Raw genomic sequence first — 40,474 nt, forward strand, 5'->3', positions numbered from 1 at the left:
GAGTGCATGCAATGCTTGGAGCCGGACGTATTGTTGGAGCCGCTTTGGCGTTGAGTGCTTTTGCTTCGGCGGCTGTGGCTCAGGATGGTGATTATGAAACGCGGCTGGGCGAAGAAGGTTTCAAATCTCCGCCTGCCACGCTTGACCAGATGGATTGGCTGGTGGGCCAATGGACCGGGACAGGCATTCAAGGCGCCCCGGCGATGGAAAGCTGGCTCCCTGAAAGCGGCGGAACGATGGTCGGAACCTTTGTGCAAGAAAAGCCGGACGGTGCGATCATGTTCACCGAGCATATGTATCTGATGGAGGAGGGCGGCACTCTCGCTCTCAAGTTGAAGCACTTCAACGCCGATCTGACAGGCTGGGAGGAGAAGGATGGCATGCTCACCTTCCGCCTCGTCGCGATTGAGCCGTGCGCAGCCTATTTCAATGCGCTAACATTGCGCTGCGCCGATCCGGACAACCCCGGCAGCGGCATTGTCGCGGCGGTGCGGATGAAGTCGGACAAGCCAGTGCCGCAGGAGCTTATTTTCCGCTTTGACCAGATGTCAGCCCAGCCAGCCGGTCGGCAACCCGGCACCTGCGATGATGCCTACACGACCTTCGCCATGAATGGGTGTTATGCCGACCTGTTGAGGCAAGCGGATGCTCTGCGAAGCAAATATCTGGCAGCAGCATTAGAGCATCATTCTGATCGGGCCGAACTGGCGGCGAAAATCACCGCTGCCGATCTTGCCTTTACATCTTACCGAGATGCCGAGTGCGGCGCCGTTTACGAGGATTGGAAGGACGGCACCATTCGCGGGCTTATGTCGCTTACATGCCGGATCGGTATGACCGACAAACGCACCCGCACAATCTGGCAAAACTGGCTGACCTATGCGGATAGCACTCCGCCAGTATTACCGGAGCCAGCGCCAACGCGTTAAAATCAAAAAGGCCGCGCCGGATTTCACCAGCGCGGCCTTCTTGTAATTGTAAAAGCGAAGCGATTTACGCCGCTTGCTTGACCTCTGCGACGATTTTCTTCGCTGCGTCGCCCAGATCGTCGGCTGCAACGATAGGAAGGCCGGAATTGGCGAGGATGTCTTTACCAGCCTGCACGTTGGTCCCTTCGAGACGGACGACGAGCGGAACCGACAGGTTCACTTCCTTCGCCGCCTGAACGATACCATCGGCGATGATGTCGCATTTCATGATGCCGCCAAAGATGTTGACGAGGATACCTTCGACCGCAGGGTCTTTCAGGATGATCTTGAAGGCCGCTGTCACCTTCTCTGTGGTTGCGCCGCCGCCTACATCGAGGAAGTTGGCCGGGAAGGCACCGTTTAGCTTGATGATGTCCATCGTTGCCATGGCGAGGCCTGCACCATTGACCATGCAGCCGATATTGCCGTCGAGCTTGATGTAAGCGAGGTCATATTCGGATGCTTCGACTTCGGCCGGATCTTCCTCGGTCTCGTCACGCATCTCTTCGATTGCCTTGTGGCGATAGAGCGCGTTGCCATCGAAGCTCATCTTGGTGTCGAGCACGAGCAGCGAAGCGTTGCCGCCCGCATCGGGCTTGGTTTCGACCAGCGGGTTGATTTCGAGCATTTCGCAATCGCTCGACATGAACGCGTTGTAGAGCTGCTTGGCGAGCTTCTGGCACTGCTTGTTGAGATCGCCCGAAAGATTCAAAGCGAATGCAACCGCGCGGCCATGATGCGGCATAAAGCCCTGTGCCGGATCGATTGTGATCGTGGTGATTTTCTCAGGCGTCTCGTGCGCGACGTCTTCGATATCCATGCCGCCTTCGGTTGATGCGACCATCGCAACCCGGCCCGTGGCACGGTCCACTAGCATGGCGAGGTAATATTCGCTTTCGATATCGACACCGTCGGTAACGTAGAGGCGGTTGACCTGCTTGCCTTCTGCACCGGTCTGGATCGTTACCAGCGTGTTGCCGAGCATTTCCTTGGCGTGGCTTTCGACTTCATCCAGAGAGAATGCCAGACGCACGCCGCCTTTCGCATCTTCTGGCAGCTCTTTAAACTTGCCTTTACCGCGGCCACCAGCGTGAATTTGTGCTTTGACGACATAAAGCGGTCCGGGCAGTTTCTTCGCGCCTTCGACGGCCTCTTCGACAGTCAAAGCAGCGTGGCCCGCCGGAATTGCGATCCCGTATTCTTTCAGCAGTTCCTTGGCCTGATATTCATGGACGTTCATGTCGTCGTGATCCCTTGTGTGTATTCGCGTAGAATCTGCGCATGGGCAGAGAGAAGTGTTGATGCATGCCCTAGGCAGGTTCGCGCGACTTGAAAAGTGGGGAGAGCACCTGCAACACAAACTCTATCAGGATAGACAGGGCCGATGATAGATAAAGACCGCCTTTTGGGGATTGTACGCGAAGCCGGGCGGATTGCGCATGCGCGTTGGCCGGGCGATGGCCACGCCTTGGAAAGCTGGGACAAGACGCCTGGCAATCCGGTGAGCGAATCGGATTTGGAAGTGGATCGGTTCCTCCGCCGCGAACTTGCTGCGCTGCTTCCTTCGGCTGGTTGGCTGTCCGAAGAGACTATTGACGATAAGGCGCGGACTGACAGCGATCTGTTGTGGCTGGTCGATCCGATTGATGGAACGCGCGACTTTGTTCGGGGAAGACCCGGTTGGTCGGTTTCGGTCGCGCTTGTGAGTTCTGGCAAGCCGTTGATCGGAATACTCATTGCCCCCGCGAGAGGCGAGGAATGGTGCGCCGTTGCAGGGCAGGGCGCGACTTTGAACGATAGACCCCTCATCGCCAGTGCGCGGCAGGAGTTTTCCGGTGCAAGAGTACCAATAGATCAATTGCCGAGCGCCGATTCGGATCTCGTTATGGTCGAAAAACCCAATTCGATTGCGCTGCGTATCGCGATGGTGGCCGATGACCGGGCTGATTTGGTCGCGACTTTGCGTTGGGGTTTTGAATGGGATGTTGCAGCCGCCGCTCTCATTGCGCGTGAGGCCGGGGCGGAGGTTTCCGATGCGTTCGGCAATCCGCTTGCCTACAACAAGCATGACCCGCGGGATTTTGGCGTATTGGTCTGCTCGCCGGGCATCCATGCTGCGGCTGTCGAGCGGCTGGCAGACCGGGCCAGTCAGCTCAAATAAAAAGGGCCAGTCCCTCCGGACCGGCCCTTCCAATTTGGTGTCAGCGATGATTACTGCGAACGCGCAGCTTCAACATCTTCCTGACTGATCGGGATAATCTTGATCTCGACGCGGCGGTTAAGCGGCTCGTCGACACCGTCTCCGGTTTTTACGCGCAGTTGATCATAGTCTTCGCCGAAACCGCGCGTGGCCATCCGGCTGCGCGCTACGCCGCGCGCAGCGATATAATCCGCGACCGCTTGTGCACGTTGCTCAGACAGGCGCTGGTTCAGCGCGTTCGATCCGGTCGTGTCGGTAAAGCCATATACGTCGATCAGGCTGTTTGGATATTTGATCAGACTTTCTGCAACGGAATCCAGCGTCTGGTAGAAGCCGGGATTGATGTCGGCAGAGCCGCGCGCAAAGGTCACACCATCGGGAAGGCGCACGAGGATGGCGTCGCCATCGCCGACTTCTTCAACGTCCACGCCGCTGCCTTCGGTCTGCTCGTCCAGTTCTTTGATCTGATCGTCAAATTGCTTGCCGACAACCGCGCCTGCGCTGCCGCCAATGCCGGCACCGATGATACGGGCTGCATCGCCGCCGATTGCGCCGCCAAGCAGATAACCAAGCGTTCCGCCCAGCGCGCCGCCGATTGCCGTACGCGAGATTTTCTGTTCGCCCGTATTGGGATCCGTCACACAAGCGCTGGTGCCGAGCAGCGCAAGCGCCGCTGTGCCCGAAAGCAGGATACGTGTTGTTTTCATTGTTCTTCTCCTCCTGAGAAATGCTCAAAGCGTTACACCCTAACAAGCGATAGGGCGCGCTCTTGTTCCGCTTGGTCTGCGACTTGCCTTTGCTGCAAGCTGAACCGCAAGTAAGGTCTTGTAAAGCACGATTGGAATGTAACCGCTTAAGCGAAGGATTGGCTGGCAAGCGCCGCCAATTGTGCTAGCGCTTTTGGCGTGACACCTTTTCCGTGGCCAGAATTGCTAATCATTGCCGGGCTGATCGTGCTCAACGGCGTCTTTGCGATGTCCGAACTCGCGATCGTGTCTGCCAAGACCGCTACTCTAAAGACCAAGCGTGACGAGGGCTCTTCGGGCGCCCGCATTGCCCTTTCACTGGCAGCTGATCCGGGCAAATTCCTCTCGACCGTGCAGATAGGGATCACCCTGATAGCAATTATCACGGGCGCATATTCCGGTGCCAGCCTGGAAGGGCCGGTTGGAGAACGCCTTGCATTGTTGGGCGTGCCTGAGGACATGGCGGACCAGACCGCGTTCGTCACCGTCATCGCGCTCACCACCTATTTCAGCGTTGTCGTGGGTGAGTTGGTTCCGAAGCAGGTCGCTTTGCGCTCTGCAGTTCCAATCTCGCTGATTATGGCGCGGCCAATGGCCATACTTGCGACGATTGCGGCGCCGCTTGTCTGGTTGTTGGACACCAGCTCTGCGGGAATAATCCGTCTGTTCGGGATACGCAGCGGCAAGCAGAATTCGGTCACAGCCGAAGAGCTTCAGATGATTTTTGCTGACGCGACGCGCTCAGGGGTGATCGAGGCCGAACAGCATCAGATTTTAACCGGTGTGGTGCGCCTTGCGGAACGTCCGGTGCGCGAGATGATGACCCCCCGGACAGAGATCGACTGGATCGAAGCGGATGCTGACGCAGCGCAGATTCGGGCAACCATTGAAGAAAGCCCGCATTCTCTTCTGCCTGTGGCGGAAGGTTCTCCTGACGCCATTCTCGGCATCGTCAAAGTTCGCGAAGTGCTGGCCGGATTGGTTGAAGGCAAACCTGTTTCGATCCGCGATATGATGCGCAAGGGCGAAGTGGTGCCCGATCAGTTGGATGCGATGGACGCGCTACGCGTGCTGCAATCCTCAGACATAGCGATGGCTGTGGTGCATGACGAATACGGGCATTTTGAAGGGATCGTGACACCGGTCGATTTGCTGACTGCAATCGCTGGCAATTTCGCGAGCGATTCCGATCAGGGCGAGGCGCCCGAAATTGTCGAGCGCAAGGACGGATCGCTGCTCGTCTCGGGCTCGCTGTCCGCAGATGCCCTGTCTGATCGGCTGGGCCTATCCTATCCGGAAAACCGTGAATTCGGCACGGCGGCGGGTTACGCTCTGTCCGTCCTGAAACGTCTGCCCAATGTCGGTGAGACGTTCACCGATCAAGGGTGGGACTTCGAAGTCGTCGATATGGACAATCGCCGGATCGGCCAGCTTAAAGTGACGCGGCAAAGCGCAGCGGAAAGCTGAGTTCGCGCCGATTCTCAATGCAATTTGAAGTCCGGAATTAGCCCGGGATTACGGTCTGTGCGGCCTGTCCGTCACCTTCCGGTGCGGCGATAATGTCGCGGGTCACGCTGCCTTTGGCGACGGTGTTAGTACCCGGATCGCCAACCTGGCTGCGGATACCCGGAGCCGCCGCGCCAGCACGGTCCAGCGCGCTTTTCTCAATTTCGCTGCGTGCTGCAGGGCCGCCGAACAGCGCGTCGAGAGCTTGTTCTTGCGCGGTGCCTTCTGTTGGACGCGGCGCGCCGGGAGCAGGTGGCTGCAGGCTGAAATCAGGTGGAACCACGAGCGGAGCCTGACGCTGAACGGCGAATTCATCGGGGCGATCACGGTTGAAAATGCCGCTGCCGCCGCATGCGGCCAACATGGCGCTGCCGGTGGTGAGCAGGATGACGGTTTTCAGCTTACGCATATTCAATTCTCCGATGGGACACCTGATGCGTCCGTTTCGTTGTCGTCCTTTTCGCGCAGGAACAGGCTGCGCGCAAGGATGATCACAACGCCGATGGTGATAGCTGCATCGGCGACGTTGAAAATAAGGAAGGGACGAAAGTCCCCGATGTGGAAGTCGGCGAAGTCGATGACATAGCCAAAGTGGTAGCGATCATAGATGTTGCCGATGGCACCGCCCAGAATCATGGCGAGGCCGAGGATGTCGCCCATCAGCTTTTCTCGCAGCATCCAGACAAACACGACCAGCGCGATCACGGCGGTCATCAAAACGAGGAGCCAGCGCATCTCCATATTGGTCGCCTGCAACATGCCGAGCGAAATGCCGCGATTCTCGGTATAGGTCAGGTCAAAGAATGGCAGCAGGTCCATCTTGTCGCCGATCTGATTGATGCCGAGAGTGACCGTGACATAGGCTTTGATCGCCTGATCCACGATCGCAATGAACGCTGCGAAGGCTAGGCCGATCACGCGGTTGCGAGTGAAAATACCGCTCATTCCGCCGCATCCATCGCGGACACCACGCTATCGCACCGACCACACAGCGCGCCGTCTTCGGGCACGTCGGGCAGCAGGCGCCAGCAGCGGCCGCATTTGCTGTCGGTTGATTTGGTTACGATCACATCGTCCCCTTGGCCGCGCGTGACTGCACCCGTGATGAACAATTCGGCGAGCTGTTTGTCGCTGACGCCATCGGGCACCGCATTGGCGGGCACGGTAACGACCGCTTCATTGCTGGATCGGATCGTCTTTTCGCGGCGCAATGGCTCGATCGCCTCGGTCACACGTTCACGCAGGGCGCGCAATTTGGACCATTTCTCGCGGTCGGCGGGCACCGCCGGCACGCTCGGCCATTCGAGCAGGTGGACGCTGCCTGCCTGTTCGCCGTCTTCGGGATAGCGGGTTTGCCACACTTCCTCTGCGGTGAAGACCAGCACTGGCGCGGCATAGCGGACGAGCGCGTGGAACAGCAGGTCGAGCACGGTGCGGTATGCGTTGCGCGTGGTGCTGTCCGGCCCATCGCAATACAGCGTGTCTTTGCGGATATCGAAGAAGAACGCGCTAAGGTCTTCATTGCAGAAATCGACCAGCAGGCGGGTGTAGGTGTTGAAATCGTACTCATCCGCAGCCTTACGCAGCTTGCCATCAAGCTCGCTCAGCAGCGAGAGGACATAGAGCTCCAGCTCGGGGATTTCGCCCGCGTCCGACATATCGCCGATAAAGCCGTCGAGCGCGCCGAGCAGGTAGCGGAACGTGTTGCGCAGGCGGCGATATTGGTCGCCCACGCCTTTCAGGATTTCATCGCCGATCCGGTGATCTTCTGTGAAATCAACGCTCAGCGCCCATAGCCGGACGATATCCGCGCCATATTGCTCCATAACCTTGAGCGGACTGACCGTGTTGCCGAGCGATTTCGACATTTTCTTACCAGCTTTGTCCATGGTGAAGCCATGGGTGAGCACTTGGTCATAAGGCGCACGGCCACGTGTCGCGCAGCTTTGCAGCAGCGAGGACTGGAACCAGCCGCGATGCTGGTCGCTGCCTTCGAGATAGAGGTTTGCGGGCCATTGCAGATCGGGCCAGCGACCGCTTTCCAGCACGAATGCGTGGGTGCAGCCGCTGTCAAACCAGACATCGAGGATGTCGGTGACCATCTCGTAATCTTGCGCGTTGTGCGCATCGCCCAGAAATTCGGCCTTGCGCGCTTCGTCCCATGCATCGACGCCTTCTTCGGTGACTGCAGCGACTACGCGCGCGTTGACTTCGGGGTCTTGCAGGTAGGTGCCGTCAGGTTTGACGAACAAAGTGATCGGCACACCCCAAGCGCGCTGACGCGAAAGCACCCAGTCAGGGCGCCCTTCGACCATGGAGCCAATGCGGTTCTGGCCCTTTTCAGGGATAAACTCGACCCGCTCGATCTCGGACATGGCGCGGCTGCGCAGAGTGCCGCCGTCAGCCAAATCCTTGTCCATCGGCACAAACCATTGCGGCGTGCAGCGATAGATCACCTTGGCTTTTGAGCGCCATGAATGCGGGTAGGAATGCGCGTAATCGGCGGAGGCCGAAAGCAGCGCACCCGCTTCGCGCAGGTCTGAGCAGATCGGCCCGTCCGGCGCGTTGAACGGTTTGTTGATGACAGCCCTGCGGCGTTCTTTGCCGTCGGCGTCCTTGTCATCCGCGCCGAGCCATTCCCAATCATCACGGTAACGGCCATCGTCCATAACCGCGAAGACGGGATTGATGCCGTTGGCTTTGCAAAGCTCGAAATCATCCTCGCCATGATCGGGCGACATATGGACAAGGCCGGTGCCGCTCTCAGTTGTGACAAAATCGCCTTCGAGGAAGGGGCGGGGCTTATTGTAGAATTCGCTATCCGGGAAGCGGTCTGCCATCGGGTGCTTGGCGATGGTTCCGGCTAAGTCAGAGCCTTTGCCCTTCCAGACGATTTTTGCTTCGCTTGTGCCCTGAAGCTCACTAGGCATCCGCCCAAAGAATGTGCCGTTTAACTCTTTGGCGACGAGGTAGTGTCCGTGAACTGACCAGTTGGCGGAGTCGTATTCATCTGGTTGGATGAACCTGTCGGCTACATCAACACGGATAAGGTGATACTCAACATCCGCCCCATAGGCCAAAGCCTGGTTCACTGGGATCGTCCAAGGCGTCGTCGTCCAGATCACCGCATGCGCGCCGACCAGTTCTGGGACGGCGCTCTCGACGATCTCAAAGGCCACATCGATCTGCGGGCTATCGGTCAGGTCCTCATATTCAACCTCGGCCTCGGCCAGCGCGGTCTTTTCAACCGGTGACCACATGATCGGCTTTGATCCGCGATAAAGGTTGCCCGCCTCGGCAAACTTCATCAGCTCGGCAACAATTGTCGCCTCGGCCTGAAAATCCATGGTGAGATAGGGATTGTCCCAATCGCCCATGATGCCCAGCCGTTTCAGCTGCTCGCGCTGCGTATCGACCCATTGCTGCGCATAGGCGCGGCATTCGGCGCGGAATTCCTTTGCAGGAACCTCGTCCTTGTTGAGCTTTTTCTTGCGGTATTTCTCCTCGACCTTCCATTCAATCGGAAGGCCGTGGCAATCCCAGCCCGGCACATAGGGCGCGTCTTTGCCCATCAGGTTCTGCGTGCGGCAGACCGTGTCTTTCAGGATGTGATTGAGCGCGTGGCCGATATGCATATCGCCATTCGCATAGGGAGGGCCATCGTGCAGGATGAACTTCTCGCGTCCGCTGCGCGCCTCACGCAATTTCGCGTAGAGATCAATTTCGCGCCAGCGCGCCTCAATGCCCGGTTCCTTTTGCGGAAGGCCGGCTTTCATCGGGAACGCAGTCTTCGGCAGGAAGACCGTATCTTTAAGGTCGCGTGATTGATCAGACATAGCGGATGGCCGTTAGGGCATCTGGCGCGCTCGCGAAACCCTTATTGCATTGCTTACTTTCGGTTGCGCCTGCGCTCCAATGCTGACTGTGCTGCGTCGATTTCTTCCTGAGTTCGATCATCGAAGCTCGGGAACAGCGCCGGCATCGCGGTAAAGCCATCTTCGACCCAGACATATCCGTTGAAACTGGCAGGGATTTCGGTGAGCTGTTCGGGCAGGGTCAGGCCACGCGGAAGGTTCTCTTCGACCGGGCCGATGACGATCACTTTGCCACCATATTCTTCCATCCGCGCAATCAATCGGTTTGGCCAACCCCAGAAGGCCCATTGGTAGTTGAGCGGAACAAGCATGGTCTTGCCTCGGCAACTATCCGGCAAGATTCCAGACCAGCCGAATTTCACATAATCTTCCGAACAGGCGCGCGCCTCTTGCTGGTTCCATGCCCATGCATCGGGGAAGAGTTCGCGGATGCGATTTATCGGGCCGGTATGGCCGTAAAAAGCATCGCCACTTTTTACGGGATCGCGGCCCAATTCTTTGAATTTACCCGCCAGAAGGTCAGCTTCTGATGGGTCTTTCGATTTGAAATTGATCATCAGTCGATCATTGATCCGCTGCGCCTTCACCACCTCTTCGAATGTCGGCATGGCGCCGACAAATTTTCCGCGAAACGGATATGTCCCACCGCGATCGGCGGTGTAGCCATAGCCGATGTCGAGCGCTTTCAATTCTTCCAGCGTCGCATCGCGCACATTGCCGGTTCCATCGGTGCGGCAATCCAGTGTCCAATCATGCCAGACAACGAGTTCATCATCCTTAGTCGGAGCGATATCCACCTCGACCAGCCACGCGCCAAGCTTCTGCGCCCGTTTGATGCTGGGAACGGTGTTTTCAAGGTAGCCATGATAGGGCGCGTAGATCCGGTCCGCGGTACAGGTATCGCGCCCGACGCCAGTCTTGTCATAGATTTGATACAGACCGCGATGCGCGATCAGCTTCGGCGCGCCTTTGGGGTCTGGGGCAAGCCAGCTGGCATTGGTGACGGACAGGATCAGGACGGCGAGCGCAAACGCCATACCGCCCCACAAAGCATATTTTTTCATGAAAGCAGCCGTTTAGCCTCTAAGCAATCGCGCTCCATCTGCTCCATCAGGGCATCAAGGCTGTCGAATTTTGCCTCGCCGCGCAGGAAGTGGTGGAACGCGACTTCGATTTCCTGACCATACAAATCGCCGGAGAAATCGAAGAAATAGGGTTCGAGCAGTTCTTTGGGCGGTTCGAATTGCGGGCGGATGCCGATATTGGCCGCGCCTTTCAATTCCTCACCCGTGCTCAGGATTTTGCCGGTGACCGCATAGACCCCGTATTTGGGCCGCAGATAGGTGTCGATCGCGATATTGGCTGTCGGATAGCCGAGCTTGCGGCCATTCTTGTCGCCATGCTCAACAATGCCGCGGATTGCGAAGGGGCGGGTGAGCAGTTCAGTGGCAAGCTGCGGGTCGCCTTCACGCAAAGCCTCGCGCACGCGGCTGGAAGAGACGATGTCGCCTTGACCCTCAACCGCCTCCACAACGCGGCTGTCGAGGCCCAGCTCTCCACCAAAGGTGCGGAGCAGATCAACATTGCCTTTCGCGCCTTGGCCAAAGGTGAAATCGCCGCCTGTAACGACGCCGAACGCGCCAAAGCGTTTGATCAGGATTTCTGTAATGAAATCCTCTGCGCTGGTGGTTGCGAGTTCTTTGTCGAAATGGAACACCAGCATCGCGGTTGCGCCTGCGGCGAGATACAGTTCCTGACGTTGTTCCAATGTAGTCAGACGGAAAGGCGGCACGTCGGGCTTGAAATGGCGCACAGGATGCGGATCGAATGTGGCGATAATCGACGGGCGACCTTCGTCTTGCGCCCATTTGATCGCTTCGCCCGCCACCGCTTGATGGCCGCTGTGAAATCCATCAAAATTGCCAAGTGCAATCACCGCGCCGCGCAGCGCCTGGGTGATGTCGTCGCGGTGATCCAGCCAGCGCATCAGGCGGCTTCCTGTTCTGGCTGAGCCGGAGGCGGCAGATCTGCAAATGGCTTCAACCCTTCGCCAATCACTCGGATCGCATTGCCGCCCACAACCGCGCGAATTTCCTCTTCGCTGAAACCGGCATCGATCAGGGCTTGCGTGACATGGATCAGCCCGCTTGTGTCGAAGCGCACCAGTACGGTGCCGTCAAAGTCGCTGCCCAAGGCGACATGCTCAATCCCGACCAGATCGCGCACATGCTTCATCGCTTTCGCAATGGCGGCTGGCGAGGTGTCGCACACCGCGCCCTCCCAATATCCGATGCCGATAATACCGCCAGTTTCGGCGACGCCGCGAATGTGATCGTCGCTGAGATTGCGGTTCACATCGCAGGTTGCCTGCACGCCGCCATGGCTGGAGACGACAGGTCGCCGCGCCATGGTCAGAATGTCTGTGACGCACGCGTTGCTGCAATGGGCGATGTCGACGATCATGCCCATATCTTCCATCCGGCGGACGGCCTCGCGGCCCATATCGGTAAGGCCGCCTTTGTCCTCGCCATGCATCGATCCGGCGAGCTTGTTGTCGAAGAAATGCGTAAGGCCAGCCATACGCAGCCCTGCGTTGTAAAGGACGTCGAGATTGTCCAAGTCGCCTTCGAGATTGTGGAGCCCTTCGGCGCTGAACAACGCGCCGACTGTTTCCTCTTGAAGCGAGCGAGCCAGCATCAACTGCCCTACATCATCGGCCGTGCGGATCGCTTTTAAGCTCTCTCGTGACCCTGCCACCGCCTCGTCCAGTTTTTGCGCATGATAAAGCGAGCGTTCCAGCAAAGACGTCCATGTGCGCGGAGGTTGCAACTGGCCGAACACCAGCATCGTGATATTGTCGCCATCGGCGCTGTTATTGTCGTAATTCTGGTTCTTCGGGGTTTTGGTGACGCTGGAGAACACTTGCAGCGCAACATTGCCGTCTTGCAGGCGCGGCAGGTCCATATGCCCGTAATCGTGCCGGTCCAGCATATCGCGCTTCCACAGCAGCGTATCGGAATGCAGGTCGACGATTGTTAGAGTGCTGTGCAGTGCGAGCGCGGCATCGCTGACCGGAGGCAATTCCTTGCCATCCACCCGGTTCATATCGCGGTCGACAATGCCGGGCACAAAGATGAAGAATCCGGCTGCCGCCAAGACCAAGAGAAGCCCGAAACCGATCAATATCTTACGCATCACAGATCGTCCCCGCTGCGGCGATAGGTGACGAAGGAATAGGCCGGTCGGTCGCCCTCGGCGGCATGATCCTCGCGCGCTGCCACTTCCCATTCCGCACCAAGCGGCTTCATAAAGGTGTCGCCTTTGAAATCGGCGTGAATTTCGGTGACTTCGATGCGGTGGGCGAGCGGGCGAAACACATCATAGATCGCCGCTCCGCCGACGACGGCAATTTCGCCTGTGTCATTGCCTTGGCTCGCCAAAGCCAACGCGTCTGCGGCCGATCCGACCACTTCCGCGCCTTCGCTGTCCCAGCGTTCTTTGTGGGTCAGCACGATATGGCGGCGACCGGGCAGAAGACCGGGCAAACTCTCGAATGTCTTGCGGCCCATCACCATCGGTTTGCGCATGGTAAGCGCCTTGAACCGCTTTAAGTCAGCGGGAAGGTGCCACGGCAGACTGCCTTCATAGCCAATCGCGCCATTGGCGGCGCGCGCATAGATCAAGACGATTTCAGGTTCTGACATCAGGCTCAGGGCGCTTCGTGGCTTACCCGCGTTACATGGCCCATCTTGCGCCCGTCGCGCGCCTCGCGTTTGCCATAGAGATGCAAATGCGGCTCGCCCTCTTCGGTCAGCATTTGATGCGCGGTGAGAGCATCTTCGCCGACGATATTGCGCATATCGACGCTCGCAAAGCGGGTCGCTGTGCCGCCCAATGGCAGGTCAGCAATGGCACGGATATGGTTTTCGAACTGGCTCGTCGCGGAGGCCTCAATAGTCCAATGCCCCGAGTTATGAACGCGCGGGGCCATTTCGTTGAAGATTGGGCCAGACTTGGTCGCGAAAAATTCGAGGGTCAGCACCCCGACATAGCGCAATGCCTCAGCGGTTTTGGCAGCGATGGCCCGCGCTTCTTCGACTTGCGCTTCGACAAGCTCGCCCGCTGGCAGAACGGAATGCACCAACATGCCGCCCTCGTGCGTGTTGGCCGAACTGTCCCAGAACCGAACCTCTCCATCGCGCGAACGCACGAGGATCACCGAAAATTCGGTCTCGAAATTGACCATGCCTTCGTAAATACAAGTGCGGCCCGGGAAGCGCACGCCTTCCGCCTCATGCGCGGACATGATCCGCCACTGGCCTTTGCCGTCATAGCCATCGCGTGCAGTTTTGAGGATGCCGGGCGACCCGACGCGGTCAATAGCGCGCGCCAAATCGTCATCGCTGTCGACCCGGGCATAAGGCGCGCATTTCGCGCCGAGCAGTTCGACGAATTGCTTTTCGTTAAGCCGGTCTTGGGCGATGCCAAGGGCCTTTGGATGCGGCGCGAGCAGGTTTTCCGGGATTGCTTCGACCGCGGACAGCGGAACGTTTTCGAACTCCCACGTCACCACATCGCATCGTGAAGCAAACGCCGCCAGGGCCTCTTTTTCGCCCCAGCCATTCTCGAAAAAGTCATCGCAGGCAGACGCTGCGACATTATCGCCCGCTGGCGCATAGCCGATCACGCGGTAGCCAAGCTGGATCGCGGCCATCGCCATCATCCGGCCCAGTTGGCCGCCGCCAAGAATGCCGATGGTCGAACCGGGAGGGAGGGGTGCCGTGCCCATCAGTCGACGGGCGTTTCTGCGACGTCGGCACTGCGCGCGGCACGCCAATCTTGAAGCCGCTGCGAAAGATCATCATCGGATAGTGCGAGGATCGCAGCGGCCATTAGGCCCGCGTTCTTCGCGCCCGCTTCGCCAATCGCCAAGGTGCCGACCGGAATGCCGCCGGGCATTTGCGCAATCGACAACAGACTGTCCCATCCAGAAAGCGCCTTGGACTGAACGGGTACACCCAAAACGGGCAAGTGCGTCATCGCGGCGATCATACCGGGAAGGTGGGCGGCGCCTCCTGCGCCAGCAATGATCACATCGAACCCTTCGCCTTCCGCGCCTTTGGCAAAAGCACTCATCCGGTCGGGTGTGCGGTGGGCCGAAACGATGCGCGCCTCATGCTCGACTTCAAGCTCGCTCAAAACCTCGCAGGCGAGCTTCATGGTTGGCCAGTCGGACTGGCTGCCCATCACGATTGCGACTTTTGCGCCCCCATCTTTTGGCATCCGCCCCGTGTCCCTCAGCTGTCTTTCAGATAGTACCGTTCGCCCGGCACCATATTGTCATCGAAATCATAAATGATCGGCTGTCCGGTCGGGATTTCCAAACCGGTAATGTCGTCGTCGGAAATGCCTGACAGGTGTTTCACTAGTGCTCGCAGCGAATTGCCATGTGCTGAAATGATGACTGTTTCGCCGCTGGCCAGCACTGGCAAGATGTCGCTTTCCCAATAGGGCAGGACGCGCTCGATCGTGAGTTTGAGGCTTTCGGTGTAAGGCACATCGATGCCCTCATATCGCGGATCAGCGCCGGGATCATATTCGCTGCCCGGCTCCATCGGCGGCGGCGGTGTGTCAAAACTGCGGCGCCAGATGTGCACTTGCTCATCGCCGTGCTTGTCGCGCGTTTCCTGTTTGTTGAGACCGGTAAGCCCGCCATAGTGCCGCTCGTTCAGGCGCCAATCCTTCGTAACCGGAAGCCACAGCCGCCCCGCTTCGCCGAGCGCCAGATTGAGCGTTTTGATCGCGCGGGTTTGGAGTGAGGTGAAGCAAGTCGTCGGCAAGACGCCTTTGTCTTTCATCAAAGCGCCTGCGGCTTTGGCCTCTTCGATACCCTTCTCTGTCAGGTCGACATCCCACCAGCCGGTGAATCGGTTTTCAAGGTTCCACAGGCTCTGACCGTGGCGAACAAGAATAAGCTTAGGCATTTTTTCTCCGGTCGAGCGGGCGGTTGCGCCCGTTGCAAATCACAAAGAGGCACTAGCCCCCGGCTTCGTCCTTGGAAACCCTGTTATCGTCCGATTCGCTCTGGATTGCGCGCCCTTGCGCCTTTCGCCGCCGCAGGTTTTCGCGCAGTTTCGCCGCCAAGCGCTCCTCGCGCGACAGATTCTTGCTTGTCTCTTCATTCATGCGCAACCCATTGCCGTTAAGTGCGCGATGGTTCAAGGATGGCTTGACAAGACGCGCTGCCCCAACGATAGGCGCGCGTCTCGAAAGAGGGCCGCGGTAGCTCAGTGGTAGAGCGCGTCATTGGTAATGACGAGGCCGAGAGTTCAATTCTCTCTCGTGGCACCATTTCTTTTTATTTTGGTTTCCGTATCCCAGCCGGGATGCGATGTCCGCCCCCGGTGGTTCTGGGCGTTATAAAGATTGCCCATCATCGAGCACAAAATCGGCCCCGGTTACAAATTCTGCTGCGTCGGAGCATAGGAAAAGCAGGGGGCCGTCCAGTCCTTCCTGGCCCATCAACCGGCGCTTTGGGAAACGATTGATCTGTTTCTGGCCATGTTCGGTATCAAACCATTCATCGTTTATGGCCGTGCGGATGTAGCCGGGCGAGATAGTGTTCACGCAGATCCCAGCGCGCGCCCATTCTTTGGCCATACTGCGCGCAGCTTGCACTACGCCCGCTTTGCTGGCGGAATAGGCGACAAGGCCCGGTGAGGGCTCGAACGCTGTAATCGAAGCGATCATCACAATCCGGCCATTGGGCACGCCAGCGGCGATCATCCGTTTCGCGCCTTCGCGGGCGGTGAGGATCGCGCCCTTTAGATTGATCGAAAGCGTCCGTTCGATTTCTTCTTCGCTGGTTTCGGTTGCCATACCTGCTCCGTCTATTCCGGCATTGGCGACCACGGTGTTGATCGTTCCGAAGCCGTCCTCAGCGGCGTCGAAACCCGCTATGATGTCGGCTTCGCGACCGACGTCCATCTCTACTGCACAGGCCTGCGCCCCAATCTCGTCTGCCAAAGCTGTGAGCCGGTCTTTGCGCCGTGCGCCAAGCGCAACATTCGCCCCGTTTGCTGCCAAAATGCGCCCAAATCGTGAGCCAAGGCCCGAAGACGCGCCGGTGATGAGCGCATTGCGCCCGCTAAGATCAACTGAAAGTGTCATGGATCGCTTCCTAAAGACACAGCACGCTTCGCGTCGATAGCTTTCGCACTTCACGCGGCTCATCCAAATGCGCTAGGCCAGCGGCAATCTTGGCTAGAAATGTAAGGGCCCTCATGCATTTTCAACTGACTGACGAGCAGCGCGATCTGCAGGAAACCGCTCGCAAATTTGCCCGCGCGGAATTGCCGGATCTCGCCCGAGATATGGAAGACAAGGACTATCCCGTCCCGCATGATATGCTGCGCACTTATGGCGAGATGGGTTTTCTCGGCGTCAATTTACCCGAGCAATATGGTGGGTTGGGACTGGGTCATATCGAGGCGCTGTTGGTGCTTGAAGAATTCGCGCAGATATCCAACGCTGTCGCTTTTCCGGTGTTCGAAGCGCTGACCGGCCCGGTGCGGACCATTGAGCGGTTTGGCTCTGATGAAATGAAGGCAAAGATCCTTCCCGAAGTCATCAAAGGTGAGAAAATCGTCGCTGTGTCGATGTCCGAGCCGGATGCAGGCACCGCTTTGACCGACCTCAAGACCAAAGCAGTCGCTGATGGCAACGGCTATGTCGTGAATGGCTACAAACGCTGGACCAGCGGCGGCGGGCATTCGGATTATTACGTCACCTATTGCCGGTTCAATGATGACGAAGGCGCGAAGGGCATCGGCGCGATCCTTCTCGAAAAAGATATGGAAGGCATGGAGTTCGGCAAGCGTGAGGAGCTGATGGGCTTTCGCGGAATACCGACTGCCGACTATGCCATCGACAATGTGAAAGTGCCCGGCGAAAACGTCATCATCGGCGCTGGCGGATTTGGCAAATTGATGAGCGCGTTCGGGCTGGAGCGCTGCGGCAACGCGACGCAAAGCTTGGCCGTGGCTGCGGCGGCTCTGGAGCAGGCGCTAGCATACACCCAGGAGCGCGAAGCGTTCGGCAAGCCGATAGTCGATTTTCAGGCGGTGCAGTTAAAGCTCGCCGAAATGGCAATGAAGGTGGAGGCGGCGCGCCTGCTCATCCACCGCGCGGCAGTCAACGCGTCCAGTAACGAAGATGCTCTGCCAAGCGTCTACGAAAGCTCGGTCGCCAAATGCTATGCGAATGAAATTGTACGCGAAGTCACCGCGCTCGGGATGCAGGTGATGGGCGGTTACGGCTACCACAAAGACTATGGCATGGAGCAGCGCCTGCGCGATGCCTATGCGTGGGGCATCGCGGGCGGAGCCATTGATGTGCAAAAGACGAATATCGCCGCGGCGATGATCGGGCGGCGGTTTAATCAGCGCAAATAGAGCGCTTTGCGCTTGCGCAGGCTCGCTGTGTTGCTCATGTAAGGCGGTATGGAAGAGACCGCATCTGAACCAACCACGCCTATCATAGCCAAGAAATTGGCTGATGAAGCAGAGCTCACGCAGCTCCACCCGAACTACAAAACCGCACTGCGTGTCACGGCGACGCTCACATCAATCCCGTTTGTAATCGGCGCGCTGGTGCTTGAAGGGGCGCTGCAGGGGGAATCGCCGCTGCCTTTTGGTGTCATCATCGGCGTTGTCGTCTTCCTTGCATTGATCTTCATCATCCGCTTGCCATCGCGCCGCTATGCCGCGCGTGGGTATCAGATCAGCGCCGACCGGCTGCGCGTGGTGCGCGGCATATTGTGGCGTTCCGACACGGTTGTCCCATTCGGCAGGGTCCAGCATATCGATGTGGACCAAGGGCCGCTCGACCGGTTTTTCGATATTGCCACTTTGACGTTGCACACCGCAGGCAATCACAACGCATCGGTTCATTTGCCCGGCCTCGGCCATGAGCTGGCGACCGAGATGCGTGAGGAAATCCGCGCGCATATCAAACAGGAAAGCATGTGACCGAGCCGTCGCCTACACAAAGCGCCGGCCAACGAACCGCGCCATTGAGTGTTCTGGTCGGCGCGCTGGCTGGCATCAGGAACGCGATCTTTCCAGCGGTGGCCGCGACATTCGGCACCGGTATGAGCGGCTGGGGCCTGTATATCGGCTTTGGTATCGGATTGCTGATCGTCCTTATTGGCGCGATTGCCAGCTACGTAAGCTGGAGACGCCTGACCTACACAATCGGCGCATCGGATATCCGGGTGGAAAGCGGTGTGTTGAGCCGCGCGGCGCGCTCCGTTCCTTATGAGCGAATCCAGGATGTCAGCCTTGAGCAGAAATTGCTCCCGCGTCTTCTGGGCTTGGTCGCGGTGAAGTTTGAAACCGGCGCAGGCGGCGGTGAGGATTTAAGCCTCACCTATCTCACCGAAGAGGCTGGCGAAGAGATGCGTCAGCTTGTGCGGGAACGCCGCGATTCTGCTGATGAAACCGCGATGGCTGAAAATACGGGCGACGCAACCGAGCGCGAACCGGAACCTGAAGACGAAGCCATATTCGCGATGGGTCCGGGCCGTTTGTTCAAATTCGGCCTGTTCGAGTTTTCGCTCGCAGTTTTCGCTGTGCTTGCTGGCTTGGCGCAATATGCGGACGGATTTATCGAGATTGGCGATGCCATCGATATGGCTGGTGGGTGGTTTAGCGACCGCGGCGAAGAAGTCGCTGCACTCAGCATGAGCGTGCAAGTGTTCAGCGCACTCGCAGGATTATTTGCTGTCTTCATCGTCGGCTCTGCGACCGGAATGATCCGCGTTTTCACCCGCGAATGGGGGTTCCTGCTTGAGCGCACGGCGCGCGGATTTCGGCGGCGGCGCGGGTTGTTTACGAAAACCGATGTGGTGATGCCCATTCACCGCGTTCAGGCGCTTACCATCGGCACTCGTATGATCCGGTATAGGTTCGGCTGGCATAATTTGAAATTTGTCAGCCTTGCGCAGGATGCTGGTTCCTCCAATCACGTTGTCGCGCCGTTTGCGCGTATGGACGAGATTGCGACGGTGGTCGCAACCGCTGGTTTCCACCTTCCTGATGAAGCCGCCGATTGGCACCGCGCGAGTGAAGCGTATCGCACGGACAGCATGATCATCGATTCGCTGTTCTTTGTGCTCGCCGCAATCGTTGCAGGCACTGTGCTCGCGATCGTTAATCCCGACTGGTTCACATTGGTCGTCGCGATATTGCTCACTCTCGCCGCGATCTCGGCGGGCGCGGCGCTGTATTCGTGGCAATTCAAGCGGCACACTCTCGACGCAACGCAGATCATGGCCCGCGATGGCATTCTATCCCCCAGCAGCAAGATCGCGACCCGAACCAAGCTGCATTCGGTAGAAGTCGCTCAAGGGCCGATTGCAAGGCGCCGCGGCTATGCGACGCTGCATTTCGGGCTTGCTGGCGGAGAGTTTTCGATTCCCGGCATCCCCGTTGAGCGCGCCCGCAAAGTGCGCAGCGAAGTGCTGGAAACGATAGTCGCTACCGACTTTTCAGAACTCGAAAGCGCTTAAGCTCTGAGGTCTGCCCAGTCAGGGTTCTTGTCGAATTTTCTGGCGACATACGAGCATTGCGGGACGATCTTGAACCCGTGCTCGCGCGCATCCGCGATAAGCCGTTTGACCAGCTGCGCTGCTATCCCGCGCCCGCCGATTTCCGGCGGCACGATGGTGTGGGTCGCAACGCGGACGCCTTCTCCTGCTGGTTCCCAATCGAGGTGGCCAGTGTGTTCTTCCCCGGCGATTTCGGCGACATACCGCCCTCCATGGCCGCGTGCGTGGTGGGTGATGGTGGTTTCGTCTGATGCGCTCATTGTGTCAGCTCCTGCTTGCCAGATTATTATGGACCATTAGAGGCGTTGGGTCATGACAAAGTTCCTCTCCGACAATGCAGCCCCTGTCCATCCGAAGGTGTGGGAGGCGATGCGCGTGGCCGATGAAGCCGACAATCCGTATGACGGCGATGCGCATTCGGCGCAGCTGGACGAACGGTTTACCGATCTATTCGGACGCGAATGCGCTGGGCTTTGGGTCGCCACCGGAACAGCGGCGAATTGTCTTGCTCTCGGAACTATGGTGCACCCGCATGGCGCAGTGGTGTGTCACGAAGAGGCTCATATTGAAGTGGATGAAGGCGGCGCGCCGGGCTTTTACCTTCACGGTGCAAAGCTGATGCTGGCGGGCGGTGAAGGCGCTAAGGTGACGCCGGAGGGCATTGCCGCTCTGATCGATCCGATCCGTGATGATGTGCATCAGGTGCAGCCGCATGCCATCGCGATCACGCAGGCCAGCGAATATGGCCGGACATACGCGCCTAAGGAAATTGCCGCGCTTTCAGCTTTCGCCAAGAAGCGGGGACTGGGCCTTCATATGGACGGTGCGCGCTTTGCCAATTCGGCAGCGTTCTTGGGCGGGTCAGCAGCCAATGCTGCGGGCAATGTCGACAGCCTCGCATTCGGCTTTATCAAGAATGGCGGAATGAGCGCGGAGGCGGTTGTGCTGTTCGACCCCGAGCAAGCCGCGCAGGTCAAATACCGCCGCAAGCGGGCGGGTCATTTGCAATGCAAAGGTCGTTATCTCGCCGCTCAAATTCTCGCGATGCTCCATGGTGATCTGTGGCTCGAAAATGCGCGCCATGCCAATGCAGCGGCGCAGGATATTGCGAGCGGTTGCACAGAGCGTTTGATGCACGCGGTCGAGGCGAACGAGCTGTTTGTGCGGCTCTCGCCCGAAGAGCGCGAGGCGCTGCGCAGCCAAGGTTTCGAATTCTACGATTGGGGCGACGATGCCGCTCGTTTTGTAACGGCCTGGAACACCCGCGCCGAGGATGCGAGCGCGCTGGGCAAGGCAATCGCCAGCCTGTGAGCATTGCCCAAACGCCCATGCTGAGCTGGCGGGTTATCCTGCCATTTATCCTCACCGGTTCGATCTGGGGATCGACGTGGTTTGTCATCACCGGGCAGATCGACGGAGTGCCCGCAGCGTGGTCGGTATTTTACCGCTTCGCGCTGGCGACCCCTGCGCTATTTCTGGTCGCGTTCCTGATGAAACGTCGACTGATCCTGACGCGGCCCGAACACAAGCTCGCCGCGCTGGTGGGCATATTCCAGTTCAGCGGTAACTTCCTCTTTGTCTATCATGCAGAGCTGTATGTGACGTCGGGCATTGTGGCGATGATGTTTGGCTTGCTGATGGTGCCCAACGCGCTGTTCGGGCGGGTGTTTCTGGGCGAGAAAGTCCAAAGCGGTTTTATGATCGGCAGCGCTGTGGCGATCGTCGGTGTGCTTCTGCTGCTCGTGCATGAATGGCGCGCCAATCCGAATGCGGGTGTTGTCGGCGGCAACGTTGCGCTGGGCATCGGGCTAGCGTTTCTGGGCATTCTCGCGGCGTCGCTTGCCAATGTGATCCAGGCCAATCCCACTGGACGCGCTGTGCCGATGGTTAGCCTGCTTGCTTGGGCGATGCTTTACGGCACGGTCTTCGATCTAGGGTTTGCATTCCTGACGGCTGGCCCGCCGCCCGTTCCGACAAGCGGCACCTATTGGGCGGGCATCGTCTATCTCGCGCTGATCGGTTCAGTGGTGACATTCCCGCTGCATTACAATCTGGTGCGCGAGATCGGCGCGGGACGCACGGCCTATAATTCGATCCTGACAATCTCTGTCGCCATGGCGATTTCGACCCTGTTCGAAGACTACCGCTGGACCGCGCTGACTATCGGCGGAATGGTGCTGGCGGTGATCGGAATGGTTGTCGCTTTAAGAGCCAAGCAGCGCCGCTAGCCCCTCAACATAGGTCGGATACTTCGGCTCCCAGCCGAGAACACGTTTTGCCTTGCCATTGGCGACGCGGCGGTTCTCTGAATAGAATCCGAGCGCCATTTTGGACAGATTGGCTTCCTCCAATGTTTGCAATGGCGGCGGCTCCAACCCCAATAACTGGCAAGCATGCTCCGTCACCGCGTTTCCGCTGGCTGGGAGGTCGTCGCCCAGATTGTATGCCCCTGCAGGCGCATCGCCGGTAAGCGCCGCGACCACGCCGCTTGCAATGTCATTAACATGCACGCGGCTGAAAACCTGACCCGGCATATCGATCCGCCGCGCTTTGCTGTCTTGCACGCGATCCAGCGCGCTGCGGCCCGGACCGTAAATGCCCGGCAGGCGAAACACTCGCGCTCCCAATTCCACCCAAAGAGCATCCGCATCTGACCGCGCACTGCGCCGGCCCGTTCCTGTAGGGGACGTTTCGTCGACCCAGGCGCCTTTCTGGTCCCCGTAGACCCCCGTTGAGGAGAGGTAGCCATACCACGCCTCTCCGAAGTCCCGCCCATAAGTATCGAGCACCGGATCAAGGCCGCTTTTGCGATCAGGCGGGACGGAGGAAAGAACGTGGGTGGCTTTACCCAAGGCGGTCTTCACCGCCGCAGCGTCAGCAAAATCGACATCGCCGTCGCTGCCGGTTGCGCTGACATCCCAGCCGCGTTTTCGCATTGCTGCTGCGATCCGCTTTGCGGTGTAGCCAAGGCCGAAAATCAACAAATGTGCCATGTAGCGAACCATGCTGCTGGACTGGCGCGCAAATCAACCTAAATCATCACGCCATGGACATCGCAACGACACCGACAAACCCCGAAGGCAACCCTGAACTGGCGGATGCCGCCCCTTCGCCGGCAGAGCCGCCGGTAATCCTCCGCAAGGATTACACGCCGTTTCCATGGCGGGTGCCGCAGACAAAGTTGGCCTTCGGCCTCGGCGTTGAGACGACAAAGGTGGTGGCTACGCTAAACGTCGAACGCAATCCCGATGCCGAGGCGACGCAGGAACTCCGCCTCAACGGTGACAGTCTGAAAGCGGATGCGGTTTTGATCGATGGCGAACCTGCTGCTGATTGGACCATGGACGGCCCCGACCTGGTCGTCACGCTTCCGGGCAAAAGCCACGAAGTCACTATCGAGACCACTATCGATCCAAGCGCGAACACGACCCTGATGGGTCTCTATGCTTCAAATGGAATGCTCTGCACCCAGTGTGAGGCCGAGGGTTTCCGCCGGATCACGTTCTTCCCTGATCGCCCTGATGTCCTGTCGACCTACACGGTGCGAATGGAAGGGCCGAAAGATCAGTTCCCGATCCTGCTGTGCAACGGCAACAACACGGCCTCTGGTGATGGTGAGAACGGAACGCATTGGGCCGAATGGCATGACCCATGGCCAAAGCCTTCCTATCTTTTCGCGCTGGTCGCGGGCGATCTAGTGGCGAATTCGGGCACATTCACGACGATGAATGGCCGAGTGGTCGAATTGAATGTCTGGGTCCGCGCAGAAGACTTGCCGCGCACCGATCACGCGGTTGAGTCGCTCAAGAAATCAATGAAGTGGGACGAAGAGACATTCGGGCGCGAATACGATCTTGACCTCTACAACATCGTTGCCGTCAGCGATTTCAATATGGGCGCTATGGAGAATAAGGGTCTGAATGTCTTCAACACGAAGTACGTTCTGGCTGACACCGACACCGCGACCGATGCGGATTTCGACGCGGTCGAAGGTGTGATTGCGCATGAGTATTTCCACAATTGGTCGGGCAACCGGATCACCTGCCGTGACTGGTTCCAGCTGAGCCTGAAAGAAGGCTTCACCGTTCTGCGCGATCAGCTGTTCAGTCAGGATATGCAGGGCGAGGCTGTGAAGCGGATCGAGGATGTGCGCATCCTGCGAGCGGCGCAATTCCCCGAAGATGCGGGGCCGCTGGCGCACCCAATCCGGCCCGATAGCTACCGCGAGATCAGCAACTTTTACACCGCGACAGTCTATAACAAGGGCGCCGAAGTTATCCGCATGATGCGCACCATGGCGGGCGAGGAAAAGTTCCGCGCTGGCACCGATCTCTATTTCGACCGGCACGATGGCGAAGCCGCGACGTGCGAAGACTTCATCACCGCTATCGAAGACGGTGCGGGGCTTGAGCTTGCGCAATTCCGCCGCTGGTATCGTCAGGCGGGCACGCCGCGTGTCGAGGTCAGTCAGGAACTGGCCGGTGACGGTCTGGCGGTGACACTCAAACAGACAGTGCCGCCCACGCCGGGGCAGGATGTGAAAGGCGCGATGCCCATTCCGCTGCGCGTCGCGGTCCATTGCCGTGAGACAGGCGCGATTGGCGCGGAGCAGCTCATAGTGCTCACAGGTGATGAAGAGAGGTTCACTCTTCCTCTCTCCGGCCCTGTGCCGGTGCTGTCGATCAATCGCGGCTTTACCGCGCCAGTTGTGATCGAGCGCGATCTGGAGCGCGATGATCTTGTCTTCCTCGCGGCATCCGATGATGATCCTTTCGCGCGCTATGAAGCGATGCAGGAACTCGTTGTGAAACATCTGGTTGCGGCTGCCAGCGGTGATTTGGATGAAGCAGGCCGCGCGGCTGGGAAAACCGCAATCGGCGATGCGATGCGCGCGATTGTGACGGATGGCGATCTGGACGACAGCATGCGCGGCGAGCTGATGACGCTGCCAAGCGAGACCTATCTGTTCGAGGCAATGGCAACCGGCAATCGCAAGGCCGATCCCGGCGCAATCCACAATGAGCGCGAGCAGTTGAAGGCGGCGATTGGTTTCACGCTTAAGCGCGAGCTTGAAAGCCTTTATGCCCGCGTTGTCGATGTTTCCTTTGACGATCCCGCCGGACGCGGTGCGCGCAAAGTGAAGTCGATCATCGCCGGTATCTTCGCTGCCAGCGATCCTGAACGGGCTGCGATTATGGCCGCACGCCAGTTTGACGAGGCGGACAATATGACCGACCGCCAAGGCGCGCTGATGGTGCTGTGCGGCCTTGAAACGCCAGCCCGCGCAGAGCGGCTTGCCGCGTTCTACGATCGCTATCAATCGAATGCGCTGGTGGTCGACAAATGGTTCACGCTTCAGGCGCTATCGCTGCATGGTGATGTGCAAGAGCATGTGAAGGCGTTGGCCGAGCATCCTGATTTCACCATGAGCAACCCGAACCGTGTTCGCTCGCTCTACATGGCCTTTGCGGGCAATCCGCAGGGTTTCCATGCTGTCGATGGCTCGGGCTATAAACTGATCGCCGACGTGATCCTCGCGCTTGATCCAATCAATCCGCAAACGGCGGCGCGATTTGTCCCGGCGCTTGGCCGTTGGAGGCGGATCGAATCGGTTCGCGCCGGCCTGATGAAAGCGGAACTAGAACGGATCAGCCGGGCCGAAGGGCTATCGCGCGATACGTTCGAGCAAGTCACACGATCTCTCGAAGGCTAAGGCGGTTCATGGCGGCTGATCCGGCACCGTTCGACATTACCACGGCGGCCGCGCTTGATCGCGTGCCGCACGGTTTTTTCGGCAGCAGCGGCGGCGCACATCAATTCGGTTATGGCGGTGACGGTGAGGCCGAGCATATCCGCAAGACCCGCGCGATGGCTGCCAATGCCATTGTTACTGACGGACATGTCGTAACCCCGCATCAGGTCCACTCGCCAGATGTAGTTACTGTCACAGAGGCATGGGAAGACTCGGTCGCCGGCCGCCCCGTCGCAGACGCTTTGGTCACCGCTCAGCGTGGCATCGTGCTTGGTATAGTGACCGCGGATTGTGCCCCTGTCCTTTTTGCAGACGCACAAGCGGGGATCGTTGGTGCGGCTCATGCCGGATGGCGCGGCGCACATGGCGGCGTTATCGAAAACACCGTCGCAGCGATGGAGGCACTTGGCGCAAACCGGGCCAACATCGCCTGCGCAATCGGTCCTACGATTGCGCAGGCGAGTTATGAGGTGGACGAGGCGTTCCTCGCGCACTTTACCGATGGCGACGCGGTGCATTTCACGCCTGCTCCGGAAAGGGAGGGGAAACCAAGATGGCAATTTGATTTACCATCCTACTGCATCGCCCGTTTGACGGCATCGGGTGTCGGAATCGTGGAGAACATTGCCCGCGATACCTACGGCGAATCTGCGCGTTACTACTCTTATCGCCGCGCAACGCAGCGCAATGAGGCCAATTATGGGCGGCAAATCAGTATGATCTCGGTCGGTTGATCCGTTGCAGGAACGCTACGGCACTCGGTTCTTGCACCAAAGTGAACAATCAGTGCTCAAAACACGGTTGGATTTCGCCGCGTTTCTGTCTATTGGCGCGGCGAGCCGGAACGTATAAGCGACCAAAGGTCTTCGGTTTTTAACTTTCAGGGGATGTCGTATGCGACGCATTCTCCGATTGGATAAACAGTTTAACTTCAATCCCGCGTTGGCGAAGCGTCAATCGTGGGCACACTAGCAAGGTAAGGCAAGATGGCTGAAACAAGCGGAGCCGGAACTGTAGAAAGCACTGCTGACGCAGGCGAAGAAGGCGTACGTCGCCGCGATTGGATCCATATCGCGGCGCTGGGTACTGCCGGAGTTGGCGGAGCATCGGTGATCTTTCCGCTGGTTAGCCAGATGGCTCCTACGGCTGACGTTTTGGCTGCAAGCACGACCGAAGTTGATGTTTCTCAAGTTCAGGTCGGCCAGTCGATCAAATCGGTTTTCCGCGATCAGCCGCTCTTCATCAAGCGTTTGACGCCTGAAGAAATTGCAGCGGCCAATGAAGTTGATGCAGGATCACTGCGTGACCCGGAGACTCTTGCCGATCGTACGCAAGAAGGCCACGAAGACATTCTGGTCACGATGGGCGTTTGCACCCACCTCGGCTGCGTGCCTCTAGGCGCTGCCGAGGGCGAGAACAAAGGCGAATTTGGCGGCTATTATTGCCCGTGTCATGGTTCGCACTACGATACCGCCGGCCGCATTCGCAAAGGCCCTGCGCCAACCAACCTTACCGTTCCTGATTACGCATTCAACGGCGATGTCATCCGCGTCGGCTGATGTTGCGCAGTTGATACGAACACACTGATTTCACGCTGAGAACCGAGAGACCATTATGAGTTTTGCCTGGGCCAAGCAGTACGAACCGAAAAGCGACTTCACCAAGTGGATTGACGAGAAGCTGCCTTTGCCGCGCCTCGTCTACAACGCAATTGGTGCGGGCTATCCGGTTCCGCGCAACCTCAACTATATGTGGAATTTCGGCGTGCTCGCCGGTTTCTGCCTTGTGCTGCAAATCGTCACCGGCGTCATACTGGCGATGCACTATGCTTCGAACACCGAAGTTGCCTTCGGTCAGGTTGAGCACATCATGCGCAACGTAAACTGGGGCTGGATGATGCGGTATGCGCACGCCAACGGCGCCAGCTTCTTCTTCATCGTGATCTATCTGCACATCTTCCGTGGCCTGTATTATTCGTCGTACAAGGCACCGCGCGAAATGATCTGGCTGCTCGGTGTGGTCATCTTCCTGCTTATGATGGCGACCGCCTTTATGGGGTACGTCCTGCCATGGGGTCAGATGAGCTTCTGGGGCGCGAAAGTGATCACCGGCCTGTTCGGCGCGATCCCGTTCATTGGTGAGCCGCTGCAGGTTTGGCTCGTCGGTGGCTATGCCCCGAACGATTCAACCCTGAACCGCTTCTTCTCGCTGCACTTCCTGCTGCCATTTGTGATTGCTGGTGTGGTTATCCTCCACATCTGGGCGCTGCACATTCCGGGTTCGTCGAACCCGACTGGCGTCGAAGTGAAGAAGGAAAGCGACACTGTTCCGTTCCACCCGTATTACACGGCGAAAGACGGCTTTGGCCTTGGCGTGTTCCTGATCGCGTTCACCTTTATGGTGTTCTTCCTGCCGAACTTCTTGGGCCACCCGGACAACTACATCGAAGCCAACCCGCTTTCGACACCGGCGCACATCGTTCCGGAATGGTACTTCCTGCCGTTCTACGCGATCTTGCGTGCCTTCACAGGCGATTTGACAATCCCGTTCACGGGCATCGTATTGGTGCAGGCCAAGCTGCTTGGTGTGATTGCAATGTTCGGTTCGATCCTGGTCTGGTTCTTCCTGCCATGGCTCGATAAGAGCCCAGTGCGTTCGGGCCACTACCGCCCGATGTTCAAGAAGTTCTTCTGGTTTGGCCTGATCCCGACAATGATCGTCCTTACGATCTGCGGCGGTGCACCGGCTGAAGAGCCATATGTTCTGCTGAGCCAGATCTTTACGGCGTACTATTTCATGCATTTCCTGGTGATCTTGCCGATCATCAGTCAGATCGAAGTGCCCAAGCCATTGCCGTTTTCGATTACCGAAGCGGTCCTTGGTTCGGATGAAGAACCCGCCGCGCAGCCCGCGTAAACACACGGTCACGCCCATTTTACTGACCCGATAACGAGAAAGAGTTAGGTCATGACAATCCGTCTAGCAGGCATTCTGGCAGGTATCGGCATCACCGCCGTGCTGGTCTTCTGGTCGCTGGTTCCCGGCGTAGTCAATCTGGTTTCCGGCCCTCCAGCCGAAAAGTCAGCGTATTACGTATTCAAGGAAAAACCGGTCGCGCCTGAAGGCGGTTTCTCTTTCGCAGGCCCGGTTGGCAAATGGGACTACGCTCAGCTGCAGCGTGGCTATTCCATCTACAAGCAGGTCTGTTCAGCGTGCCACGGGCTGAAATATGTCGCTTTCCGCAACCTTGAGGAACTCGGCTATAGCGAAGAGCAAGTTCGCGCAGAGGCGGCGACCTGGCCCGTTCCGGGCATCGATCCTAACACTGGCGAAGCAGTCCTTCGTCCCGGCTTGCCGACAGATTACTTCCCGAACCCGTATCCGAACAACGTTGCCGCAGCGGCTGCAAACAACAATGCGATCCCGCCTGATCTTACGTTGATGACGAAAGCGCGCAAAGACGGTTCGAACTATGTGTATTCGCTGCTGAACGGCTATGTTGAGCCCGATCCCGAAAAGCTCGCGGCGGCTGAAGCGAACGGCTTTGAAACGCCAGAGGGTCTGTATTTCAACCCATGGTTTGAAAACGTAAACTTGGCGATGGCACCGCAGCTTGTCGAAGGCGCGATTACTTATGATGACGGAACCGAAGCAACCGTGCCTCAGATGTCAGCCGACATCGCGGCGTTCCTGACTTGGACGGCTGAACCGACCTTGATCAAGCGGAAGCAGACCGGTTGGGCAGTCATCCTGTTCCTGCTGTTTGCCACCAGCCTTGCTTACATGTCGTACAAACAGGTTTGGGCTGGCCAGAAGCCAAAGAAAAAGTAAGCACTCTATCTGAGTGATGCATCCAAACGCCTCGGTGTTCCTCGTGGATACCGGGGCGTTTTGCTTTGTTCACGCGCGCCTTTGAAGGGAATTCCAAATGACTGCCGAGCCGCTTTCGCCTGATGAACTGAAAGCGCTGGTGCGTACGGTGCCTGATTTTCCCGAACCCGGTATTCAATTCCGCGATATCACCACTTTGATTGGCCATCCCAAGGGTATGGCCTCAAGCGTCCGCCACCTTGCCGCTTTTGCAAGAGCATGTGGAGCCCAGAAAATCGCGGGTATGGAAGCGCGTGGTTTTATCTTCGGCGCCGCTGTGGCGGTCCAGCTGGGCGTAGGGTTTATTCCTGTCCGCAAGCCCGGCAAACTCCCGATCAAGACTATCGGCATTGACTACGCGCTTGAATACGGGACCGACCGGCTAGAGGTTGATCCCGGCGCGATCGGCGACGGCGAAAGAATCGTCATTGTTGACGATCTCATTGCAACAGGCGGTACCGCTCTCGCCACAGCACAATTGCTGCGCGATGCAGGCGCTGTTGTTGACGATGCTCTCTTTGTGATCGACTTGCCGGATCTCGGCGGAGCGTCGAAACTTCGCGAGGCAGGCGTTGGAGTTCAAGCACTTATGGAATTTGAGGGCGACTAGTGCTGTAAAGTCTGTAAATACGTTGCAGTGCCAGTAGCGCACGACGTCTGGATCTGTTGCAAGAGCGCGGGGAAGCTGAAGAAAGCATGGAATCGCAAGCGCTTGTTATTGCCACTATTGGTGTTCTCGGTGTCGGGGCGCAATGGATTGCCTGGCGCACAGGCTGGCCAGCGATTGTGCTGATGCTTGCCGCAGGTTTCCTTGCGGGGCCTGTCGCTGGTGAGCTCGGATTTCGGCTTTTGGATCCAGAGGCGGCGTTTGGCGATTTGCTTGACCCGGCGATCGGTATTGGCGTCGCGCTTATCCTGTTCGAAGGCGGTTTGAGCCTTGATCTGAGAGAATTGCGCCATTCGGGCAGCGCTGTGTGGAGGTTGGCGACCATTGGCGTCGTTGTCGGATGGGCGCTCGGCGCGCTCGCTGCCAGCCAAATTGCGGGGCTTGCATGGCCGGTGGCCGTGCTGTTCGGAGGAATCCTGATCGTCACCGGTCCCACGGTCGTGATCCCGTTACTACGACAGGCCAAAGTGCAGGCACGCCCCAATTCGATCCTGAAATGGGAAGGGATCGTAAACGATCCAACCGGCGCCCTGTGTGCCGTCATCGCCTATGAATATTTCCGCCGTGTCGCTGAAAGCCCCAATGCTTCATTGGCTGAGGTGGTCCCGCCATTGATCATCGCCGCAATTCTGGCAGGGTTGATTGGCTATGCCGCCGCGCGCTTTATCGCATACGCTTTTCCGCGCGGAGCAATCCCGGAATATCTAAAGGTCCCCGTTCTCTTCATCACCGTGATTTTCGTGTTTGTTCTTACCAACAAGATCGAACACGAAGCCGGCCTTGTCGCAGTGACAGTGATGGGCATCACGCTCGCAAACACCGGCTTTTCCAGCATCAGATCAATCCATCCGTTCAAGGAAAACGTCGCCGTTCTGCTCGTTTCGGGCATCTTCATTTTGCTATCGGCGAGTTTGAGCTGGAGTGACTTGGTTTATCTCGATCCGACAACCGAAGTCGGTTTGCGGTTCGTGTTGTTCCTGCTGGCACTGCTGTTCTTGGTCCGACCGCTAACAGTCTTGATCAGTCTGCTCGGTTCGGATGTCCCGTGGAACGAGCGGCTGTTTGTTGCCTGGATCGCTCCCCGAGGCATCGTTCTTGTCGCTATTTCGGGCCTCTTCGCGCTTCGCCTCGCTGATTTGGGGTATAGCGATGGGCAGGTGCTTACCGCCCTAAGCTTTGCGGTTGTGGTGACGACGGTCATTGCTCACGGCTTCAGCATCAATTTGGTCGCCAAATGGCTTAAGGTAAAAGGCACTTCGCGACCGGGGCTGCTCATTGTCGGTTCGACCCCTTGGACAATCGCTTTGGCCAAAGAAATGCAGGCGTTGAAGACACCGGTGATGGTGGTTGATTCCAGTTGGCAACGCCTAGGCGCTGCGCGGCGCGAAGGTCTCCCATTTTATCACGGCGAGATCCTGAATGAGGCGACCGAGCACAACCTCGACCTTGCACCGTTCCAGGTGCTCGTCGCGGCCACCGATAACGAGGCGTATAATGCGCTTGTATGCAATGAATTTGCCCACGAAATTGGCCGCGACAGCGTCTACCAGCTTGGCGAAAGCGGTGACGAGGACGACAAACACGCATTGCCCGAAAGCATTCGCGGAAGAGCGCTGTTCGAAAGCGGGTTCGGCGTCACCGATGTGAGCGAGCGCCAGCAAGAAGGCTGGGTGTTCCGCAAAACCAAACTGTCTGATGAGTTTGATTTTGAAAAAGCGCAGGAAACAATGCCTGACAGTGCAAATGTCCTTTTGTTGGTGCGGAGCGGCGGCAATTTGCGCTTTTTCACGCATGCCGCTCGGCCAGAACCGCGCGCAGGCGACACCGTAATCTCGTTCACACCGGCGCAGCAGATGACGCCCGAGGAACAAGTGGCCAAACGCGCGGCGAAAGAGGCCGGCAAGACCAAGAATGAACCGACACAAGCAAAGCCGCAGGCAACATGATCACTTCAAACGAGATACTGATGAGAATCACCGCACCAATTCTTGCCTTGGGTTTGTTCGCCGCGCTTGGTGCTTGCAGCAATCAGACAAATGATGCTCCGGCCGATGGCGATCCCGCCGCGAGTGAGGCCACACCCAGCGTAGATGCGCCAGTCTCGATTCTGCGCCCTGATGTTGAACAGCCGGAATTGCCAGCGGAGTTGTTGGAGCCTCTCAACGTGACAATCGGATTTCCATCTGGCGGGGATGAGATTGACATAGCGGCCAGCGCTGCTCTTGAGGAGGTACTTGCCTCTGAACAGGTGGCAGATGGTGGGTTGATAACCTTACGTGCCCATAGCGACGCCGCCGGTAGCGATGCCGTGAACCTGCGCGCTTCCCAGCTTCGCGGTGACGCTGTCAGGGATTGGCTGATAGAAAAAGGCGTCGCCGAAGACCGCGTTAAAGTGATTGCTTTCGGCGAACAAAATCCGACTGAACCCAATGCTAAGCCAGATGGTTCTGCCAATGACGCAGGACGTGCGGCAAATCGGCGTGTTGAGGTGGAAGTGTCAGTGATTGAACCTGACGGAGCAGAAGCTCAGGCGAGCTCCCAACCTGCCACAATCGACTAGCTATCCATAGATCTGACGAGGCCGAGTATCTGGTCCGCATATTCGGGGCGGCAGATTAGGAGGTCAGGTAGAAAAGGATCGGCCCTGTTGTAGCGAATGGGCGAACCATCGATCCGTGAACAATGCAGCCCATGGGCAGCGGCAACCGCGACGGGCGCGCAGCTGTCCCACTCATACTGCCCGCCCGAATGCAGATACACTTCCGCTTCACCGCGCACGACAGCCATCGCTTTTGCGCCCGCACTGCCCATGCCGACCAGCTCGCCGCCCATCGCCTCGGCAACGGCAACGGCTTCTTTTGCAGGGCGTGTGCGGCTGACTAGAAAACGAGGCGCGTGGGCCGGTTCTGGCAGCGTGCCCAACCGATCTGTGCGGACAACAGTTCCGCCATCGAGGTCGGGCAAAGCCACCGCGCCAATTTTTGCCACACCGCCGACTGATAGGCCAACATGCACAGCCCAATCGCTGCGCTGTTCGCCGTATTCGCGGGTCCCGTCGACAGGATCAACAATCCAGACCCGCTCCTGAGCAAGGCGGTCAGAATTGTCCTTTTCTTCTTCGGACAGCAAACCGTCTTCGGGCCGCTGCGCGCGCAGAGCGTTGCAAAGGAATTCATTGGCTGTTGCATCACCAGCTTTGCCCAGCGCCTTGCCTTCGAACATCCTGCTTTCGCGGACTTCGATCAGAATGCGGCCTGCCACCTCGGCAAGGTGGGCGGCCAGTTCGGCGTCGGTCATAGTCGCGGCACTCATTTCAACGGAAGGATTTGCGAGATGATGTATTCCGCCGCCTCAACGGGAGTCATGTCCACTGTATTGACGGTGATTTCGGCGTTCTCCGGCGCTTCATACGGGCTGTCGATGCCCGTGAAGTTCTTTAGTTCACCGCTTCGGGCTTTCTTGTAAAGACCCTTCACATCGCGCTGCTCTGCAACCTCAAGAGGAGTGTCTACAAACACTTCGATGAACTCGCTTTCCGATAACATTTCGCGAACCATCTGACGTTCAGCGCGGAACGGCGAGATGAATGCGGTGAGGACGATCAATCCGGCATCGGTCATCAATCTGGCGACCTCACCAATGCGGCGAATGTTCTCGATCCGGTCAGTTTCGGTAAAGCCCAGATCCTTGTTCAGCCCATGGCGGACGTTGTCGCCGTCCAGCAAGAACGTATGGCGGTTCATCAGAGCGAGCTGCTTTTCCACTTCATTGGCAATCGTCGACTTGCCCGAACCGGAAAGACCAGTGAACCACAGCACGCGCGGCTTCTGGTTCTTCATAGCAGCGTGATCATCGCGCGTGATCGTCGTCGGCTGCCAATGGACATTCTGCGCGCGGCGCAAGCTGAATTCTATCATCCCGGCCGCGACGGTGGCGTTGGTGAACTTGTCAATCAGGATGAAGCCACCCAACTCACGCGACTTGGCATAAGGTTCGAATGTGATCGGCCGGTCGGTCGCAAACTCTGCCACTCCAATGGCGTTCGGCCCCAGCGTCTTTGCCGCCAAATGTTCGAGGCTGTTCACGTCGATTTCGTATTTCGGCGACTGAACAGTTGCGGTGACCATTTGACTGCCGATTTTCAGCCAATACCCGCGACCCGGTTTCATCGCAGTCTCGTCCATCCACACGATTGTCGAGCAGAATTGATCTGAGGCTTCGGGTGGATCGCCCGCTGCAGCTATCACGTCACCGCGGCTGCAATCGACTTCGTCTTCGAGCGTGAGCGTGACAGATTGGCCCGCTACTGCTTCGTCCAGATCCCCATCGAATGTCGTGATGGTTTTGATTGTGCTCGTCTTGCCTGCAGGCACAATCCGGACAGGATCGCCTGTTTTGACGGTGCCACTGGCGATTAGTCCCGCAAATCCGCGGAAATCGAGGTTCGGACGGTTCACCCATTGCACCGGCATGCGGAATGGTCGTTCCTGAGCGGCTGCGCTGGCCAGATCGACATTTTCAAGATGATCAATCAGAGCCGGACCGGAATACCACGGCGTATTATCAGAAGGCGCAGCAGTGATATTGTCGCCCTTAAAGCCAGAAATCGGGATTGCAGTGAAATCCTCAATGCCGACTTCTTTGGCAAACGCTGCATAGTCATCGACGATCGCATCAAAGGTGGCCTGATCGTAATCGACGAGATCCATCTTGTTTACGGCCAAAACCACATGTTTGATGCCAAGCAAGTGCACGAGATAGCTATGGCGCCGCGTTTGAACGAGCACGCCTTTGCGCGCATCGACGAGGATTACAGCGAGATCAGCGGTTGACGCGCCGGTGACCATGTTGCGAGTGTATTGTTCGTGTCCCGGCGTGTCTGCGACGATAAATTTGCGCTTTTCGGTTGTGAAAAACCGATAGGCGACGTCGATCGTGATGCCTTGTTCGCGTTCAGCGGCGAGGCCATCCACGAGCAGCGCAAAGTCAATCTCTTCGCCCTGTGTCCCGACCTTCTTGCTGTCGCTTTCCAGTGCGGCCAATTGATCTTCGAAGATCATCTTGGAATCGTAAAGCAATCGTCCGATCAGCGTCGATTTGCCATCATCCACGCTGCCGCAGGTGATGAAGCGCAGCAGGCTCTTATGCTGGTGCTGGTCAAGATAGGCGTCGATGTCCTCGGCAATGAGGCTGTCGACTTGGAAGCTGGAGTCTTGAGCGGTCATCAGAAGTACCCCTCCTGCTTTTTGTCTTCCATTGAGGCGGACTGACCTTTGTCGATCGCGCGTCCCTGACGCTCTGACCCGGTGGCGAGCAGCATTTCCTGAATGATCAGGTTCATATCGGTCGCCTCGCTTTCCGTCGCCCCGGTCAACGGGTAGCAACCAAGCGTGCGGAACCGAACGGAGCGCTCCACCGGCTCCTCGCCGTTTTCGAACCGGAAGCGATCATCATCAACCACCAGGAGCAATCCATCTCGCGTCACCGTTGGGCGTTTTTGCGACAGATACAGCGGCACGATGTCGATTTTTTCCAGTGCAATATACTGCCAGATGTCGAGCTCGGTCCAATTCGAGATCGGGAAAACCCGAATGCTCTCATCTTTGCTTTTCTTTGCGTTGTAGAGATTCCACAACTCGGGGCGTTGATTTTTGGGGTCCCAACGGTGTGATGCGGTTCGGAAGGAGAACACTCGCTCTTTGGCGCGCGCTTTCTCCTCATCACGGCGTCCGCCACCAAATGCCGCGTCGAAACCGTTTTCTGTCAAAGCGCGTTTCAGTGGATCGGTGAGTTGTGCCTGAGAATACAGCGCACTGCCGGTGTCGAACGGATTGATCCCTTGCTCCTCGGCGTCTTCATTCTGAGCAACGATCAGCTCAAGGCCGTATTCCTTCACCGTCTTGTCGCGGTGCTCCAAAAGCGCCTGAAAATCCCATCCGGATGCCACATGGAGCATCGGGAAGGGAGGAGGTGACGGATAGAATGCTTTGCGCGCAAGGTGCAGCATCACTGACGAGTCCTTGCCCACCGAATACAGCATGACTGGGTTTTCGGCTTCGGCGACGACTTCGCGGAAGATATGGATGCTTTCGGCTTCTAGCCGTTCAAGATGGGTGAGGTTTCGCATGAAATGTCAGCTAGAGCCTATGCGTTGTTCAGCAAACCAAGAAAAGTTTGGGGACCGCCAAGCTCTGGAGCGGGTAAGGGGAATCGAACCCCTCTAGCCAGCTTGGAAGGCTGGAGCATTACCACTATGCTATACCCGCATCTGAGGCCTGCGCCTTTGCCATCATAGGCAGCGCTGCGTCAATGCGAATTATCCAACAGCCATATTGTCAATCAACCGAGTTTTCCCGATCCGCGCCGCCACCAGTATTCGCGCCGGTCGACCTTCGAGCGTCTCGAGTGGCTTTAATGTCTGAGAATCTACGACTTCAATGTAGTCGACTTCGAACCCTGAAAGCTGCAAGTCATCAGCGATTACGGACTTCGCAAGCCATATCTCTTGTTCGCCCTCTCCAATTAGTTTTGCCGCACGCGCAAGAGTTGAAGGCAGAATCGCGGCTGCCTCTCGGTCGGCTCGCGAGAGATACCGGTTCCGGCTCGACATCGCGAGGCCATCGGCTTCGCGCACCGTCGGCACACCAATGATCGAATGCGCCTGTGGCCACGACAAATCCAGATCGCGCGCCATCGCACGAATAACCGCCAATTGCTGAAAATCCTTTTCACCAAAGAACGCCATATCCGGCCGCACTTGATTGAAGAGTTTGCACACAACGGTTGCAACGCCATCAAAATGCCCCGGCCGCGAAGCCCCGCAGAAGCCCTCGCTGACACCTCGAACAGAGACATTGGTGACGAAATTCTCTGGACCGTCTGGGTACATTTCTTCGGGTGTCGGCGCCCAAAGCAGCGCGCACCCGGCGCTTTCGAGCATTTCGGCATCCGCATCGAGCTGGCGCGGATAGGCGTCGAGATCTTCATTCGGCCCGAATTGTGTCGGGTTTACGAAGATCGAGGCGACAACATGGTCGCAAGCGTCGCGGGCGCGCCTGACTAGGGTTAAGTGCCCATCGTGCAGAGCTCCCATGGTCGGCACAAGCGCGATTGTCTCACCGCTTTCTCGTAATTTTGCGACTTTTTTTCTCAACACATCGAGCGTGGTTGCTGTTTGCACCAGTTTGGCTCCCCAGATAACGTTTGGCTTGACATAGACGCTCGCCGCCTGTCCTCACAAGCGCAGCTGCACAGCATCGCTCAAGGTACTTGGATACAATCACCAGAATGGCTCAAACCGCCCACCGTATTGTCTTCGCCAATGAAAAGGGCGGAACCGGCAAATCGACCACGGCGGTCCATGTCGCGGTCGCTCTGTCCTATCTAGGTGCGCGGGTGACGGCTCTTGACCTTGATCCGCGCCAGCGCACCACGCATCGCTATATGGAAAACCGTGTTTCTACGATGGAGAAGCGCGGGATCGACCTGCCAACGCCGCAATGCGAGGTGTTTCGCGGGCGTAGCGAACAGTCGCTTCTGCTCGCGATTGACCGGCTTGAGAAAGACTGTGATTTTCTGATCATCGACAATCCAGGCCGCGATGACCCACTAGCACGGACGGCTGCCGAAAACGCCGATACGCTGGTAACCCCAATGAACGACAGCTTTGTCGATTTCGATCTTATCGGTCAGGTCGATGCGGAAACCTTCAAGGTCAAGAAATTGTCGTTCTTCGCCGAGCTGATTTGGGAAGCGCGGCTCAAGCGCAGCCGGGCAACAGTGCAAGGGCAGCGCCCTGAGATGGATTGGGTCGTCGTCCGCAACCGGACCGGCCATGTCGAGGCACGCAATATGGCCCGGATCGAGCAGGCGCTGACAGAAATGTCCAAGCGAGTTGGCTTTCGGGTGACGCACGGCCTTTCGGAGCGTGTGATTTACCGTGAGCTGTTCCCGTCCGGTCTGACGCTGCTGGACAAGGGCCATCTGGGTGAGCTCGGCACCAGTCATCTGATCGCGCGTCAGGAATTGCGTGCCTTGCTTAAAGCGCTGCATTTGCCTGAAATTCCTCGCCGTGAGCCCGGTTTGGCGTTAGGATAACATCATGCTTCGCATCGCAATCATACTTGCTATAATCTGCATTCTTTTCCGGTGGGCATTTGGCAAATGGCCGTGGCAAGGCCTTGGCGGCAAATCGACCCGCAGTCAGGCGATCTTTCGTGCCCGCAAATTGTTGGGCGTGGAACAAGGGGCCAGCCGGCAGCAGATTCTGGCCGCGCATAAGCGGCTGATCTCTATGGTTCATCCGGATAAGGGCGGCAGCAATGCCGCCGTTCACGAAGCGAATGATGCGCGCGATCTCTTGCTCGATGAACTGCCCGATCGCGGCGCAGATATTGGCAATGACGGTCCATCGCAGGATTGACACATTTGCCGTGCAATGGCGCCCAATAACGATGATGAAAATCACAGGAATACCTACTCAATGACCCATACATTCGATTCCACCGTCCTGCGCGAATATGACATTCGCGGGATCATCGGCGAGACGCTTGGCCCTGATGATGCGCGCGCGATCGGGCGCAGTTTCGGAACATTGCTTACGCGGGCCGGCGGCAAGACAGTGGCTGTCGGATATGATGGCCGCGTCAGCTCACCGATGCTCGAACATGCTTTGATTGAGGGGCTTACCGCGAGCGGCTGCGATGTGGTCCGGATCGGTCTGAGCGCGACCCCGATGCTGTATTACGCCGAGGCTTCAAGCGAAGAGGTGGATGGCGGCATTCAGATAACTGGCAGCCACAATCCCCCCAATTACAACGGCTTCAAAATGGTATTTCAGGGGCGTCCTTTTTTCGGCGCCGATATCCAGAAGCTCGGGGAAATCGCAGCAGCGGGAGACTGGGCTGACGGTGCCGGTGAGGTCAGCACGCGCGACATCATGGGCGAGTATGTCGAGCGCATGCTCGAAGGCCTCTCCGGGATCGACAACAGCGCTCTTAGCGGTCTCAAAGTCGGCTGGGACGCTGGCAACGGTTCTGCCGGCCCCGCTCTCGAAGCGCTCGCTGCCAAGCTCCCCGGGGAGCACCACCTGCTGTTTACCGACGTTGACGGGCATTTTCCAAACCACCATCCTGATCCGACTGTGGAGGCCAATCTGGCCGATCTGCGCGCTCTGGTCGCGGAGAAGAACCTCGATTTCGGAGTGGCTTTTGACGGTGATGGCGACCGGATCGGTGCGATTGACGGCACTGGCCGTGTGATCTGGGGTGATCAATTGCTGATGATCTATGCCGAGGATGTGCTCTCTTCAGAAGGCGGAAAGCATCAGGGCGCCACGATTATCGCGGATGTGAAGGCCAGCCGCGCGCTGTTCGATTCCGTTGCGCAGAACGGCGGCAAGCCACTTATGTGGAAGACGGGCCACTCGCTAATTAAGTCCAAAATGAAGGAAACAGGTTCGCCGCTCGCCGGTGAGATGAGCGGCCACGTGTTCTTTGCCGACACCTATTACGGGTTTGACGACGCACTTTACGCAGGCGTCCGCCTGCTCGCGGCGTCGGCGCGGCTTGGCAAATCGGTGACCGAGCTGCGTTCGGCGATGCCGGATATGCTCAACACACCGGAAATGCGGTTTCAGGTGGATGAGGTTCGTAAGTTCCCCGCAATTGCGGAAATCAGCGAGCGTCTCACCACCAGTCCCGGCCCCGAAGTGGAAGAGGTCAATGCGACCGACGGTGTTCGCGTGAATACCAAGGACGGCTGGTGGCTCCTGCGTGCTTCCAACACGCAAGACGTGCTGGTCGCCCGCGCGGAAAGCGACACGGAAGAGGGGCTCACGCGTCTGCTGGCCCAGATTGACGAGCAGCTAGAATTGTCTGGTCTTGAGCGCGGGGAGAGCGTTGGTCATTAACTCCACATCCGGGCGCGGAAATGGCGATTGGCCGTGGTCCGCGCTTGGAATACTTCAGACCAGCGATAAGGACGCAATCCACGCGGCCTATGCGGCCAAGCGTGCCGAACTCGATGCGCAGGCGATGCGCATCTCTGCCTTTGCCGAACTGACCGAGGCGCGCGAGAAGGCGCTCTTTCTTGCGTCGGAGATACTGCGTGAGGAAGCGCGCGGAGCCCCGGAAAAGTCCGACGATGCGGTTGACGTGGCAGCGTCAGGACAAGCACCCCTCGCCGAACCCGAACCCGAACCCGAACCCGAACCCGAACCCGAACCCGAACCCGAACCCGAACCCGAACCCGAACCCGAACCCGAACCCGAACCCGAACCCG

At 58.1% G+C, this 40,474-nt stretch carries 40 protein-coding genes and 2 tRNA genes (1 of these 42 cut by a window edge); 21 read left to right on the forward strand and 21 right to left on the reverse strand.

Features of this window, described 5'->3' with window-relative positions; genetic code table 11:
* Positions 1 to 929, forward strand: partial view of a DUF6265 family protein gene (locus MWU39_RS14295; RefSeq protein ID WP_247161004.1) — the 3' portion only. Its footprint begins 4 nt before the window's first position; 929 of the gene's 933 nt are visible here — the last part of the coding sequence; its start codon lies off the left edge, out of view; the stop codon is at positions 927 to 929.
* A gap of 64 nt (positions 930 to 993) precedes the next feature.
* On the opposite strand, the gene sucC is transcribed toward MWU39_RS14295, so the two are convergent.
* Positions 994 to 2,208 carry an ADP-forming succinate--CoA ligase subunit beta gene (gene sucC / locus MWU39_RS14300; protein ID WP_247161006.1) on the reverse strand — a complete coding sequence of 405 codons (1,215 nt, stop codon included), beginning with the start codon at positions 2,206 to 2,208 and terminating at the stop codon, positions 994 to 996.
* Positions 2,209 to 2,352: 144 nt separating this feature from the next.
* On the opposite strand from sucC, the gene MWU39_RS14305 reads away from it, so the two are divergent.
* Positions 2,353 to 3,129, forward strand: a complete 777-nt coding sequence (locus tag MWU39_RS14305; protein WP_247161008.1) for a 3'(2'),5'-bisphosphate nucleotidase CysQ — start codon at positions 2,353 to 2,355, stop codon at positions 3,127 to 3,129.
* Positions 3,130 to 3,179: 50 nt separating this feature from the next.
* Here the strand turns inward: MWU39_RS14305 and MWU39_RS14310 are convergent, their stop codons facing one another.
* Positions 3,180 to 3,875, reverse strand: a complete 696-nt coding sequence (locus MWU39_RS14310; protein ID WP_247161009.1) for an OmpA family protein — start codon at positions 3,873 to 3,875, stop codon at positions 3,180 to 3,182.
* 198 nt (positions 3,876 to 4,073) lie between these two features.
* Between MWU39_RS14310 and MWU39_RS14315 the strand changes: the two genes are divergently transcribed.
* The gene (locus MWU39_RS14315) at positions 4,074 to 5,381 is read left to right on the forward strand and encodes a hemolysin family protein (protein ID WP_247161010.1); all 1,308 of its coding nucleotides are present in this window, start codon (positions 4,074 to 4,076) and stop codon (positions 5,379 to 5,381) included.
* Between the two features lie 37 nt (positions 5,382 to 5,418).
* On the opposite strand, the gene MWU39_RS14320 is transcribed toward MWU39_RS14315, so the two are convergent.
* From MWU39_RS14320 to MWU39_RS14370, 11 genes are read right to left on the reverse strand one after another with little or no spacing between them, the layout of a single operon-like run.
* Positions 5,419 to 5,829 (reverse strand): DUF3035 domain-containing protein, encoded by a 411-nt coding sequence (locus MWU39_RS14320; RefSeq protein WP_247161011.1) that lies wholly within the window; start codon positions 5,827 to 5,829, stop codon positions 5,419 to 5,421.
* 2 nt (positions 5,830 to 5,831) lie between these two features.
* Positions 5,832 to 6,365: a signal peptidase II gene (gene lspA, locus MWU39_RS14325; protein ID WP_247161013.1), complete on the reverse strand. Its 534-nt coding sequence runs from the start codon at positions 6,363 to 6,365 to the stop codon at positions 5,832 to 5,834.
* The gene (gene ileS / locus MWU39_RS14330) at positions 6,362 to 9,256 is read right to left on the reverse strand and encodes an isoleucine--tRNA ligase (RefSeq protein WP_247161019.1); all 2,895 of its coding nucleotides are present in this window, start codon (positions 9,254 to 9,256) and stop codon (positions 6,362 to 6,364) included. Before ileS ends, lspA begins: the two co-directional genes overlap by 4 nt.
* Before the next feature lie 53 nt (positions 9,257 to 9,309).
* The gene (locus tag MWU39_RS14335) at positions 9,310 to 10,359 is read right to left on the reverse strand and encodes a glycerophosphodiester phosphodiesterase family protein (protein ID WP_247161020.1); all 1,050 of its coding nucleotides are present in this window, start codon (positions 10,357 to 10,359) and stop codon (positions 9,310 to 9,312) included.
* Entirely contained in the window at positions 10,356 to 11,282 is a 927-nt protein-coding gene (locus MWU39_RS14340; protein WP_247161022.1) for a bifunctional riboflavin kinase/FAD synthetase, read from the reverse strand. Before MWU39_RS14340 ends, MWU39_RS14335 begins: the two co-directional genes overlap by 4 nt.
* Positions 11,282 to 12,490: a dipeptidase gene (locus tag MWU39_RS14345; RefSeq protein ID WP_247161024.1), complete on the reverse strand. Its 1,209-nt coding sequence runs from the start codon at positions 12,488 to 12,490 to the stop codon at positions 11,282 to 11,284. The genes MWU39_RS14340 and MWU39_RS14345 overlap by 1 nt, the downstream gene beginning before the upstream one ends.
* Complete coding sequence (locus tag MWU39_RS14350) at positions 12,490 to 12,999, reverse strand: dihydrofolate reductase (RefSeq protein WP_247161025.1); 510 nt, start codon at positions 12,997 to 12,999, stop codon at positions 12,490 to 12,492. The genes MWU39_RS14345 and MWU39_RS14350 overlap by 1 nt, the downstream gene beginning before the upstream one ends.
* A 5-nt stretch (positions 13,000 to 13,004) precedes the next feature.
* Entirely contained in the window at positions 13,005 to 14,084 is a 1,080-nt protein-coding gene (locus MWU39_RS14355) for a 5-(carboxyamino)imidazole ribonucleotide synthase (RefSeq protein ID WP_247161026.1), read from the reverse strand.
* Positions 14,084 to 14,578 carry a 5-(carboxyamino)imidazole ribonucleotide mutase gene (gene purE, locus MWU39_RS14360; protein WP_247161028.1) on the reverse strand — a complete coding sequence of 165 codons (495 nt, stop codon included), beginning with the start codon at positions 14,576 to 14,578 and terminating at the stop codon, positions 14,084 to 14,086. The genes MWU39_RS14355 and purE overlap by 1 nt, the downstream gene beginning before the upstream one ends.
* 14 nt (positions 14,579 to 14,592) lie before the next feature.
* Positions 14,593 to 15,279, reverse strand: a complete 687-nt coding sequence (gene gpmA, locus MWU39_RS14365; protein ID WP_247161029.1) for a 2,3-diphosphoglycerate-dependent phosphoglycerate mutase — start codon at positions 15,277 to 15,279, stop codon at positions 14,593 to 14,595.
* A 52-nt stretch (positions 15,280 to 15,331) separates the two neighbouring features.
* Complete coding sequence (locus MWU39_RS14370) at positions 15,332 to 15,481, reverse strand: hypothetical protein (RefSeq protein ID WP_247161030.1); 150 nt, start codon at positions 15,479 to 15,481, stop codon at positions 15,332 to 15,334.
* 90 nt (positions 15,482 to 15,571) lie between these two features.
* On the opposite strand from MWU39_RS14370, the gene MWU39_RS14375 reads away from it, so the two are divergent.
* Positions 15,572 to 15,646, forward strand: a tRNA-Thr gene (locus MWU39_RS14375).
* A gap of 66 nt (positions 15,647 to 15,712) precedes the next feature.
* On the opposite strand, the gene MWU39_RS14380 is transcribed toward MWU39_RS14375, so the two are convergent.
* Positions 15,713 to 16,465, reverse strand: a complete 753-nt coding sequence (locus tag MWU39_RS14380) for an SDR family NAD(P)-dependent oxidoreductase (RefSeq protein ID WP_247161031.1) — start codon at positions 16,463 to 16,465, stop codon at positions 15,713 to 15,715.
* Positions 16,466 to 16,578: 113 nt separating this feature from the next.
* On the opposite strand from MWU39_RS14380, the gene MWU39_RS14385 reads away from it, so the two are divergent.
* From MWU39_RS14385 to MWU39_RS14395, 3 genes are read left to right on the forward strand one after another with little or no spacing between them, the layout of a single operon-like run.
* Complete coding sequence (locus MWU39_RS14385; protein ID WP_247161032.1) at positions 16,579 to 17,748, forward strand: acyl-CoA dehydrogenase family protein; 1,170 nt, start codon at positions 16,579 to 16,581, stop codon at positions 17,746 to 17,748.
* Between the two features lie 48 nt (positions 17,749 to 17,796).
* Entirely contained in the window at positions 17,797 to 18,324 is a 528-nt protein-coding gene (locus MWU39_RS14390; RefSeq protein WP_247161034.1) for a PH domain-containing protein, read from the forward strand.
* The gene (locus tag MWU39_RS14395) at positions 18,321 to 19,865 is read left to right on the forward strand and encodes a PH domain-containing protein (protein WP_247161036.1); all 1,545 of its coding nucleotides are present in this window, start codon (positions 18,321 to 18,323) and stop codon (positions 19,863 to 19,865) included. Before MWU39_RS14390 ends, MWU39_RS14395 begins: the two co-directional genes overlap by 4 nt.
* On the opposite strand, the gene MWU39_RS14400 is transcribed toward MWU39_RS14395, so the two are convergent.
* Positions 19,862 to 20,164 carry a GNAT family N-acetyltransferase gene (locus MWU39_RS14400; RefSeq protein WP_247161037.1) on the reverse strand — a complete coding sequence of 101 codons (303 nt, stop codon included), beginning with the start codon at positions 20,162 to 20,164 and terminating at the stop codon, positions 19,862 to 19,864. The two genes, MWU39_RS14395 and MWU39_RS14400, sit on opposite strands and share 4 nt — an antisense overlap.
* A 52-nt stretch (positions 20,165 to 20,216) precedes the next feature.
* On the opposite strand from MWU39_RS14400, the gene MWU39_RS14405 reads away from it, so the two are divergent.
* On the forward strand, positions 20,217 to 21,215 hold the full coding sequence (locus MWU39_RS14405) for a beta-eliminating lyase-related protein (RefSeq protein ID WP_247161039.1): 999 nt from the start codon (positions 20,217 to 20,219) through the stop codon (positions 21,213 to 21,215).
* Positions 21,216 to 21,232: 17 nt separating this feature from the next.
* Complete coding sequence (locus tag MWU39_RS14410; RefSeq protein WP_247161124.1) at positions 21,233 to 22,132, forward strand: DMT family transporter; 900 nt, start codon at positions 21,233 to 21,235, stop codon at positions 22,130 to 22,132.
* Here MWU39_RS14410 and MWU39_RS14415 read toward each other — a convergent pair.
* Positions 22,109 to 22,897 carry an SDR family NAD(P)-dependent oxidoreductase gene (locus MWU39_RS14415; RefSeq protein ID WP_247161041.1) on the reverse strand — a complete coding sequence of 263 codons (789 nt, stop codon included), beginning with the start codon at positions 22,895 to 22,897 and terminating at the stop codon, positions 22,109 to 22,111. The two genes, MWU39_RS14410 and MWU39_RS14415, sit on opposite strands and share 24 nt — an antisense overlap.
* A gap of 53 nt (positions 22,898 to 22,950) precedes the next feature.
* On the opposite strand from MWU39_RS14415, the gene pepN reads away from it, so the two are divergent.
* The 8 genes from pepN to MWU39_RS14455 all read left to right on the forward strand — a co-directional run bounded on the left by pepN (position 22,951) and on the right by MWU39_RS14455 (position 32,753).
* Positions 22,951 to 25,617: an aminopeptidase N gene (pepN, locus tag MWU39_RS14420; protein ID WP_247161047.1), complete on the forward strand. Its 2,667-nt coding sequence runs from the start codon at positions 22,951 to 22,953 to the stop codon at positions 25,615 to 25,617.
* Positions 25,618 to 25,625: 8 nt separating this feature from the next.
* Positions 25,626 to 26,390, forward strand: a complete 765-nt coding sequence (gene pgeF, locus MWU39_RS14425; RefSeq protein ID WP_247161049.1) for a peptidoglycan editing factor PgeF — start codon at positions 25,626 to 25,628, stop codon at positions 26,388 to 26,390.
* 252 nt (positions 26,391 to 26,642) lie between these two features.
* Positions 26,643 to 27,215, forward strand: a complete 573-nt coding sequence (gene petA / locus MWU39_RS14430; RefSeq protein ID WP_247161051.1) for a ubiquinol-cytochrome c reductase iron-sulfur subunit — start codon at positions 26,643 to 26,645, stop codon at positions 27,213 to 27,215.
* Between the two features lie 55 nt (positions 27,216 to 27,270).
* The gene (locus tag MWU39_RS14435; protein ID WP_247161053.1) at positions 27,271 to 28,572 is read left to right on the forward strand and encodes a cytochrome b/b6; all 1,302 of its coding nucleotides are present in this window, start codon (positions 27,271 to 27,273) and stop codon (positions 28,570 to 28,572) included.
* A 51-nt stretch (positions 28,573 to 28,623) separates the two neighbouring features.
* The gene (locus MWU39_RS14440) at positions 28,624 to 29,487 is read left to right on the forward strand and encodes a cytochrome c1 (protein ID WP_247161055.1); all 864 of its coding nucleotides are present in this window, start codon (positions 28,624 to 28,626) and stop codon (positions 29,485 to 29,487) included.
* A 97-nt stretch (positions 29,488 to 29,584) separates the two neighbouring features.
* A complete protein-coding gene (locus tag MWU39_RS14445; protein WP_247161057.1) occupies positions 29,585 to 30,136 on the forward strand; it encodes an adenine phosphoribosyltransferase in 552 nt (183 codons plus the stop codon).
* An 86-nt stretch (positions 30,137 to 30,222) separates the two neighbouring features.
* Positions 30,223 to 32,139 (forward strand): sodium:proton antiporter, encoded by a 1,917-nt coding sequence (locus MWU39_RS14450; protein ID WP_247161059.1) that lies wholly within the window; start codon positions 30,223 to 30,225, stop codon positions 32,137 to 32,139.
* Positions 32,140 to 32,159: 20 nt separating this feature from the next.
* On the forward strand, positions 32,160 to 32,753 hold the full coding sequence (locus tag MWU39_RS14455) for an OmpA family protein (protein ID WP_247161061.1): 594 nt from the start codon (positions 32,160 to 32,162) through the stop codon (positions 32,751 to 32,753).
* Here the strand turns inward: MWU39_RS14455 and MWU39_RS14460 are convergent.
* From MWU39_RS14460 to panC, 5 genes are all read right to left on the reverse strand, one after another.
* A complete protein-coding gene (locus MWU39_RS14460) occupies positions 32,750 to 33,490 on the reverse strand; it encodes a 3'(2'),5'-bisphosphate nucleotidase CysQ (protein WP_247161063.1) in 741 nt (246 codons plus the stop codon). The genes MWU39_RS14455 and MWU39_RS14460 overlap by 4 nt on opposite strands.
* 11 nt (positions 33,491 to 33,501) lie before the next feature.
* A complete protein-coding gene (cysN, locus tag MWU39_RS14465; RefSeq protein ID WP_247161065.1) occupies positions 33,502 to 35,418 on the reverse strand; it encodes a sulfate adenylyltransferase subunit CysN in 1,917 nt (638 codons plus the stop codon).
* Positions 35,418 to 36,320, reverse strand: a complete 903-nt coding sequence (gene cysD, locus MWU39_RS14470) for a sulfate adenylyltransferase subunit CysD (protein WP_247161066.1) — start codon at positions 36,318 to 36,320, stop codon at positions 35,418 to 35,420. The genes cysN and cysD overlap by 1 nt, the downstream gene beginning before the upstream one ends.
* Positions 36,321 to 36,385: 65 nt before the next feature.
* A tRNA-Gly gene (locus MWU39_RS14475) sits at positions 36,386 to 36,459 on the reverse strand.
* Between the two features lie 50 nt (positions 36,460 to 36,509).
* Complete coding sequence (panC, locus tag MWU39_RS14480) at positions 36,510 to 37,373, reverse strand: pantoate--beta-alanine ligase (protein WP_247161074.1); 864 nt, start codon at positions 37,371 to 37,373, stop codon at positions 36,510 to 36,512.
* 107 nt (positions 37,374 to 37,480) lie between these two features.
* On the opposite strand from panC, the gene MWU39_RS14485 reads away from it, so the two are divergent.
* The 4 genes from MWU39_RS14485 to MWU39_RS14500 all read left to right on the forward strand — a co-directional run.
* Positions 37,481 to 38,290: a division plane positioning ATPase MipZ gene (locus MWU39_RS14485; protein WP_247161075.1), complete on the forward strand. Its 810-nt coding sequence runs from the start codon at positions 37,481 to 37,483 to the stop codon at positions 38,288 to 38,290.
* 4 nt (positions 38,291 to 38,294) lie between these two features.
* Positions 38,295 to 38,615, forward strand: coding sequence for a J domain-containing protein (locus MWU39_RS14490; protein WP_247161076.1), 321 nt, complete (start codon positions 38,295 to 38,297; stop codon positions 38,613 to 38,615).
* Between the two features lie 60 nt (positions 38,616 to 38,675).
* On the forward strand, positions 38,676 to 40,103 hold the full coding sequence (locus MWU39_RS14495) for a phosphomannomutase/phosphoglucomutase (protein ID WP_247161078.1): 1,428 nt from the start codon (positions 38,676 to 38,678) through the stop codon (positions 40,101 to 40,103).
* The coding region (locus MWU39_RS14500) for a hypothetical protein (RefSeq protein WP_247161079.1) at positions 40,093 to 40,474 on the forward strand (382 nt) is incomplete at its 3' end. The genes MWU39_RS14495 and MWU39_RS14500, both read left to right, overlap by 11 nt.

Source organism: Erythrobacter sp. F6033, assembly GCF_023016005.1.
Lineage (GTDB): Bacteria > Pseudomonadota > Alphaproteobacteria > Sphingomonadales > Sphingomonadaceae > Erythrobacter.

What these genes read in the sequence shown, in the direction of transcription:
- sucC (WP_247161006.1), bottom strand. Translation starts at nt 2,208, where the DNA reads ATGAACGTCCATGAATATCAGGCCAAGGAACTGCTGAAAGAATACGGG.
- MWU39_RS14305 (WP_247161008.1), top strand. Translation starts at nt 2,353, where the DNA reads ATGATAGATAAAGACCGCCTTTTGGGGATTGTACGCGAAGCCGGGCGG.
- MWU39_RS14310 (WP_247161009.1), bottom strand. Translation starts at nt 3,875, where the DNA reads ATGAAAACAACACGTATCCTGCTTTCGGGCACAGCGGCGCTTGCGCTG.
- MWU39_RS14320 (WP_247161011.1), bottom strand. Translation starts at nt 5,829, where the DNA reads ATGCGTAAGCTGAAAACCGTCATCCTGCTCACCACCGGCAGCGCCATG.
- lspA (WP_247161013.1), bottom strand. Translation starts at nt 6,365, where the DNA reads ATGAGCGGTATTTTCACTCGCAACCGCGTGATCGGCCTAGCCTTCGCA.
- ileS (WP_247161019.1), bottom strand. Translation starts at nt 9,256, where the DNA reads ATGTCTGATCAATCACGCGACCTTAAAGATACGGTCTTCCTGCCGAAG.
- MWU39_RS14335 (WP_247161020.1), bottom strand. Translation starts at nt 10,359, where the DNA reads ATGAAAAAATATGCTTTGTGGGGCGGTATGGCGTTTGCGCTCGCCGTC.
- MWU39_RS14340 (WP_247161022.1), bottom strand. Translation starts at nt 11,282, where the DNA reads ATGCGCTGGCTGGATCACCGCGACGACATCACCCAGGCGCTGCGCGGC.
- MWU39_RS14345 (WP_247161024.1), bottom strand. Translation starts at nt 12,490, where the DNA reads ATGCGTAAGATATTGATCGGTTTCGGGCTTCTCTTGGTCTTGGCGGCA.
- MWU39_RS14350 (WP_247161025.1), bottom strand. Translation starts at nt 12,999, where the DNA reads ATGTCAGAACCTGAAATCGTCTTGATCTATGCGCGCGCCGCCAATGGC.
- MWU39_RS14355 (WP_247161026.1), bottom strand. Translation starts at nt 14,084, where the DNA reads ATGGGCACGGCACCCCTCCCTCCCGGTTCGACCATCGGCATTCTTGGC.
- purE (WP_247161028.1), bottom strand. Translation starts at nt 14,578, where the DNA reads ATGCCAAAAGATGGGGGCGCAAAAGTCGCAATCGTGATGGGCAGCCAG.
- gpmA (WP_247161029.1), bottom strand. Translation starts at nt 15,279, where the DNA reads ATGCCTAAGCTTATTCTTGTTCGCCACGGTCAGAGCCTGTGGAACCTT.
- MWU39_RS14370 (WP_247161030.1), bottom strand. Translation starts at nt 15,481, where the DNA reads ATGAATGAAGAGACAAGCAAGAATCTGTCGCGCGAGGAGCGCTTGGCG.
- MWU39_RS14380 (WP_247161031.1), bottom strand. Translation starts at nt 16,465, where the DNA reads ATGACACTTTCAGTTGATCTTAGCGGGCGCAATGCGCTCATCACCGGC.
- MWU39_RS14385 (WP_247161032.1), top strand. Translation starts at nt 16,579, where the DNA reads ATGCATTTTCAACTGACTGACGAGCAGCGCGATCTGCAGGAAACCGCT.
- MWU39_RS14390 (WP_247161034.1), top strand. Translation starts at nt 17,797, where the DNA reads ATGGAAGAGACCGCATCTGAACCAACCACGCCTATCATAGCCAAGAAA.
- MWU39_RS14400 (WP_247161037.1), bottom strand. Translation starts at nt 20,164, where the DNA reads ATGAGCGCATCAGACGAAACCACCATCACCCACCACGCACGCGGCCAT.
- MWU39_RS14405 (WP_247161039.1), top strand. Translation starts at nt 20,217, where the DNA reads ATGACAAAGTTCCTCTCCGACAATGCAGCCCCTGTCCATCCGAAGGTG.
- MWU39_RS14410 (WP_247161124.1), top strand. Translation starts at nt 21,233, where the DNA reads ATGCTGAGCTGGCGGGTTATCCTGCCATTTATCCTCACCGGTTCGATC.
- MWU39_RS14415 (WP_247161041.1), bottom strand. Translation starts at nt 22,897, where the DNA reads ATGGCACATTTGTTGATTTTCGGCCTTGGCTACACCGCAAAGCGGATC.
- pepN (WP_247161047.1), top strand. Translation starts at nt 22,951, where the DNA reads ATGGACATCGCAACGACACCGACAAACCCCGAAGGCAACCCTGAACTG.
- pgeF (WP_247161049.1), top strand. Translation starts at nt 25,626, where the DNA reads ATGGCGGCTGATCCGGCACCGTTCGACATTACCACGGCGGCCGCGCTT.
- petA (WP_247161051.1), top strand. Translation starts at nt 26,643, where the DNA reads ATGGCTGAAACAAGCGGAGCCGGAACTGTAGAAAGCACTGCTGACGCA.
- MWU39_RS14435 (WP_247161053.1), top strand. Translation starts at nt 27,271, where the DNA reads ATGAGTTTTGCCTGGGCCAAGCAGTACGAACCGAAAAGCGACTTCACC.
- MWU39_RS14440 (WP_247161055.1), top strand. Translation starts at nt 28,624, where the DNA reads ATGACAATCCGTCTAGCAGGCATTCTGGCAGGTATCGGCATCACCGCC.
- MWU39_RS14445 (WP_247161057.1), top strand. Translation starts at nt 29,585, where the DNA reads ATGACTGCCGAGCCGCTTTCGCCTGATGAACTGAAAGCGCTGGTGCGT.
- MWU39_RS14450 (WP_247161059.1), top strand. Translation starts at nt 30,223, where the DNA reads ATGGAATCGCAAGCGCTTGTTATTGCCACTATTGGTGTTCTCGGTGTC.
- MWU39_RS14455 (WP_247161061.1), top strand. Translation starts at nt 32,160, where the DNA reads ATGAGAATCACCGCACCAATTCTTGCCTTGGGTTTGTTCGCCGCGCTT.
- MWU39_RS14460 (WP_247161063.1), bottom strand. Translation starts at nt 33,490, where the DNA reads ATGACCGACGCCGAACTGGCCGCCCACCTTGCCGAGGTGGCAGGCCGC.
- cysN (WP_247161065.1), bottom strand. Translation starts at nt 35,418, where the DNA reads ATGACCGCTCAAGACTCCAGCTTCCAAGTCGACAGCCTCATTGCCGAG.
- cysD (WP_247161066.1), bottom strand. Translation starts at nt 36,320, where the DNA reads ATGCGAAACCTCACCCATCTTGAACGGCTAGAAGCCGAAAGCATCCAT.
- MWU39_RS14485 (WP_247161075.1), top strand. Translation starts at nt 37,481, where the DNA reads ATGGCTCAAACCGCCCACCGTATTGTCTTCGCCAATGAAAAGGGCGGA.
- MWU39_RS14490 (WP_247161076.1), top strand. Translation starts at nt 38,295, where the DNA reads ATGCTTCGCATCGCAATCATACTTGCTATAATCTGCATTCTTTTCCGG.
- MWU39_RS14495 (WP_247161078.1), top strand. Translation starts at nt 38,676, where the DNA reads ATGACCCATACATTCGATTCCACCGTCCTGCGCGAATATGACATTCGC.